This is a genomic window from Spirosoma fluminis, assembly GCF_054778895.1.
On sequence record NZ_BAAGZD010000002.1, the window covers coordinates 1 to 57671 of the forward strand.

A 57671-nucleotide genomic window follows, 5' to 3' on the forward strand; every position below is an offset into this window, starting at 1 on the left:
CATAAACAATTAGTTAGATTGGCTATGATCGGTTCCCGTATCATTTGGGAGTGCAAAGGTAGCTGACTTGTTTTACTTTGTCAAGCGAAACCGAAAAATAATTTTTGATTTGTTTTTCGGTGTTGTTTTTGCCGAGCGGGTCAGGGGGGTGGTTTAGGCCTTTCTGACCGGGGCTCATCCCGGATTTGGGACTGCAAAGGTAGGCGCCTGTCCACTCTTTGTCAAGACCCTGTCTCAAAATAGATAAGGCTAAATAATGTAGATAAGCAGTAACTGGCCACATGTCAGTTAGTTACTGTTTTGAATTTGTTTAAACTTTTTTTGAAAGATTATATTGATGCTTCATTCTGGCTCACTGTCTTGCTGAATATGCGTCGAAAAAGAGGTAATAAACTGTTTTACATATACTATAGGTTATATTGCATCCTTCTTTTTTGAAAACAGCTGAATAGACGGTTGATAAAAGCCATGAAGATACTACATACGGCAGATTGGCATTTGGGGAAACGACTACAGGATTTTCAGCGGCTTCAGGAACAGCAAAATGTGCTGGATGAGATTATAAAGATTGCCGATCGTGAACAGGTAGATTTGGTACTTGTTGCTGGCGATTTGTTCGATACGTTCAATCCTGATCCAAAAGCGGAAGACCTCTTATATAGCACGCTCAAGAAACTAGCCGCCGGGGGAAGTCGCCCGGTAGTAGCTATTGCTGGTAATCACGATAATCCAGACCGTATTGAAGCGCAGGACCATTTCGCGCGCGAATGCGGAATTATATTCGCTGGCTTTCCTAAAACTGAGGTCCATTCGTATGAATTAAGCTGTGAAGCAAAGCTGTTACGTTCAGTACCGGGTTTTGTGGAGTTAAAGTTGCCTCGACATGCTGCTCCGGTACGTATCATTTTGACGCCTTATGCCAACGAAAGCCGAATGAGGTCCTATTTCGGGCTGACTAGTTTTGGTGATGAGTTAAGGCAGGAGCTACAACAGCACTGGGCAACGTTGGCGGATGCTTATATGGATAAACGAGGGGTCAATCTGCTCATGGCGCACTTATTTGTAATGAAGCGCGGGGGTGAACAACCCGAGGAATCCGACGACGAGCGAAGCATTTTGCAGGTTGGTGGCGCGTCAGTTATTTATACTGACATGATCCCCGCTCAAGTCCAGTACACGGCACTGGGTCACTTACATCGCTATCAGGAAATTGCGGGTGGTCCCGGCCCAGTTGTCTATAGTAGTAGTCCACTGGCTTATAGTTTCGCGGAGGCCGACCAACAGAAATACGTAGTTTTGATTGACGCTAAACCTGGCAAACCTGTGGTCGTTACTCCTCAGCCTTTAGAAGCAGGAAAACGGTTGTTACGTCCCAAATTCAAACGGGTAGATGATGCAGTTGACTGGCTCAAGCAAAACCCCGACTGTTACGCGGAGATTACGCTGCAAACACCAACCTATCTGACCAGTGAGGAGCGTCGTCAGCTTCAGCAAGCGCATGAGTCGCTGGTAACGATTATTCCGGATGTACGCGATACTGCAGAAGACACCGAAGAGGAGTCAGCTCCAGCCATTGACCTGACGCAAAGCATAGAAACGCTATTTGGCAATTATTTTAAGAATAAGAATAAAGGCCAGGAGCCAAATGAACGGCTCCAGCAACTGTTCAAAGAGATTTTAGCAACTGAACCTGAATGATACCGATTAAGCTGTCAATTCAAGGGCTTTACTCGTACCAGGAATTACAGGAAATCAATTTTCAACAACTGATCGGATCGAGTGTCTTTGGCATCTTCGGGAAGGTTGGCAGCGGAAAAACGTCCTTGCTGGAAGCGATCAGTTTTGCCTTATATGGGGAAACCGAACGACTCAATAGTCGTGATAATCGCCAGTACAATATGATGAACCTGAAATCAAAGCATTTGAAAATCGACTTTGAGTTTCAGGCCGGTCCCGAGCAACAGGTATACAGATTCATTTACGAAGCTAAACGGCACCCAAAAAAACACCACGAGATTACGCCCGGCGAACGGCGAATGTTTATAAAACAGGAAAACGACTGGCATCCGATCGGTAATGAGAAAGAGGACATTTCTGTTCTGTCAAAACAAATTTTAGGGCTCGACTACGACAACTTCAAGCGTACCATCATTATTCCGCAGAACCAGTTTCGTGAGTTCCTGGAGCTAAGTCCGCGCGATCGTACGGAGATGATGAACCGATTGTTCAAGCTGGACCAGTATGATCTGGCGAGTCGAGTCAATAAACTGTCGAAGGCAAACGACGAACAGCTTTCGGAATTGCGTGGCCTACTCAGTCCGCTGGAGGACGTAACGCCGGAAGCCATTGACGAAGCGAAGACAGCTATTGCCACCATCCTAGAGCAACTCGCTATTCGGGAAGAGCAGATTAAGCAGGTGGAGCCTGACGAAAAGCGGCTACTGGAGAGCGAAACGAGAAGCAAAACCCTGGCGCAAACGCAACGGGAGCTTACTAATCTGCTCTCGGATGAGCCGACGTATCGTCAGCTCGAACAAGACATCGCTCTGTACGAATCGTGTCGATTGATTTTCCAGTCTGATTTTGCCAATCTCGACAAACTGCTCGGTAAACGAACAAAGCTCAACGAGGATCAGCAAGCGGCCCAATCGGAGTTCACTGCGGTAACGAAGCAGTTAACTGGTCTTCGGAGTCAGTATGAGGCTGCTAAGCAGGCCTATGAAAGCCGGGAAGAGATTCAGCAAAAAATTGACGAACTGGACTCGGTTCAGTTGATCAGAACGCTTCAGCAAGGCATCAGTCAACAGGCTCTGAATCGGGACGTTTTGAAGAAGCAGCTTGACCAGCAAGCTGATCAGATCGAGAACTATAAAGCAGACCGCAAGGAACACCAGGCTGTTCTGGATGCTGCGCTCGGTCAAACATCTAATCTGGAACGGCTTTATGAAGTAAAGAACTGGTTTGCTTTGTACAGACCGCTGAAAGAGCGCGCCGATAATTTACAAAAAGCGATTGATAACTACGACACGACGGTTGAACAGCTCAAGCAGCAGAAGAACGACGCTTTAGTAGGTTTCCCGCCTGAATGGGCAGGATTCACCCTGAAAACGTTGCCCGCTCAGATTGAAGAAGCCTTGGTCAGGTTGAAGGGGATTCGGGAAGAACGCGAAGCAAAACACCAGCAGGTGTTGGTGCAGGATGAAATTCGTAAGTACGCCAACGCGCTGAGTGATGGCCAGCCCTGCCCGCTTTGTGGTTCTGAACATCATCCGAACCGCCACAAACTCAACCCCGACGATACGGACGTGGAGCGAAGCAAAGCTGCGTTGAAGAAAGTAATTCAACGCATTGACGATACCACTACGCTTCGGTTGACAATTAATGAACTGGCAACGAAACTACGTAGTGAGTTGCAGAACGGTAAACGGCTGACTCAGGAACGTACAGAAGTTATCAGGCAATTGACCGAACATGAAGATAAGTTCATTTGGCCTGAGTTCTCGAAAGATCAGGAAAATCACGTAACGGAAGCTATTCAGAAAGAAAGTGTCGTTCAAAAACAGCTTCAGGATGCCCAGCTAGCGATCAAGGATCTTAATACGTTGATTGACGAAGCTGAAGCCATTCACAAGAAGCAGTCTGAGCAAGTAGCTGACGTAGAAAAGGAAATATCGGGCCAGGAAGGTGAGTTGAAAACAACGCTTCAATTACTGGAGCATTTCAAGCTGGATGAAGTCGAAGACTGGGGATTGGGTCAGATTGCGGACATGCGCGAATCGTTAAGCCAAACCTACAATCAAACCAAGCTTAACTTCGATGACGCCGAAAAACAAAAAGGTAAGGCTGAAAAATCCTTGGCAACCACCGAGGAACAGGTTCAGCAAATTAAAAAGCAACTCGCCGAAATTGATCTTGAGATCGATGCGCTTGAACTACGTATTAATCAGCACCTGACGGATAAAGACTTAGGCCGGGAACAAGTCGAAAGCATTATACGATCTGAACTCGACACGGGTCAGGCAAGGCGACGGATTAAAGAGTACGACGAGAAACGTAGTGGACTTCAGCAACAGATCGAAACGCTGGAAACTGAGCTTTCCGAACGCCCCTTCGATCCGATTGCTTTGGAAACTGTACAGGTGCAGTTGCAGTCGCTGAAAGCGGAAAAGGATACGTTAAACAAAGAGCACGGCCGCGCATCGACCATATTGACTACGCTCGAAACCCAGTGGCAACAGAAGCAAGATCATCAGAAACGGTACGATGAACTGGACCTTCGGCGGCAGGATTTAAAGAAAATGGACGAAATGTTCCGGGCGCAGGGTTTTGTGAATTACGTTTCATCGGTCTACCTCAAAAACCTGTGCGAATCGGCTAACGAGCGATTCTTTAAGCTGACGAACAACCAGCTCAAGCTGGAATTAGACGAAAAGAATAATTTTCAGGTGCGGGATTTCCTCAACGGCGGTGAGGTCCGTAGCGTGAAAACACTATCGGGTGGACAAACTTTCCAGGCGTCGCTATCGCTGGCGCTGGCCTTGTCCGACAATATCCAGCACCTGACCAAGGCCAGGCAAAACCTGTTCTTCTTAGACGAAGGCTTCGGCACGCTCGACAAAGACGCCTTGCAGACCGTGTTCAAGACCTTAAAAGCGTTACGTTCCGAAAACCGCGTAGTGGGTATTATTTCGCACGTAGAGGAGCTTCAACAGGAAGTTGATACGTTTATTCGAGCTGAGGCTACCGAGAACGGAAGCCGAATTGTCGCCAGCTGGCACTGATTTGGTTCGTTTATCTCTGCAGTTATAAGTTACTATTAACAAATGGGCTAATCCATCCGAAAATAGAGCGTCAGTTTTACTTTTATGAGCTCAAAAATCGAAGATGTTCTCATGAAACTGGTTTCTACTCTTAGCCTCATCGGTTGCGTATTGGTTTGTAGCTGCCGTACGACGACGCCGGCTACAAGCGTCGCCGACACTCAGTCAAAACTCATTACCACGATTGCGTTCGGGTCGTGCAGCGATCAGAAACGCCCGCAGCCGCTCTGGGATGACATTGTTGCCAAAAAGCCAGACGTCTGGATATGGCTGGGCGATAACATATATGGCGATTCGGAAAACATGGATACGCTCACGGCTAAGTATGCCCGCCAAAAAGCGAATCCGCTTTATCAGCAGTTACGTCAGTCGACTTCGATAATTGGCGTTTGGGATGACCACGACTACGGGGTCAATGATGGGGGTAAAGAATATCCTCGCCGGAAAGAGAGCCAGCAGTTGATGCTCAATTTTCTGGACGTACCGGTTAACAGCCCATTACGTGTGCAGGAGGGAGCCTACTCCGTCCATACGTATGGCCCCAAAAGGCAACGCGTGAAAGTAATTTTGCTGGATGGCCGCTATTTCCGCGACCCTCTGAAGAAAAATGGCAAAGCCAACATGCCAGACCCATCAGGCGATATGCTTGGTGAAGCGCAGTGGCAATGGTTGGAACGCCAGTTAACCAACTCCGATGCCGACGTTCATATCATTGGCTGCGGCATTCAGTTCCTGCCCGAAGAACACGTGTCCGAGAAATGGGCCAATTTTCCGACTTCCCGCCAACGCTTCCTCGACCTACTCAGCAAAACCAAGCCTAAAGGGGCTATGCTCATCAGTGGCGACCGACATATTGCAGAGGTTTCGAAAGTGCGTCTACCTGGTTTGAATTATGACCTGTACGATATTACCAGCAGTGGTCTGACGCACGTTTCGGCCCCGCACGAAGAACCAAACCGCTACCGCGTCGGTGACATGGTGGCGAAGCTGAACTATGGATTAATTTCTGTCGACTGGAACGCCAAACCATTACGTGCCGTCGTTACGATAAATGGCGATGATCAGGCAACGTACCTGACTCAGGAAATCAGGTTCTGAATATCATTTTACAGAGTCTCTAAAAACGCAGAAGCCTTGTGGTAACCACAAGGCTTCTGCGTTTTTAGAAAGGTATTTTTTTACTGAGGTTGCTCCTTATTGATCAGTTCCATCACCTCTTCCGAGATACCGGTCATGGAGAAACCACCATCGTGGAACAGATTCTGCATGGTTACCATGCGGGTCAGGTCAGAAAACAACGTAATGCAATAGTCGGCACACTGATCGGCGGTAGCGTTGCCCAGCGGAGCCGTCTTGTCGGCAAACTCGAAGAACCGGTCGAACCCACCGATGCCGCTACCGGCCGTTGTCGGGGTCGGCGATTGCGATACCGTATTGATACGTACCTTCCGATGGCGACCGTAACGGTAGCCAAAGCTCCGGCCAACCGATTCGAGCAGAGCCTTCGCATCGGCCATATCCGTATAGAACGGAAACGTCCGCTGGGCCGCCATATAGGTCAGCGCTACAACCGATCCCCATTCGCTGATGGCGTCCAGTTTGTAGGCAGACTGAAGCATTTTATGGAACGAGATAGCCGATATATCAAGGGTTTGCTTGAGCCACTCGTAATTCAAGTCCGTGTAAGCACGTCCCTTACGAATATTTGGGCTCATGCCGATGCTGTGCAGAACGAAGTCGATTTTACCACCCAGCACTTCCTGCGACTTTGTGAACAGGTTATCGAGGTCTTCCATCGACGTAGCATCAGCCGGAATGATTTCGGCATCGGTTTGCTCAGCCAACCGCTTGATTTCTCCCATCCGCATAGCGATTGGTGCATTCGTTAAGGTAATTGTGGCGCCTTCTTCTTTTGCTTTCAGGGCAATTTTCCAGGCGATTGAGCTTTCGTTTAGGGCACCGGAAATGATGCCGCGTTTTCCGTTTAGTAGTCCGTAAGCCATAGGTTAATGTGGTTGTTCGATTGTTGTATTGTTTGACTGTTTGGTAGGCCGCAACAACCGAACGAACAGCCGGACAACCAAACGAATCAGGAGGCCAAAGTTAGGTTATTTTTTTGTGGGTACGTCGTTACGGAGGGATAGAGCAGGTTGAGCAGCAGAAGCCGTCGGCATTCGCAGTACGTTCTCCATAAATTTTTCCGTAGCCTGATAGACACCCGTAAGATCATCTGAAGTAAAGTGAGAAGCGATGACATGCTGGCCCGCCTTTGGAAAGGCAACCTTCTGCTTCTTATCAGCGGGCGTACCTAACTGCTCATACATCGCCAGCATAGCCGCCACGGACACCAGTTTATCCTGATTGTCTTCATCCTTATAATAGTACCCCATGAACAAAGGCTGCTTCACCTTCGCGAACTGCTCGGGCGTCATAAACTCATTCAGCATCGTTTGGAGCGTGATTAGCCCGTTCGTGTGGTATTTAGGCAGCCAGTAGCGCGCTCGTTCCTCGCTGTAATGCGTATTGACAACGTAGTCTCCGCCAAAGACTTGCTTTAAAATCTGTTTACCCCACGGCCTGGTCACAAGTTTTAAGGCCGGAGTAGCCACTTCAATGCAGGGTGAGTACAGGACTAGCCCATAGATTTCGGGGTGATGTGCAGCCAGATACAGCGATAACATGCCCCCTGCCGAGGTACCGATTAGCACGACGTTGTCACCTAACGCCTTACCGATTGCCAGAGCCCGTTCCGCCGACTCCGTGTACTTTGCAGGAGTCATGTCTTTAAAAGAGTCGGGCGAATTGACACCGTGACCGTAGGTGCGGGCTAGATATAGATTACAGCCGAAATGTTGGGCTAACTGCTGATGAATCGGATCACCTTCGGCCCAGCTGGCCGAAAAGCCAGGGATGTACACAATACTATAAGGCGTTCTAACCTTGTGCAGACTGTCGGCCCACACAATACGGGCTTCGTTGTCGGGTCGTACGTTTGCTCTACCTTCCGATTCAACAATACGTTTCTCCAATTCGACCAAGTTGGAATCTACACGTATCAGTTCATTTTTGACAGGATCGTAGTGCATTGAAGGTCCAGCCATATAGCCCAAAATAAGCAGGACAAGTAGCAGGCCAGTAATGGTGAAGAATCGTTTCATGTCGATGGGAGTGGTTAGGCATATTCCTTTATGTCCATCCGGATGCGCCAGTCTTTGGGCAGGTAGTTGTTTACGCGATTTCCAACGCCTTTTACCCAACCCAGATTCAGGCCCTTATAACGGGCTAACAACCAGCCTCTGACGGGTTCGCCGAGCACCAGATTTTCTTTCTTAAAATACCGAATTGCATTTTCCTTACTCAACTCCACAGCGGGCAAGCTTTGCTGGATGGCCGTACTTAATGCCAGGGCGTGAGACGGTATGAAGTCAGTGCCCTTGAACTGGCCCATCTCCAGCCCGAAGCCTTTGTTATACAAAGCGCTGTCTAAAAATAAGAATTGCTTTTCGAGTGCTTTGGGTAAGGCCATCACATCGCCATTGGGCTTCTCCCAAAATGAGAAGTCGGCGGGCGTTTGCAGCCATGTAGCGGCTGATGCCGTTTCTCTCGGACGTAACGCCCGGATGCTACGAAACGTACGGGCATCCAGCTTTACGGTTGCCGTGAACCCTGTTTTCTGAAATACACTGATGAAGAAGCCTTCTCCTCTGACCTTATGCGGGTAACACTGATACCCAACGGCACCATTCGTTTCTTTCTCCACTACGTTCCATTCGGCTGGTAAGGCAAGCGCCCGGTTACGAAACCCATTCTCTGTCAGGTAACGGACATTATCTACGTTCTCGGCATCGTTGTAGGTGCACGTACTATAGATCAGAATCCCTCCCTCGTCGAGCAGCGGAGCCGCAGCCGCTAAAATCCGTTTCTGGCGCGCTGAACACAACTGTACATTCGCTTCCGACCATTCCTGAATAGCGTCGGGATCCTTACGAAATAATCCTTCGCCCGAACAGGGCGCATCGATCACAACAAGGTCAAAAAAACCGTTCAGCTTTTGCATATCGTCGGGGTCGTGGCTGCTGACAACCACGTTCGGATAGCCCCATTTATCCAGGTTTTCGCGTAGTACAGATACCCGGCTTCGAATAACTTCATTGCAGATCAGTAGGCTATCTGGGTGTACAGCGGAAGCCAGCAAGGTACTTTTTCCACCCGGCGCTGCACACAAATCCAGTACGCGCAACGGCCGAATGAGGTTTACAGTCTGCTTCAGCGCTTCGTTTAAGAGCATCGATGACGCTTCCTGTACGTAGTAAGCTCCAGCCTGAAACGAAGGGTCCAACGTAAAGCTGGGGCGTTCGGGTAAATAAAAGCCTTCCGCGCACCAGGGCACCTGCTCTAAAGCGGACGTATCGAATACCGGCTTCCGCGGATTGATGCGGATGCTAACGGGCGTTTCCTGAGCCAGTATTGTTTCAAAGGCGGCAACGTCGGCACCCAGTTGCGCCTGCATTTGCGCCTGAAACGCCGGGGGTAGTCCAGACTTGGGCGGGTTAATTGGATTCATACGACAAAAGTCCCCACAACGGCCGATTTTTCCTAAACTTGCAGAATGACTCAACTCTTTGAACGCTTCGAGCGCATTAAAACATTCACGTTTGACGTAGATGGCGTTCTCACAACCGGCGATGTTCACCTGTTAGCCAGTGGCGAACAATACAGAACATTTGACATTAAGGATAGCTACGCCATCGAACGTGCTCTGCAAGCAGGCTTTCGGGTAGGCATTATCTCATCAGCTAATGCGGATGGCGTCCGCAACTGGTTCGAGGTACTTGGTGTAAAGGATATATTCATGGGTGGCCCGCCTGATCAGAAGCTGAATGCTTACCTGGGCTATGTTACCCGAGATGGCCTGAACGAGTCCGAAATCCTGTACATGGGCGACGATATACCTGACTTCTCCATTCTAAGTCGTTCTGAGGTCTTAGGCACTTGTCCAGCCGATGCTGTTGACGACATCCAGGCTGTCTGCCAATACGTATCGCCTAAGCCGGGTGGACGGGGGGCCGTTCGGGACGTCATCGAGCAGGTCATGCGTGCCCAAACGAAGTGGTAACAAGTCTGTAACGACTAGACCAGCCCATTTTACCTAACCACTGCAGTTTACCACGTACCGATCTGGGCAGATATTCTACTGTCTGATTACAATCCATTGCTTTACACTCAATGAACGATTTACGCGAACGCGATAAAGCCGTTATCTGGCATCCCTTCACGCAGATGCAAACGGCTCCGTTACCCATTCCAATTGTACGGGGTGAAGGATCAATACTATACGCTGCGAATGGACAGACCTATCTGGACATGATTGCTTCCTGGTGGGTTAATCTGCACGGTCACGCTCATCCTTATATTGCCCAACGGGTAGCGGAACAACTCACCAAGCTGGAACACGTTATTTTTGCGGGTTTTACGCATGAACCGGCGGTTGCGTTAGCCGAGCGTCTGCTGAACATACTACCGTCTGGTCAAGCCAAAGTTTTTTACTCCGATAACGGCTCAACGGCGGTCGAAGTAGCGCTGAAGATGGCATTTCAGTACTGGCACAACCTGGGTAAACCGCGCCGAAAAATAGTCGCTTTTGAAAACGCTTACCACGGCGATACGTTCGGGGCCATGGCCGTAGGGGGACGTAGTGCTTTCACGGCTCCGTTTGTTCCGTTTTTGTTTGATGTCGAGTATTTACCTGTTCCGGTAGCCGGCCGGGAAGATGACGTACTACAGCGGGCAAATGAGTTGTTTACCGACGAAGTTGCCGCGTTTATTGTTGAGCCGCTCGTACAAGGAGCCGGGGGCATGACCATGTATGAGCCCGGTATCCTCGATCAATTGTTTGCTCTGGCTCGTCGCCAGGATACCCTGTTAATTGCCGATGAAGTGATGACTGGCTTCGGGCGTACCGGGAAGCTCTTTGCGTCTGATTACTTGCAACAGAAGCCGGATCTGATGTGTGTCTCGAAGGGCTTGACGGGCGGCACCATGGCGTTAGGCATCACTACGTGTACACAGGAAATTTACAACGCTTTTTTATCCGACGATAAGTTTAAAACACTTTTTCACGGCCATTCCTTCACGGCCAACCCATTAGCCTGCGTAGCATCGTTAGCCAGTATGGATTTACTGCTGTCGGCTGAAACGCAGCACAGCATACAACGTATTGCTGACAATCATACGGCTTTCAAAAAGCGGCTGGCTGCTTATGCGAGTGTAGAAAACATACGTCAGCGCGGTACGTTGCTGGCTTTCGATCTGAAGGCGGGTGAGCAAACGTCATACTTCAATGACATCCGCGACGTAGCGTATCACTTTTTACTGGATCGGGGGGTACTCATGCGACCGTTGGGCAACGTATTGTATTTCATACCGCCTTATTCCACTACAGATGAGCAGCTACAGTATGCCTATACGCAAGTAGAAGAACTGCTGACGGTCATCAGCTTAGGCCGAAACTGACAGCTACTGACTTCATCAACTAACCGCCCGAGTGGTGTACTCATCAACTACATCACTTGGGTGAATTTCCAGTACGTTCGCCAGCACTAACAGAACAAGGGTTCGTGACGCAATCTTACGCGAGATGCCGGCAATGGAGGCAAACAGATCGACAGTGATACTATTGTGTTCACCAAGATGCTGCATTAGCTTTTTCTCTTTCTCACCGTAGCTAAATCGAATGTCGCGGGCGGCCTGCTCGCCTTTCATAATTTCCCGCACTTCGCGGCTGGCCTGAACGGATTTGTCGGCCACACGAACGTATGCCTTCTTGTTGTCGGGTTCAGCCGGGTCGGGAATGATATAGTGGGGTCGCGTGGGGCTGGGGGGCACTCGGATCACAAGCACTTCGCGCTCGTCGTAGAGTTGCACGCGTTCAATGGTATAGGAAATGCGCGGAAAACAATATTTGTTGATGGCCCGGACGAGCAGGTATTCGTCCTCATCGGCATACTTCAAGCCCGGAATCTTCTTGTCGTCACCGACGCCAATGAGCATGATTCCACCGTTTGTATTGGCGAAGGCTACTACGCCCCGAATGATTTTTTCGGGATGGTTTGTTTTCAGCTTGAACTCTAAACTACTACCCTCTCCCCGTCTGACCAGGTTCTTGAGCGCCTGATAGTCCATAACCGATGGGTTCATCTGGTTGAGCACTGAATTGGGTCTTTCCAGACCGGAATAAAGATACTGCTTTTCCACAAACTTGCAACGATTCGATTCGGATCTCTCTTTGGGGCTAAAACTTGGCTTATTTCAACCAACTTTTCAGCCGGACAAACCGTTAGAGCTTAAGTAAGCAGGCGACCATCGAATCAAATGCACCTGGTATCTTAACCAATTTATTGACCGTAGTCCTATCTAATAAACACAAAAATGCTGGTAAACGTTGCTTTGGTTTTGGGGACCTTTCTGTTCATGGAAGGTGTCGCGTGGTTCACGCACAAGTACGTTATGCATGGCTTTTTATGGAGCTGGCACCGTGATCACCACAATCACCATAAAGGTTTTTTTGAGGTTAACGATCTGTTCGCGGTAGTGTTCAGCCTGACAGCTATCATCCTGATTATTCTAGGCGTAGAGCTTGAAGAATACCGTTTTTTAGCCTGGATTGGCGCAGGCGTTACGCTTTATGGCTTTTTTTACTTTCTCTTCCACGATGTGATTGTTCACCGCCGGGTTAAGGTGAAGGTTGATACCAGTGGCCGCTATATGCAGCGGATCATGCGCGCTCACTACATCCATCACAAAGTCCATACAAAAGAAGGCGCTGAAGCTTTTGGCTTTCTATACGCGCCTAAAAAGTACGATCGTCCGGTTAAAAGCCAGTCTACGGAAAACAAATCAAAATCAGCAGCGACCTGATACGTACTGACGATTTATAAAAAGCAAAAGGGCGTAATTCAGTTGGTGAATTACGCCCTTTTGCTGGAAACCCGAACGGCTTAATATTCGTCTTCGTTAAAGAAGAAATCGTCTTTAGTTGGATAATCAGGCCAGATCTCTTCAATGCTTTCGTACGGCTGCCCATCGTCTTCGAGTTCCTGAAGGTTTTCTACAACTTCAAGCGGAGCACCGGAGCGAATCGAGTAATCAATCAGTTCGTCTTTGGTAGCGGGCCAGGGGGCATCTTCTAGGTAGGATGCTAGTTCGAGTGTCCAGTACATAGTGTGTTGCGTATTTTTTAAATGACTACTTTTTCAATGAGGGTGCAAAAGTAAAAAAACACTTAATATCCAAGCTCTTTTCGGTAAAAATGTTTCTGAACGTTGTTTTGGGGGATTTAGGCCATTAACTGCCAGTAGCCGGGTTTGTTTATATACCGCCCAAATCTCTCCTTTGTTTATCTATTTTGAGAGCAAACGTACCGCATTTCCGGTTTATTTGAGCCCACAAGCAGTGTCATTCATTTTTTCTAAGAATTCATGACTGTTGAAATTTGCGCGTATTCTCTGGCTTCGTGCCTAGCAGCGCAGCAAGCCGGTGCCCATCGGATTGAGTTATGTGGGGGCTTAGCCGAAGGCGGTACAACCCCCAGCGCGGGCCTGATTCAGCTCGTCAGGCACCAGGTACAGCTTCCGGTTTTCGTGATGATCCGTCCCCGCGGGGGCGACTTTCTGTATACAGAAACAGAGTTAGCTGTCATAGAGGCCGATATTCGATTGGCTAAAACCTTGGAGGCAGATGGTATTGTCTTAGGCTGTCTTACCGCTGATGGCCGTATTGATGAAGTGATAACCCGTCGGCTTATCGAACTGGCAAACCCTTTGCCTGTTACGTTCCATCGGGCGTTTGATATGGCCCGCAACCCCAATGAAGCGCTCGAAGCCGTTATCCGCACCGGTGCCGCCCGCATTCTGACGTCGGGGCAGCAACCCACCGCCGAAGCGGGCCTGCCGCTGCTCCGTGAGCTGGTTAAACAGGCCGACGGACGGCTTGAGATTATGGCCGGAGCGGGCGTGAACGCGGGCAATGCTCTATTGTTCGCCCAGGCTGGAGTAGACGCGATTCATTCGAGCGGCAGCATCACAGAAAGCAGCCGGATGGAATTTCGTCAGCCAACCGTGTCTATGGCCACGACGATACCGAACGAGTACGAGTACATGGAAGCCAGCCAGGAAAAAATTCGTTTACTTATCGACGCGGTGAAGGCGTAGCGCTACAACACAATAGCCCGGTTACCGGAGATGAATACGCGGTCGTTGAAAACCAGCTTCAGCGCTTGCGACAAGACGATCTTTTCTACGTCTTTACCTTCGGTGGCCATATCAGCGGCCGTATGCCGATGATCGACATCTTTCACGTTCTGAGCAATAATCGGCCCTTCGTCCAAGTCATTATTAACGAAGTGAGCCGTTGCGCCAATAATTTTCACCCCGCGTTCATACGCTTGCCGGTATGGATTTGCCCCGATGAAAGCCGGCAGAAACGAATGGTGAATGTTCACAATCCGGTTGGGGAAATGGTTAACAAAATTAGGCGTTAAGACTCTCATGTACTTGGCCAGAACCAGGTATTCCGGCTCGTAGATGGCCAGAGTCCGGAGAATAGCCTCTTCGTGCTCTTCGCGAGTTTTACCCTCATGGGAGACGTAATGAAAGGGAATACCAAACTTGCTGACCAACGGCTGCAACACGTTATAATTACTGATTACCGCCAGAATATCGGCATCCAGCTCATCAAACGCGTACCGAATCAACAGTTCGCCGATGCAGTGGTGCTCCTTTGTCACAAACACAACGATATTTTTCTTTCGCTTTGGGTTAAGGCGCAGCGTTATGCCCTCTGGCAATGTCTTATAAAGCTCATCCAACAGAGCTGCACTGTCGAACGTACCTTCAAATTCGGTACGCATGAAAAACCGCCCGGAGGGGCTAACGTACTCATCGTTATGAATGATGTTCAGATCGTGCCGAAACAGAACACTTGTTACGTGGTAGATTAGGCCCTTATTATCCGGGCCATCCATAAGCAGAATGTGCTTGGTAGAGTCCGCCATACCTGGTTTTGAATAAATCGCTTAAAAGTAGTAAATGCCAAGCGTTTATTCCTTTAATTTGAGCCGTATCCCTACTTAGATGGTAAACAGACGCCGTTTTTTATCTCTTAGCTCACTAGCAGGACTACTGCCTTCGATGACGTTTGGCGTTGCCAATACCGCGCAATCCACCCATGCGGCTGGAGGTGTACCGATGGTCCTTTCAACCTGGAAACAACCCAAAGCAAACGAAGCGGCTCAGGCTGTGCTGACCAAAAATGGCCGGGCTTTAGACGCTGTTGAAGCAGGCGTTCGTATTCCCGAAGCGGACCCGGACGATACAAGTGTTGGTTACGGGGGACTACCGGACCGCGATGGACGGGTTACACTCGACGCTTGCATTATGGACGAACGCGGTAATGCCGGTTCAGTCACGTACCTGGAGCACATTATGCACGCCATATCGGTAGCCCGGGCCGTAATGGAGAAAACGCCACACGTAATGCTCAGTGGCGAAGGCGCGCTGACATTTGCGTTGTCTCAGGGGTTTAAAAAGCAGAATCTGCTTACCAAACAATCGGAAGCAAAATGGCGTGAGTGGATGAAAACCGCGAAGTACAAACCAATCATTAATATTGAGCGGCACGACACGATTGGCATGCTGGCTATTGACCATAAGGGCGACATATCGGGTGCCTGTACAACCAGCGGTCTGGCGTATAAAATGAATGGCCGAGTTGGCGATTCACCTATTATCGGAGCCGGGCTGTTCGTCGACAATGAGATTGGCGGAGCCTGTGCCACGGGTTTAGGAGAATTGGTGATGCGTACCTGCGGCTCTTTTCTGGTCGTTGAGTTGATGCGGCAGGGCCGAACACCCCAGCAGGCCTGTGAGGAAGCAGCCCTGCGCATCATAAAAAAACAGGACTATAAAGATGTTCAGGTTGGTTTTCTAGCTGTAAACAAAAAAGGCGAGTATGGTGCTTACAGCATTCAGGCGGGTTTTAATTATACACTGACTCAGCAGGGCAAAACAGAGGTAACTGACGCACGTTCGTATTTAAAATAAACAACTTTGCCTTTAATCGTTTATATATTCAGTACGCTGGACATAGTCTCAGCCACTAGCAATACGAAACGATGGCCTAAAACCACTTAATAATTTGGAATCAGTATTTTCAACGTCGAAGCGAAAACTGCTGCTCGAAATTGCCTGGGAAGTATGTAATCAGGTAGGCGGAATATATACGGTTATCCGGTCGAAAGTACCGGCAATGGTCGAAAAGTGGGATGACAACTACGTAGCGCTTGGCCCTTATTTTCCGCAGCGGGCAGCGGCTGAATTTGAACCCATTACCGACTCCGACGAGACCGAGATTGGTCAGACAGTCCGCAAGATGCGCCAACTGGGCTTTACGGTCGAATACGGCTATTGGCTGGTTACGGGCCGGCCGCGGGTCGTTTTATTCGACACCAACAGTATAAGCGTTGAGCAGTTAAACTACGTTAAGGGCCAACTCTGGCAAAACCATCAGCTGTCGACACTCAACGTCGAAGACCTGGTCAACCAGACGATAGCCTTTGGCGAAATGGTCCGATTATTCCTAACCTTACTGGCCGAAGACCACGCCCGGCGAGTTGACTTCGTGGCTCACTTTCACGAATGGATGGCTAGTAGTGGCTTACCCGATCTGCGTCGGGAGAACGTAAAAATAGCGACTATATTCACCACGCATGCTACTATGCTCGGCCGGTATCTGGCCCAGAATGAGCCCGGCTTTTATGGTAAGCTTCCTTTCTTTGACTGGCAACGCGAAGCAAAGCATTATGGCATTGAAACGCAGGCAACCATTGAACGGCTTGCGGCTCAGCAAGCGCACGTTTTCACCACGGTTAGCGACGTAACGGCTCGGGAGTGTGAGGTATTCCTGGGACGTAATCCCGATTTGATTCTGCCGAACGGGTTAAACATTACCCGGTTTGCAGCTGTGCACGAGTTTCAGAACCTGCACGTCCGTTACAAGGAAAAGATTCACGAGTTCGTAATGGGGCATTTCTTCCATAACTACTCCTTTGATCTGGAAAAAACGCTTTACTTCTTCACGTCCGGACGGTTTGAATTTTCCAACAAAGGGTATGACCTGACTCTCGAAGCACTGGCCCGGCTAAATTACAGGATGCGGGAGGCTAATATGGATATGACGGTTGTGATGTTCATGGTTACCAAACAGCCTTATACCTCCATTAATCCAGAGGTGTTGCATTCGAGAGCCTTGTTGGACGAGATTCAGGAAACCTGCGAGAACATTGAAAAACAAGTCGGCGAACGACTGTTCCAGGCAGCCGCATCGGGCCAGAATGCCAACACGATGCCCGACCTCAATCAGTTCGTTGACGAGTACTGGCGTCTGCGGCTTCGGCGTACCATACAGAGCTGGAAAAATAAGCAGCTTCCGCCCTTCGTGACGCATAATCTGGTGCAGGAAGATGACATGACCCGGTTTATCCGGCAGGCCAATCTGGTGAACAATGAGTATGACCGGGTTAAAATCGTATACCACCCCGATTTTATCGCTTCGACTAACCCTCTGTTTGGTCTGGATTACAGCCAGTTTGTACGGGGTTGCCATTTAGGCGTATTCCCGAGCTATTATGAACCCTGGGGATATACACCCCTCGAATGCATTGTTCGGGGGATACCAACCGTCACGAGCGATCAGTCGGGCTTCGGCGATTTCATCATGCAGATCATGCGGGACTACGAAAACCGGGGTATTTACGTCATCAACCGCCGGACCCAATCCTTCAACGAAGCGGCTGACCAACTGGCGAACGTTCTCTATCGATTTGTTCGAATGGCGCAGCGTGACCGAATCGCCCAGCGCAATCGCGTCGAAAGCATCGCCGAAGTGTTCGACTGGAGTAATCTCCGCTCCTACTACGATACCGCGCACGACCTGGCCCTTAAGCGAAAAAAACCATAAGTTGATCGCTAACGAAGAACGGATACTGGACTACTTTTATGGAATCTGGTATCCGTTCTTCATTTTTGCAGTATGATTAGAATTGGCATCATTAACGTTTCGGATCGGGCCAGCGCGGGCGTCTACGAAGACATTCCCGGAAAGGCGGTTGTTAAACTTTTAACAGAGTGGTTAACCTGCGAATGGCAGCCTGTTTACCGAGTTATACCCGACGAGCAGGATCAGCTGGAAGCCACCATGATCGAACTGGCCGATATGGAACAGTGCTGCCTGGTAGTTACAACCGGTGGTACCGGTCCAGCCCTGCGCGACGTAACACCCGAAGCGACCGAAGCCGTTTGCCAGAAGATGATGCCCGGCTTTGGCGAGCTTATGCGTCAGGAAAGTTTGAAGTACGTACCAACGGCTATTTTGTCCCGTCAGACCGCGGGCATACGTAACCAAACGCTGGTTCTCAATTTGCCGGGTAAACCCACTGCTATTGGCCAGTGTCTGTCAGTCGTGTTTCCGGCGATACCCTATTGTATTGATCTGATCGGTGGGCCATTCCTCACGACAAATCCGGACGTAATGAAGGTATTTCGTCCTAAATCCTGAGCGGTCGTGTCTGTTCGTTTTAGTCTGCTTACTGCTGCCGACGCACAGGCGCTGTCGGAAATTGCCAGACGGTCGTACAGCCAGCATTACCTCGACTACTGGTATGATCGAGGTGAGTGGTACCTCGAACGTTCGTTTGCTGTGCAGCAACTAACCAATGAGCTTAACGACCCCAATGCCCGTTATTTCATGGTCTTGATGGCCGATAAGCCGGTTGGTTTCATAAAGATTAATATCGACAAGCCTTTGCCCGATCAGCCAAACAACAATGGTTTAGAACTGGAACGTATCTATCTGCTTGACGAAGCTACTGGCCATGGTGTTGGTCGGGCGGCTTTAGCCTACGTAGAAGCCATAGCTCGCCAACGGGGCAAACAAACGCTCTGGCTTAAATCGATGGATACGAGCCCAGCCGTTGGTTTCTATCGACACATGGGCTTTCAGGAGCATAGCCGACTCCGTCTTAACTTTCCCCGGATGAAAGAAGAGGTACGCGGTATGATTGTCTTACAGAAACCCCTTTAGCGTATTTGACTTTATTTATCCAGGAAAACTCACTTTTCCCATCGAAACCGTTGGAACGCCCTCCCGTTCCCCAAACGAGGTTGTTCCACCGACAAGGCTTTCGTTCGCCAGCACAGCAAACAACACAGCCTCTTTAGCGTCCCCATCAATACCCAGTTCGCTGGTTGTGCTGAATTGACAATTCAGTAACTGGCTCCGGATTGCGGCTGTCAGCACAGGATTATGCATCCCCCCTCCACTCATGTATACATGATACGTTGCGCCGGCCCGCATCACACGTTTGATAGCCTCCGCAATGGTATCGGCACTGAGCTGAACAAGCGTTGCCATCAGGTCAGCGTCCGATACGTTAGCAGTCCCACTTTGACGCTGAGCCTGCTCGACAAAAGCTGTATTGAACACCTCCGGTCCGGTCGTTTTCGGAAACGAAGCGTCGAAGAATGGGTTCGCTTTTAAGGCCAGCAGCAACTGAGGGTTCACCTGACCGCTGGCCGCCAGTTGCCCGTCCTGGTCATACGCTTTATGCTGTAACGTTCGGGCGTACGCATCCAGCAACGTATTGCCCGGTCCGGTATCGGTCGTAAACACAGCGCTGGCATCCTGATCGGCGGGCAGATACGTAAAGTTGGCAATCCCCCCCATGTTCAGCAGGATTCGGTTTTCACCGGTTTTCGAAAACATAAAATAGTCGCCATAGACCGCGAGGGGTGCCCCCTCCCCGCCCACAGCGATGTGCTTCTGCCGAAAATCGCTGAACGTGATGACCCCTGTTGTTGCAGCTATATGATCCCCATCTCCGATCTGTAACGTAGCATTTGGGAACTTATCGCGCCGGTGCTGACTTTTTGGGGCGTGATAAACGGTTTGTCCGTGACTGGCAACAACGTCAATATCTGCGGGGTTAACCTGCCAGCTTTGCAGACAGTCGAGGATCATTTTCCCGTGCAGCCGCCCGATATACGGGTTTATTAAACAAAGCTGCTCGAATTCGATTTCGGTTTTGGCGAAGATGCTTCGAATGTTAGCCTTCAGGTCGTCGTCATAGGGAACAGTCGTAAAATGCTCCAGTGTAACATGGGTATCGGGCCCGGCTCCGGCGATACGGCATAACGCTACGTCAAGCCCATCGAGCGATGTTCCCGACATAAGGCCAATAATGCGACGTTCGGCTTTCTGAGCAATGGAATATAAATGCTGAATGTGTGAGTTCATGGGGTACGGTTCTACGTGCCGGATAAGACCAGCTTAGCCGGGCAACAATAGCGAAAAACCGTAAACTATAAACGGATTTATAATGGATTTCTGGGGCGACGAACAATTCTCTTTTTTTGAAAGCATTCTGTTTATGGCTCTGGGCCAGACGGTTGAGGTGATTGAAACTCAATTTTTGTCGGGGGGTGATATCAACATGGCCGCTCAGGTTTTTTCGTCCGAAGGGGTATTCTTCGTGAAATGGAATCAGGCCGAGCATCAGGATATGTTCGAAGCCGAAGCAAAAGGGCTGAACTTGTTACGTCAGACTGACGCTTTATTTATTCCCCAGGTTATTGGGTATGGGCAGCAGGCGGACAAATCCTACCTGATCCTGGAGTACATTGATTCGGGCGCTCCTACCAAGAAATACTGGGATTCGCTCGGACAGGCCGTTGCCGAACTTCACTCGCACACGCAGCCTAAATTCGGGCTCAATTTTGGTAATTACATCGGTTCGCTGCCCCAAACCAATACCCCCACACTTAACGGACCTGACTTTTTCTTTGAACACCGCCTACGTCCTCAGGCGGGTATGGCACTCTATAAAGGGCTGCTATCGAAGGATATATATGACGCATTGTTCCGGCTACGCGACCGACTGCCAGAATTGCTGCCCAACGAGCGGCCCGCGCTACTCCACGGCGATCTTTGGTCGGGGAACGTTATGATCACTGAAGCGGGACAACCCGCTTTAATTGACCCGGCTGTTTATTATGGTTTTCGGGAAGCCGATCTGGCCTTTACTAAACTTTTCGGCGGATTCGATCAGCGTTTTTACGATGCCTATAATGAAGCGTTCCCATTAGCCGATGGCTTCGACGAACGTATTGCCATCTACAATCTATACCCTTTACTGGTTCATGTGAATCTGTTTGGCTCGGGCTATGTTAGTGGAATTGAGCGCGTATTAAAACAGTTCTGAAGAACGTAACAGTACGTTTCTGATTAGTCTGATACGTCAACACCGTGCTGCAGCGCCATGCGCCTGCCGACGTTATTTATATTTTATGGAAATCACCTCATTTGAGCAGTTCGAGCTGAACCGGCAGCTTCTCAACGCCGTAGCCGACTTAGGGTACGAAGCCCCAACCCCTATTCAGCAGAAGACGATTCCACTGAGTCTGGGCAATCATGACGTACTGGGAATTGCTCAAACGGGTACCGGCAAAACGGCCGCTTATCTACTGCCGCTGCTCATGAAAATAAAATACGCACAGGGCCATAATCCGCGTGCGTTGATTCTGGCACCCACGCGTGAGCTGGTAATGCAGATTAACCAGGCCGTCAGTGAGCTGGCAAAATACACGGACCTGCGGCATCTAGCGCTTTTTGGGGGATTAGGACCAAAAACCCAGATTGAAACCTTACAGAAAGGAGTTGATCTGCTGGTAGCGACTCCCGGCCGGTTTATGGACCTGTATCGAATGGGCGAGATTGTCACGAAAGACATTCGCACGATGGTGCTCGATGAGGCCGACAAGATGATGGACATGGGCTTTATGCCGCAGATCCGGTCTATTCTGGAAGTTATCCCCACGAAGCGCCAGAACCTCTTGTTTTCGGCCACGTTTGGCGGGCGGGTCGAACGGTTATCGGCTGAGTTCCTGGAAGCGCCTATAAAGATTGAGGTAACCCCACAGGCTTCAACGGCCGAAATGGTGAGCCAGGTCATTTATGAGGTGCCAAACTTTCGCACAAAGATTAATTTACTTGATTACCTGATCAGTAAAGACACCTTTCAACGCGTCATCATCTTCGCCCGCACCAAGGGTACAGCTGAAAATATTTATAAGTTTCTGGCACGGAAAGTGGTCTCTTCAGAAACCATTCGGGTGATTCACGCGAACAAAGGGCAAAATACCCGCATCAACGCGATGGAAGCCTTCAAAGAAGGCAACATACAGGTGCTGGTTGCTACGGATGTAGCGGCTCGCGGTATCGACGTAGCCGAAGTGAGTCACGTCATCAATTTTGACGTACCGCTGATTTACGAAGACTACGTTCACCGGATTGGGCGAACGGGGCGGGCCAATCGAACTGGAGAGGCTATTACGTTCGTCACCAATGCCGAGGAGTATCATGTGCAGAAGATCGAGAAGATCATCCGCATGACGGTGCCCAGAGCTCCTGTTCCGCCGGAAGTCGAAATCGTTGAAACGCCTTTCGATGAGCAGCAGGCGATGTTACGTGAAATTGACGAACAGCGCCGGAAGGAAGACCCTACATTTTTGGGCGCGTTTCACGACAAAAAAGAAAAAAATCTGCCCGGTGGCAAAGCCACGGCCAAAGGGAAAAACCGGTCGCCGGGCGGCCGAAAACAAGGCGCTCCGGCGGCCGGCCCCAAGGCGAATAGTTCAGGACGTAACCCAAGCCGGGCGGGTGGTATAAAGGCCGGTAGTTCGAAGCGGTCGGGACCTCGCGGGGGGCGTCGATAATTAAAACGGAATGTACTAACTTAGATTCCCTTTCGTTCTACAGAAACATCGACTAGTGTTGTATTGATTATTATGAGCGTGCGGACGAATCTGATGCAGTGGACTTTAGTTGTGTTACCGTTTCTGTCGGCGGCACAGCCTAAGCAACTTATTACGTCAGCGCGCTCGGGCGATTCTGTCCGCTCATCAAAGGCCATTCGTAACAACGCAGAGAGTACGCTACAAACCAGTGAATCGGCGGCTGACCCAAACGCTACCGACATAATTGGTGGCTCGGTTAACGTACTTCCCCTGTTTGGCGAACGCCCGAAAACGGCCGATCAGATTGATCAGGAGATTCACTTTCTGAACGACTGCGACCGCAACTTCGCCAGTCGCTCAGAAGCAAGTGACTTTTTTGCCAGCCGAGGCTGGGATTACGTTGGTGATGGACAGTTAGACACGGCCGCTCATCGGTTCAATTTATCCTGGCTGCTAAACGACCGGAACGCCGATGCATACTGGGGATTAGGCGTCGTGTCGTATCAAAAGAACCAACTGCCCACTGCCATTCGAATGCTCAGAAAGGGCGTTGAGATCGCCGATAGCAACGCGACTCTGATCACGGACCTGGCCACCTTAGAGATTAAACATTATCAGGAGAAACAAAACACCGACGATCTGGCCCAGGCCGAGAATCACCTGCAGCGGGCTGTGGCAATCAACCCATCTGGAGGAGCTTTTCAGAAATTATCGTTGGTCTACTATCTAAAAGCTGACTACCCCAAAGCCTGGGCGTATTTCCACCAGGCGCGAAACCTTGATTTTTCAATACTGGACTTCGGCTACCTCAACGACTTAATGGCCAAACACCCGGACCCGAAAGGCGTATTTAAATAAACCCGAGCCTTTTCAAATCCATTTAACGACTAGCCTTTCCATACGGCCTACAAAGTGCTAACCTGTCAGCCTACGTTACGGTTAAGCTATGCCAAGTTGAAAGAGTTGCTACTCGCCCACGATTTTGCCTATACACCGATCATTTCTTGCCGCTACTGGCAAAATTGACCACATTGAGAAAAAGCAAATTCAAATTGCCAACCAAATTATCCCTATCAGGGGCACTTACTCAAAAGCTTTTTATAGAATGGTGAAGGCCGGAATTTATTCCTCCCTTATCTACTAAGCTTATGCGTATGGCTGAAGCATACCCAAAACAATTCATAAATCGTGATTGCGACCTTTCTGACAGAAAGGTTTGCCTTAGCGACTCCATAAGGCTACTATCGTGCGAACAGTTCCAAGCACTAATAGCCATCGTTCGATTAGTTGCTGTATATCATCTGACATCCAACTGGCCCAATCTTGATTGAATCAAGGTAGTATTCTCTGTTTTTGTCCTATACTAAGTGGAAAGACTAAAACTGAGATCAAAATAATCCGGCATAAGCTTTGGGCATTGCCGCCAGGTGTTTAATACGAATGTCCCGGTAAAATACTTCAGCGGCTTCACTTTGTAACTGGATCTTACCCCGTCTCATCGGCACATCCTGCCCATCGGGTTTTGTATACCGGGAGTCTTTAAGCACCATTACCACGTGTCCATTGACGATATGAAGACTTTTGCCCTCGAAACAAATCAGTTCCAGCGTCGTCCACTCCCCCGCCGGACTTTCGTGATTGGCTGACCGCATGCAATACGAATCACTGCTTTTTTTAAACGTACCGAAGGGCTGTTTCTCATCGGCTACCCGGTTCATTACGCCTTCGGACTGGAACGAACGGATATCAATGGCGGAGTTGGCCTGACACCAGAAATCACCCATATGTCCTTCCATGATCTGAAACTCCTGCGACAGCATCCACGAACGCCAGTATTCGGCACCAGCTTCGCCAATGGAATGATAGAGGATGCCCGAATCGCGCAATTTTGCTTTTCTGGGTTCATATTTCAGAGTCCCCCATCTGACTTGCAGCTTAAGGTGATAATTCTCGTATTCCTGACGGGTGAACAGGCAACCGTATTTCTCACCGCTTATGCGTAGAACAGGGCCACCCGATTCGTTCAGTACGGAAAATACATGGGTATCATCTTTGTTATAACCAATCGGTTGAATCGGATTGCCCGATGCATCTTTTGGCACACTTCCATTATAATTGAGCTTATGTTCGTAACTAAGGTAGTTTTCCCACTGGGTCAGGTCTTTGTCGAGTAGAGAGACCCATTCATCAGGTTTTTGCCTGGGTGAGAGGAAACTTGTCGTTAACAGATTGAGGACTAATAAAACAGAGAATTTTATCTGGATCATATCTTGGTAGAAATCTATAGAACAGCAAAACTACGGCAGACTGGAGGTTGATAAATTGTAAAAATCTATGTTTTACTGGTAGGTTTGTTGCTCAGCAAAGGCTGATGAAACGATACGTATTGCCTGCTTACCTGCCTAATTATGTAGGGTGCATACTATCCCTAAGCTTACTTGTACGAAGATTGGCAAGCAGGGTATTAGCAAATTCGGGGATCTGGATCAGATTCAGTTTTTTATTGCCGGCTCAACCGCATCTACTGAAGCCGTACACATTCTCGAAGACCGGGGAATAAAAGTTATTATCGGTTCGTGATATACATTTATAGTAAAGTCCCCATGTACAATTAGTACTCTACTCTACCCTCACCAGCAACAGGTACCTCGATTAGATTGTCACCGAACTAAAAAGCGGTGCCGAGAAGTCTCAGTACCGCTTTCTGGACCGAATCCAAATTGCTTTTACTTATTTAAGTAGTCAAATCCAGAGCGACTCATGTTTAGCTAGTTACCAGTTTCGTCTTCTTCGACCACTTTTTCTTTGGCCCGCTCGTAGGTCACCTTTCCTTTCTCATCCCATTCGGTAATTGTGTAGGGCTGAAAGTCCTGATCCCACTGGTCACTGGCGTACTGGGTTAGCTTCCGGCGCATGCGTCGGCCACTTGGATTGATTGGGTAAAATTCGGTCCAGCGACCAACTTTTACACCGTTGTCGTATTTGCCTTCTTCGGCCAGCAAGCCGTTTTCGTGGAAGGCCATGTACATACCTTTAATTTTTCCATACTCAATGGGAATGATTTCTTTAACCTTGTGATGAGCCGAATCGTAATACGTTACCCGCGACTCCGCTGGAAGCCCCCGGTGCCACCGCGTTTTGTCGATGAGCATGAATTTGGTATCGTACCGCTCCCAGCGCCCATCCTTCATGCCAGCGTAGTAGTAGCCTTCTTCCACCAAATCCCCGTTTTGATACCGCTTATAAGGACCGTGCAGGAGCAGGCCCGTTCCTTCGTCCCGAACGATTGAACTCGTTACGCGACCCGATTTCTGATAATACCGATAAACATCACGCACATACGGCATCGGCTTAGCTGCATCATTGTCACGCAGAATATAGAATTCCTCAATAATGGTACGGTCGCCACTACCTAGCTTGGTATACGTTTTAATCATCGACAGGCCTTCGTATTCCGTCTTGGAAAGCTTATTTTTAGCTTTCTTGTCAGCCTTCAGCTTTTTTAATTGCTTTACTTTAAGCCCTAAATCGGGTATTATACCCGATAAATATGCATCTTTTTGTTCGTTCAGCGAGGCCATTGTTGGCAGGCCAAGCGTCGTTAAGGACGAAGGAACGGAAGAAAACGGAGAGGCAGGTGCTCCAGATGGGGCCAAAACCGGTTTCGCTGCCGTTGTAAGTGATGCAGGTTCAGTTACTTGGCACCAGCCCGTGGCCGTTAGTGTGCCGCTGAGTAATAGGACAAGGATTGATATTTTTGAATTTAAGGCAAACATGATGTGGCAAACGATTGGTGCCTGAAGTTTGTTAGTTTTGCAACGCTACAACACGTACTATTATTTTGTCAACCGTCCGCCGGGAGCCCGGTGGCTTGCTCACAATCAACTCTCGTGGAAAAACAGGCCCGCATTTACGTCGCTGGACACCGAGGCATGGTCGGCTCAGCCCTTGTTCGTAAACTTCAAGCCGAAGGATACGCCAATATTATTACCCGCACATCGTCAGAAGTAGACCTGAGAAACCAGTCGGCGGTTGCTGCCTTCTTTACCCAGGAGCAACCAGAATACGTATTTCTGGCTGCGGCCAAGGTAGGCGGTATTATGGCCAACAACACCTATCGTGCCGAATTTCTGTACGATAACCTGATGATTGAGTCAAACATTATTCATAGTGCTTATCAGACTGGGGTAAAAAAGCTCTTGTTTTTGGGCTCTTCGTGTATTTATCCCAAGATGGCTCCTCAGCCACTCAAAGAAGAATACCTGCTGAGCGGTTACCTCGAACAGACTAATGAGCCGTATGCGATTGCGAAAATAACCGGAATAAAACTCTGCGAAGCGTACCGGAGTCAGTATAGCTGTAATTTTATCTCAGCCATGCCGACCAATCTATATGGGCCTAACGATAATTACGACCTCCAGGGTTCGCACGTACTGCCAGCGCTTATCCGCAAATTTCACGAGGCAAAAGTTAATGGGCAGCCATCCGTTGAAGTTTGGGGTACCGGCTCTCCCCGGCGCGAATTTCTGCACGCCAACGATTTAGCCGATGCCTGCTTTTTCCTGATGGAAAACTACAACGGCGAATTGTTTGTGAACATTGGTACGGGCGAGGACGTCACGATCCGTGAGTTGGCCGAAATGGTGCAGGAAGCCGTTGGTTACGAAGGCGAACTTCGCTGGAATACTGACAAACCCGATGGAACGCCCCGTAAATTGATGGATGTATCCCGGCTCCATAGTATGGGTTGGCGGCATACTACCGATTTAAAAGCAGGTATACACCAAACGTACCAGGACTTTCTGACCAACGAAGTGCTATATGTAGAATAAAGAGAAGAGAGGGAATAAAAGGAGTAAGGAGAGGAAAGGAACGCTGTTGAGAACCCTTTCTCCCCCCTTATTCCTCTTATATCTTCTTCGCAGGGTTACCAAATACTGTAGCGCCCGCTTCTACGTTCTCAACGACAACAGACCCGGCTCCAATCCGGGCGTTTTTGCCAATCGTAACCCCCCCTACAACGGTTGCACCGGTGCCGATAAACGCACCCTCTTCGATGGTTACGTTACTGTTGATCAGACTACCGGTACCCACCTGAATGTAATCGCCCAGCTTAGCCTGGCTTTCAATAACTACGCCGGATTGAATAATGCAGTGCTGGCCTACTTCAGCAAAGGCGTTGATAACGGTACGGGCCGCAATCAGATTCCCATGTCCTATCGACGCGAACTCAGATACTAAGGCGGTGTCGTGGATTGCATTGACCGGCTGAGTCTTCCGCCGTTCGTTCAGCATCTTCACCAGTCGTTTACGTACGCGGGCATCACTAATGGCAACAAAAGCCTCACACTTCTGACCAATGAGTTTCAGATAGCCGTCGTCGTCGGTATCTCCCAGAACCGATACGTCCCCAAACTCTTTGCCCTGAAGGCCTTTATCGTCATCCAGCAACCCGTATATAACTACACCGTTACGGCGAAACAGGTCTAACGCTGTCACACCAAGACTGCCTGCTCCGAAAATTAGCACCGGATTTTCCATCTAGTTTGTTTTTGTTAAGTCAATGTAAACAAGCGTTTATACAACGCCCTATACTTGTCGATTTGGTAACAGTTCGGTAAATCCTACTTCATATATGGGGTGTATTTTCGTACATGAAATCATGTACACAATTTCGCACGATTGTGCTCTCCGATATTCATTTAGGTACGAATGGGTCGAAAGCCCGCGAAGCCACTGAATTTTTGCGAAATTATTCATGTCAGAAGCTTATCCTCAACGGCGACATCATTGACGGCTGGCAATTGAGGCAGTACGGTACCTGGAAGAAAAAGCATACTGCTTTTTTTAAAACGGTTTTAAAGCAAATCGTTCACTACGATACCAAAGTTGTTTATCTGCGCGGCAACCACGATGATTTTCTGGATCAGGTGATGCCGTTAAAAGTCGGCAGAAACTTTTCTATTCGTAAAGATTACACCCTGAACTCAGGCACCAGAACGTTTTACGTTACCCACGGCGACGTATTCGATTCCATTACGTCGCAGCTGAAATGGCTGGCCTATCTGGGCGATATTGGCTATACGTTTTTGCTGTGGGTCAATAAGTTTTATAACCAGTACCGCACCTGGCGAGGGCTGCCCTATTATTCGCTTTCTCAACAGGTTAAAGCGCGCATAAAACAGGCGGTTAACTACATCTCGGACTATGAGCAAAAGTTAACCGAACTGGCTCGAGCCCGTAACTGTGATGGTGTCATTTGCGGCCATATTCACCAACCCGCCATCCATGAGTTTGATGGTATCATTTACATGAACTCCGGCGATTGGGTAGAGTCACTAAGTGCTTTAGTCGAAGACCACGACGGCAACTGGAGTCTACTCTACTACACGTCTGATTTAGCTCAGGACGATGCTGAATCTGAACAGAAGCAAAAGCAATTCGCCAGCTCAGACTCATCCTTCCATTAGTTACTCTACTTATGCGTGTTCTATTCATTATTCAAGGAGAAGGACGGGGACATTTAACGCAGGCGCTCTCGCTAGCCCAGATTCTAAAAATGGCGGGTCATGAGGTCACTGGCGCAATTGTCGGCATAACCGCCGAACGTAACGTACCTCTCTTTTTCACAGAAGCGTTCACGGCCCCGATTATTCCCATTTTTAGTCCGGGATTGGTATACAACGCTGGCACAAATGAGTTGCAGCCTTTCAAAACCACCGTAAAGGCGGTTCGTTGTATGCGCTCTTTCTGGCGTAGTCTTAAGGCGGTTCATAAGGAGATCAAAAGTCAACAGCCTGATGTTGTCGTTAACTTTTATGAAATGCTGGGCGGTATTACGTATTTATTACTGAAACCATCGGTCCCAATGGTCTGCATAGCGCATCAGTATCTCGCGTTTCATCCTAACTTCCAGCGCCCAAAAGGCCAGTGGTTTTATGAACAAGCGTTTAAACTGAACACACGACTAACCTGCTTTGGTGCTCGGGAGCTGCTGGGGCTATCGTTTGATAAGCAGGCTGACGAGCCGGGCCAACGGTTACGTATCGTTCCGCCTTTACTTCGGCAGGAGGTTACCGAACTAAAACCCGCTCAGGGTGATTTTCTGCTAGCTTACGTTACCCAGCCCGGTTTAAAGACGGAGCTACTAAAAGCGCATCACCAGTACCCAGACGTACGTATCGACGGCTTTCATTCAGGAACAGCTGCTCCCGATCAGATAGTGGATGAGACGCTTACTTACCATGCGATCGACGGTAAACGGTTTCTGGACTACATGGCTCGCTGCAAAGCGGTTGTGACAACGGCTGGTTTTGAGTCGGTATGCGAAGCGGCTTATTTAGGCAAACCTGCCCTCATGATCCCGCAGCCGAACCACTTTGAGCAGGTCTGTAACGCGCTCGATGGTCAACGCGCGGGTGTCGGTGTTGCGGCTGACCGATTTGACCTCGACCGGCTGTTTAGGTACCTGCCCAGGCATGATGCCGACGTTAGCGAACGATTTCGTAACTGGCACGCGCAAGGGTACTTCCTGTTTTTAGCCTCGCTGAACCGGGTAACAGCTTCTGCCAGTACCCCTTCAGGTGGTTTCTTTCGAACTCGGGTACGGCAACTGTTACGTTCCTAGCTCGTAGTAAAAAGCTAATGGATCAGGGTATTGAAAGGTGTAGTCTGTAGCCTTAAGCAACTTTCCGGGTGAGATCACCTTGTAAGCAACGGGTTGAGCCGGTGTTATAAACGTCGGTAGTGCATAACCAAAGTCAGCACAGCTTTTTCGGTAGATAGCCTCTCGTGTAGGATGCTTCGGCGAAACTGCATTGTAGACGCCACTAACTTTTCGTTCAATGATAGTCTGGAGAATGTTTATTGCATCATCGCGGTGTAGATAATTGACTGGCACATCACCGCTGTTGACCTGCTTGCCCGCCACATACTTGCCGGGGATACGGTCGTATCCCATCAGTCCGCCACAGCGTAGAATGGTTACCGACCGATCAGCAGCCAGCGCCTGTATTTCCTGCTCGGCCTGAACCAGTGCTGAAGCAGCCGCCTGATCCGGCGCTACTACGTCTTTCTCAACCACAATCCGGTTTAACTCAGGGTAAACGGAAGTCGAACTGACATAAATTACATGCTGAATAGCTGATCCGCGAATGGGTTCGATTAGATGCTTAATTTGTTTCGGGTGGAAATCGTCGCCCATCTTACCGGCCTTAGGCGGTATATTAACTATTAATACGTCAGCCGCCAGCAGGTCTTGTAAATCACCAACTGGCTCCGGACTTAGCTTTAATAGATGTCCTTCAATACCGGACTGGCTAAGTACTGCTAGCTTTTCAGCGGAAGTTGTGCTGCCTTTAAGGGTTTTGCCTTCCCCTGCGAGCCTTTCTGCGAGTGGCAAACCAAGCCAGCCGCACCCGATGATTGATATTGTTTGACTACTCATACGCTAAAATCCGAACCCAAAGCTTAGCGCCCGAACGTCGGGACCTTTACCAAGCGCAAACAAGGGGCTTAAATCATACTTGATGAAGAAGTCGGCTCCTTTGATGCCTATGTGAGCCATTAGACCATAACGGTAATTAGTCAACCCAAAATTTTCATGACGACGATCTTTCTTCCCATCAGCCTCCTTTATTTTTCGGTAGCTATCAAGCCGGTAATTTATAAAGCCACCTAAGCCAATATGGCCAAGCCTGCGGCCTGAGCTACTATAAAACGTAACCCGAGGCACAACAGGAATGCCAATCGTACAAACTGTTAGTTTGCTCTTTTGCAGAGCCCGGCCAACATCCGTAAAAACGACACCTGTGGGAGTTGTTTCTGCTACGTTGTTTCCGTCGAACATGAAATTGTTCCAGGCTACTTCAATGCCATAATACAGTTTCAACGAAGCGCGTTTACCTTTAATAAGTGTCGGCTTAGCGCCCATAGCCAATGATACGTAACGCGACCCTATGGGACGTAGGTCATAGCTATCTTCCGGATAACTGGGATTAGGCCCTTGTTGAATAAAGCTGTTTAAGCCTATGCTCCCACCATAGTCAAAATCCCAGCTTTTGCTTCGGTTCTTTTTTCGCTCTTTCTGATAATCCTGATCCTGCCTTCTTGTCGAATCGGCCTTTACGTCATCGCTGCCGTTTATTACAACCGTTACACCATCTTTTTTCTTTGTGATAACTAGCACCGTGTCTTTAAGATAGCGTTCACCATCCTGCAAAATAGCCGTTTGCCCGCCAGGTACTGAATCGAGTTTCATACCCATTTCGCGTACAATCTTGTTCAAATCGTAATTTGACAAAGCCTGAATACCTGCTTTATCAGGTGCATAAATCACCAACCGGGTTCGGTTCGCAAATCGAATGACCAGAGAATCGGCTGGACTGCTGGCTACAGCCTGTGACACCGCAGTTATTACCAGGAAAAGAAGCACAACGGCTTTACGCAAAACATCACTCATTGTTTCGCTGATTTATCTTTATCTAAATTGTGTTTAAGACCGTTGTAAGCACGTCCTAACAAACCACGTTCATCATCGCCAGTGTTATTGTCCCGGCGAGCAAAAACCTCTCCCTGTCTAACCCGATTAATTTGTTGCCAAAGTCCACCTGACCTGGGTTCAGTGTCTACCCGTGCAGTGGCGGTTGACGCTGTTTTTTCAGCAACTATCTCTTTACTGATTTGGCGGGCAGCGACAAGAGTTTCAGGTTCACCAATTGTAACCACCAACACCCGTTCGCTCGTTACCGCTGGCTTTGTAATAGTCTCAGCAACCTGGTCCGTTGGCTTCACAGAGCTGTCTGCAGCAGGTGATGTCACGTCCTCCTTCTTTGGTTTATCCGTCGGCATTGACTGGGCTAACGTAACGTTTTCTGCTTGATCCTGTCCTGTTTTTGATATACCCGTTTTCGATTTGTCAATTACAGTTGTCCCCTCCGTATTTTGCTTGGTAGCGCCATACGGCTTATTCGAAAGCGCCAGCGGCTCCTGATTGAGCTTCTCGTTAACACTAGCCGGTGTTTCCATTTCGGGCTCCGTAGTTTGAGTTGAACCAGCATCAGGTGACAGAAGCGCCTGGCTTTCTTTGGCTGGCTTACGTTCGGGCAGCTGGTTGTTCGCTACCTGATCGCCAGCACCTGCTCTCCCGTTGTTTGTTTGATACAGCCAACCAACCAGACAAACCAGAACCAAACAGGCGGCAACAGCCATGTACCGCTGCACAGACGGATTCTGCCAAAACACGACCCGTGGAGGTGAGTCACGTAGATTTATGCGAGCCTGCAACCGCTCAAAACTATCTGAGCGTGGCGTTAACGACATCTGCCCTAACTTACGAGCAAACAAATCGTCAATTGGCTGTTTTTCGGGACGTTCTTTCATAGGGTACAGTTAAACGTTCTGACTCCTTCTCTATTTTTTTGAGATTAGCCTGTAATAACGTGCGAGCCCGACTCAATTGAGACTTTGATGTTCCTTCTGTAATGCCGAGCGTTTCGGCAATTTCAGCGTGCGAATACCCCTCTATGGCGTAAAGGTTAAATACCGTTCGGTAACCGTCCGGTAATTGATTCACAATACGTAACAGTTCATTTTCATTCAAGGCAGTATCTGCCCACTCATAATCTGGCTCAACTGCTACGTCATCCATTGACACTTCCTGTCTCCACTGCTTATTCTTACGCAGAAACATCAGCGACTCGGTGACCATAATCCGGCGAATCCAGCCCTCAAGGCTGCCATCTTCGCGGAATTGACTTATTTTTTCGAATACGCGCATAAATCCATCGAGCATCACCTCCTCGGCATCGTCCCGATTGGCACAATAACGCGTACAGACAGCTAACATTTTGCCAGCATACCGATCATATACGACCTTGTGAGCACGGTTTTCCCCCTGCTTAAGCGCTTTGACTAGCTGCGCTTCAGTCGTAAAAAAGGGTATAATTCGTAGCATACTGCTCGCTTAGGTTCAACAGCAAGATGCAAAAATAGATAGGTAAGGTTGCGTGTGGTCTTAAAAATTTTTGATAATAATAAGCTGGCATAAAAAAAGGGCTCTTAAAGCCCTTTTAGATAATGAATTCCTGCTACGTCATGTAGCCAGATTACCCGCGATACGCGAAAATTTATGGGTGCAATCAAAACCATGACCGGAGCGATAACGCCTACATACACCCATCCATCTGGGTCATCAGCCAGGTAAAACAGCAAAAAACCAATAACTAAGGCAACACCACCTGAAATTGCATAGCTTACAAACATAGCCCCGTAGAAGTAGCCCGGCTCGACTTCGTAGCGCAGCCTACAATGGGGACAGTGTTCATACATATCGTCGAAGCCCCTGACTGAGTAGAACGGTTTTCGAAATATTTTGCCCTTTCTGCACTTAGGACATAGCCCGTTTAACGCGGCTTGCAATTTCGAGACGTCTTCCATGCTCCAGTTTGCTATTCCGATACCACAAGTAGCCAATTGAACCGACAATCAGGTACGGAATAATCAGTAAGTATACAATGCCAAAGTTAAGCTCAGAAGCAATAACGCTACGTCCGTTACTAACTGTGCTTTCGACTGTTCCCCGGCACATTGCGCACTGTGCCATTAAATCTGGCGTAACTGTTGATAGTACAACTACTATTACCCAAAACTTCCAGTGTTTCATCAATTTCATAAGTTAGTGGACGTAATAGGGCTTTATCATCAAATACACTATTACTCCGGTTACGCTTACATACAGCCAAATTGGGTAGGCCCACTTCACCGTTTTCTTGTGCTTCACAAACTGACCACTTATGGCAAAATAAACAGCTCGAAGAACAAACCAAACAACGATAACTGACAGAACAATATGCGAGATGAGCAGAAAATAATACACTGGCCGTACCCACCCTTGCCCACCAAATTGAGTCGAATCATTCGTTAAATGATAGAGTACGTAACTGATTAAAAAAGCAGACCCCAGCGTAAAGGCAGTCAACATCGTGCGTTTATGAGCCTGAACGTTCTTCTGACGAATGAAGTATAATCCAGCTAACAACAGTATAGAAGTTACTGAGTTGATAATTCCGTTGATATGAGGCAGATATGTAGTCCAGTTTCCTAAATCTACCTTCTGCCGAATCCCCAAAAGAACAGCAACTGCAATTGGAATGGCTATTGACAGAACATTAATAATGCGGTTTGCTTTCTGCTCCTGAACAGGGTGTAGCGCTTCCATAAACGATCAATTATTGCTTACTGTATATATCGAGCAACACTCTGATTTCCAGCACGAGTCGGTCGACATCTTCTTTATCCGTTCCATCGTAGAATCCTCTCACAATGCCCTCTTTATCTACTAATACCAACTTTTCGCTATGGATAAAAGTTTCGTCTGGTTTACCCTCTTTGACCCCAGCATCAACTGCTGGCAGATAATACCCATGCATAGCCAAATCATAAATATCAGCTTTCGGCCCAGTCAGGAAAAACCATTTATTGGGGATGGCTTCGTATTTCTGCGCATACGCTTTTAACTGAGCTGGCTGGTCATGTTCAGGATCAACTGAATACGATAATAGAACTATAGCTGGGTTATTCCGGAAGATGTCTTGCACGCGAGTAAGCTGAGAAGAAATCTTGGGGCAAATAGACACACAGCGGGTGAAGAAAAAGTCTGCTATGTAGATCTTATCTTTTACTACGGACTGATCTACTCTTTTACCATCCTGATCAATCAGTTTAAAGGGTGGTATACGATTGTAGAGTGTATCTGTAACCTCACGTCCATCGGCCAGAGTGACCTTACCCATCAAGGGTTCTCCATTTGTCGAGTCAATCTTTGGAAGATAACGCGGCAATACGTAATGATTCTGCGAGCCAAACCGCAGGAATAGATACAGCAAAGCCGGGACCAGCAGTGTTACAAGCAGGATCCCGGCTTTTCTAGATGTTGTCATGCTTTACCTAAGTTGGAAAATCGAGCCGCCTTCCGTTAAAAGCGCAACCAGTAACCAGACGATAAACAGCACTGGAAGGGTTATAGCCCATATTAGACTTTTTACCTCATGTTTCAAGTGCATAAACTCGCCAACGATGTAAAATGCCTTAACGAGCGTCATACCAACGAAAATTGATGTACGTAGAGTCCCAGCATGCATCAGATATGCAAGAGCAAATTCAAATGCAGTTATTACCGATAGGATAATAAACGTACGCCAGATTACTCCAGTTTGGGCTGGAACGTTTTCGGTTCCAGCGTGGTGTTCATTAGGATGTGCGTGATCAGCCATGATTAATTACGTTATCAGACCAGGTAGAAGAAGGTGAATACAAATACCCAAACAAGATCAACAAAGTGCCAGTATAGACCTACTTTCTCAACCATCTCGTAGTGGCCGCGACGATCGTATAAGCCGGTTGCAGCCCGATAGAAAATCAGGATATTCAAGATAACCCCACTAAATACGTGCGTGCCATGGAAACCCGTGATGAAAAAAAACAGGTCAGCAAAGGCTGGAGGACCGTACTGGTTTTCGACAAGGTTAGCCCCAAAGATGGTACGTTGAATGGTCTGGCCCCCAACGAGCTCGCTGATAACAGTACCCGTTTCTGTTCCGTGGATAAAGTGCGACCATTCCCAAGCCTGACTACCTAGGAACGTAAAGCCACCCAGGATGGTCCATAACATGTATTTCTCTACATCCCTGCGATCCATACGGTGACCAGCTTCTACAGCTAATACCATTGTTACGCTACTGAAAATGAGAATAAATGTCATGATACCGACGAAAATCAGCGGAGCATCGACACCATGTAAAAACGGTACTGCGTTATAAACCTTTTCTGGAGTTGGCCAGTACAGATTTGAGAATTTAAACACCTCACCATAAATGGCAGGGTCCCAAGCCGGATAACTATATCTGATCAGACCGTAAGTTACCAGCAAGGCCGAGAACGTAAACGTATCTGAAATCAGGAAAAACCACATCATCAACTTGCCATAACTGGCATTCATCGGTTCGACACCACCCATCCAGGTTTTCTTGTCGAACGTTCCAGCTGATTCTGTTGCTACGGTGTTTGTCGTCGCAGTAGCCGCCATGCGTCTAAGAGATTATCAATGAAAATAGACTAAAAAGAAAAACAAATACAGCCAAAGAATGTCTAAAAAATGCCAGTAAGCGGCCGCAATTTCAATTTGATTCAAGCTTTTCGCGTGTATACGAAGCCTAAAAGCCGCCACTAACGCAAATATTAATACGATTAAGCCTGATATTAAATGGAAGCCATGTAAACCCGTAAAAATATACATGAACGAGCCAGCGGGATTTCCAACGAAAAAGACCTTCTCATTAACTAATTCAACCCATCCCTGGAACTGCATGTATAGAAACGCGATTCCCAGTGCAAAAGTAATAGTTATTGCTGTCTTCAAACCGGCGAAGTTGTCTTTTTTTGCCGATACGTACGCCCAGTGCATTGTCAGACTACTTAACACTAAGACAACAGAGCTGTAGCTGAATACAGCTGGAATATTATATTCCAGCCAGTTACCCTCTGCCCGTCTTACCAGATAAGCACTGGTCATGGCAGCAAAGAGCATGATTATACTCACAATAAATAACCACAATATAAACTTGCGGGGATTCATTGAGAGCGTTTCTTCGGGCTCTTCAACAATTGAAATGTCATTTACTAAATCACTCATGATCCGTTATACTTTATCTAACAAGTAAACAATCTGTACGATTGGTAAGTAAAGCAGCGATCCAAACATCATTTGTAATGCGGCTTTATCCGTACAGGTTCTCATTAAGTGAAACGTTTGCGCTAAAAACAAGATTCCGCCAACCATGGCTACAAACGCAGAATTGATACCGGTTACCCCTAGAAAATAAGGCAGCCAACCTACAGGTATCAAGAACAGCGTATAAACCATGATACGGAATGCAGTCTTTGTCGTTTTACCGTTGCCCGGCATCATTTGGATGCCTGCCTTCTTATACTCGTCAAAGGCTATCCAGCCAATGGCCCAAAAATGTGGAAACTGCCAAAAGAACTGAATTGCGAACAAAATACCCGGTGCCCAGCCGAAATGATCTGTAGCCGCCACCCAACCAATCATTGGTGGAAAAGCGCCTGGTAGAGCACCTACAAACACGGCAATCTGGCCTTTGCGCTTAAGTGGCGTATAAACAAACCCATACAGCAAAAGCGATAGAACAGCTAAAGCAGCAGCTCGTACGTTAAAAACCTCTACAAACAGATAGCAAGACACGCTAAACAGTATGAAGGCAAAAACAGCAGCTTCATTTACCGTTAATCGACCCGTTGGTAAAGGCCGAATAGCAGTACGCTTCATTACTTTATCAGAATCTTTCTCAATAATCTGATTAATAATATTTGCTGCTCCAGTTATCGCAACAGACGCAACGGTTAGCACAACGATCTTCCACCAATCGATATGATCAGCAGCGAGACAATAACCGAATACTCCAGAAAATACGACAGCCAGCGTTAACTTCAGCTTAATTAATTCTATGTATGCTTTGACCTTAGCGTTGATAAGGCTTAAGCTCATTACTTTCTCCATACTAAACATTTAATAAGCCTGGCTTATATTCAGTCAGCTTATGAGTAATCATTGAAGGTCTTAAGAGTACCCACGCTATAAATTGGATGCCTATTAGCATTATAGCCAGTTCCAGGTGAATGGGTTGCGCTACAGCAGGTACTGCAAAATACGCCATCATTATGCCAGTCAGAATTTCTAATGCAATAGTGACTAAAATAGCTTTAGATAATCTACTGATCAGGCCCTTAATCTTCAGTTTATAAAGTTTGTAGGCCACTAGTCCCTGAAGTGCAAATACCACAAGCGAAAATGATCTGTGAACATAAAAGCGCCAATCAAGATTACCAATCCAGCTTTCTCGCTGATCATAACCCAGGCTCTTGACTACCTCATCCAATGCTTCCCTAACCTGAGTACCAAATGCTATTTGTGCAAATGAAACCACAATTGCTATTACTAACAGATTGCTTAAGACTGACCTTTCATTGTCAGCTACATATGTTTGCATTAGTCCTTTGTAAGAACGAGCAACTACAAATGATAAAGCAAACACAACGAATATAGCCAGCAATAAATGAAGAGAAATCAGGTGTTGCGCTAATTCCGTTGCAACTACGCGAGAGCCAAGCCAGCCATTTACGCCTATAAGGAAAAAGGCGGCAAAACTTCCCCAGAAAACTAACTTATCCTTTCTAAGGTAAGGAATGGATGCCAATAAGGTAGCAAAAACAAAGAAACCGGAGAGTACGCCAAGCAAACGATTAACGTATTCAATCCAGGTTTTAGTAGCATTAAATAGTACTTCACCTTTAAGCTTAGCCCCGTATATCTCTTGATAATTTGGAGGTAGTTGAGAAGCTTCGGTTGGAGGAATCCATCGGCCAAAGCACTTTGGCCAGTCAGGACAACCCATTCCAGAGCCTGTTCCTCTAACGATACCCCCTGCCAGAATAAGCAGGTAAATAATTAGTACGGTCAGAAAAGCAAGGCTCCGGAATCGGCGTTCACTTTTATTAGTGAGGTTGTTTAAATTGGTCATTCAGGTTTTGTGCCTCAATCTCTTTCTCAAGCGTAATCAACTCATTCTCATGCGGAAGATTTGATTCTGGAGTTTGGGAATATGGCACGTTTTGGGGGATGAAGTCATCCTTGGCACCTGGCTTGCTATAATCATACGGCCAACGATAAACCGCCGGAATTTCACCCGGCCAGTTACCATGCCCCGGACTAATTGGAGTTGTCCATTCAAGCGTATTAGACTTCCATGGATTCTGGGGTGCTTTACGACCTCTGAACAAGCTATATACGAAGTTCCAGACAAATACCCACTGAGCCGTGAACGTAAATATGGCGGCCAGGCTAATGAAGCTATTCATATCATTGAAGATATTCTTCGTAAAGTCATAGCTCGTGAAAGCATAGTATCGGCGTGGAAACCCAGCTATACCGATATAGTGCATTGGAAAAAACACCAGATATATACCAATGAATGTTAGCCAGAAGTGAACATACCCAAGTTTTTCGTTTAACATACGCCCAAACATCTTGGGGAACCAATGATAAACACCAGCAAGTAGACCGAACGCAGAGGCAGCACCCATCACCAAGTGGAAGTGAGCAACTACAAAATAGGTATCGTGCAACTGAATGTCTAATGCCGAGTTCCCAAGAATCAGGCCAGTTAAACCACCCGAAATAAAGAACGATACAAGGCCAATCGAGAACAGCATTGCAGGCGTGAAACGAATATTACCCCGCCACAATGTCGTAATGTAGTTAAAAGCTTTAACCGCCGAAGGAACAGCAATGATTAGCGTTAAGAACATAAATATCGAACCCAGGAATGGATTCATACCGGTTACAAACATATGGTGGGCCCACACGATAAACGCTAGAAACGCAATCCCCATCATCGAAGCAATCATAGCGCGATAACCAAAAATCGGCTTGCGAGCATTGGTTGCTATAATTTCTGAAGTCATACCAAGAGCCGGTAACAATACGATGTATACCTCCGGATGTCCCAGGAACCAGAACAAGTGTTGGAACAGAATAGGACTACCACCTACGTTTGGTAATGCTTCACCATTGATATAAATCTCTGACAGATAGAAGCTCGTTCCGAAGCTACGGTCGAAGATCAGCAATAGAGCAGCCGATAATAACACAGGAAACGAAATCAGACCCAATACTGCTGTCAGGAAGAAAGCCCAGATTGTCAACGGTAACTTGCTGAACGACATACCCCGCGTGCGCAGGTTAATTACTGTCGTAATGTAGTTAATACCACCCAGCAATTGCGATACGATAAACAGCGCCATGCTTATCAACCAATACGTCATTCCTATTTCAGATCCTCTGTGTGCTTGAGGAAGTGCACTAAGCGGTGGGTACACTACCCAACCACCCGCTGCGGGTCCGGTTTCAAAGAATAAAGAAGCAAACATGAGCACACTAGCCATGAAAAAGAACCAGTAAGACAACATGTTTAAAAAACCAGATGCCATATCGCGGGCACCAATCTGAAGCGGAATCAAGAAGTTGGAAAATGTTCCACTCAAGCCAGCGGTAAGTACAAAGAACACCATAATAGTGCCGTGCATTGTCACCAGAGCAAGGTAGAAGTCAGGATCTAGTTTTCCTGATTCATTAATCCAACTTCCGAGGATCGGACGTAAGAACTCTAGCTTCATGTCGGGGAAACCCAACTGAAGCCGAAACATAACTGATAAGCTAATGCCAATAACCGACCAGATGATACCTGAAATCAGGTACTGCTTGGCTATAGTCTTATGGTCTTCAGAAAAAATGTATTTGCGCCAAAAACTTTGCGGCTCATGATGCTCATGCTCTGCGTCATGAGCTATGGTTGCCGTGTTAGCTGCTGCAGTCGCCATAGTTTTGGTTTGTTGTAAGTTTTATTAATTAACGGATGGTAGCTTTTGCTACAGACATCCCTCCTTGTTGATTTAATGCTGTCGCACTATCTGCGGGAGCAGCGGCCTCTTCAACAGGAAGATACTTCGCGGCTTTTGCTTTTAAGTTGGCAGGAATACGAGCAGCTAATTCAGGTGTTGAAGACAATAAAGGCTTCTGCTCTTTACACCATGCTTGCCACGAAGCTTCATCTTCTACAACCAAGCGAATACGCATCGAGAAGTGCCCACGGCCACAAACTTCAGTACAAGCGATCTCGTAACCAAAGTCTTGATTGCCCGTCAGATTGCGCATTTCGTCCGTTGTTTTGTCGGCAATGAACCAGAAGCGTGTTGGCATACCAGGCACAGCATCCATTTTCACACGCAAGTGTGGGATGAATACACTATGCAATACGTCCCGGGCGCGGATTTTTAAAAGCACAGGCTTGTTTACAGGAATATGTAGTTCCGTTGTAGACGTAAAGTCGTCAAATGAAGCCTCATCTGTGTAATCTATCCCCGTATCGTTACTATTGTCAATAAGCTTATAATTATAAGCGCCTAATTTGTTGTTATCTACGCCTGGATAGCGAACAATCCAGTTAAACTGTTTACCAACAATTTCGAATACTTGCGCATCTGCCGGAGCTTCCGACATGATGTCCCGCCATGCACGCCAGCCAGTAAACACAAGTAAGGCCATCACAACGGCTGGGATAACCGTCCAAATTAGTTCCAGTTTGTGGTTTTCTGGATAGTACGATGCTTTTCTACCTTCTTTATACTGATAGCGCCAAGCAAAGATGAACAACAACGCGTTGGTGACAAAAAAAGCAGCTACAATAATACCCATCGATAACCAGAACAGAAAATCTGTCCGACGGCCGTGTGGGGATGAGGCTTCTGGTAAGAAATACTGAGAAGCATGCAAGTAAGACCATACTGCACCAACCACACCCAAGATAAAGAACACCATAAATAACGCGCCATTTATGCGGTTACTTACGCCTATTCGATTTTCATCAACGACTGTCCCACTTGCGTTCTTTATAACAGCGGCCATTCTTGAGACGACCACAATCGCCAGTCCCAAAAATATTACCGATAACAGAGCGACTATATAAACCATGTTGTAATCGGATTATTAATTAAATGTCGTGGTGCAATGTCTCTTCTAACATTGGGTGATTTTTTGCAATCAAATTCGCTTTAGCTAACTGGGACGAAATAGACCACATGAATCCACAAGCAAATATTAGAATCATACCAAACTCAATCGGACCAAAACCAGCGTGTTCACCAACGGTGCCTGGCATGATGTTAACATAGAAATCAAAGTAGTGGCCGATGATAATTCCCCAAGCAGCTAGCTTCAGAAATATGTAAGTGCGCTTTGCATCTCTTGTCATCAGAACAAGGAATGGAAAGACAAAGTTTAAGAAAATGTTAATGAAAAATGGGGCTTTATAGATGCCGCCATATCCGCTGAAACGCTCTCTGTAATAGATCGTTTCTTCAGGTAAGTTGGCGTAATAAATCAGCATGAACTGAGCAAACCATACGTATGTCCAGAAGATGCTGAACGCAAACATGAATTTACCTAAGTCCTGTAAATGGCTATCATTTACGATCTGCAAATAACCACGTTCCTTCAACGTAACAACAGTAAGCGTTATGATTGCCAGACCTGTTACGTGCCAACTTGCCAAGGTATACCACCCAAACATCGTACTAAACCAGTGTGTGTCGATAGACATCACAAAGTCCCAGGCAGATGTAGAAGACGTAACAGCAAAGACAACCAGGAAGGCTGTACCAAATTTTATGCTTTTCTCGTAGTACTCCGTTCCTCCATATAGATCCTCTTGCAGAGAGAAATTACGTAGCATCCGCCATAACACGTACCATAGCGTAAAATACAGTACTATTCGAATCAGGTAGAATGGTGTATTCAGGAATCCCTGCTTTCCAGCAATAATAGGATCATAATCTACACTCGTTTTATCGTATAAGCCGGGATTCGTCCAATGAAATAAATCATGACCTGCCAAGAAGAACACAGCCAAGATTACAACACCCATATACGGAAGATAAGCAGGCATTGCTTCAGGAACACGTTTGAAAGCCGATGCCCAACCCGCCTGAGCCAGATAGTTATAAGAAATAAAGAACATTCCTATAACAGACGCTCCTGTAAAGTAGATGGCATTTAACCAAATGTTCGCCCATAGCCGGTTTGTCCATTTATAAGCGTGGTGGCCGCCATCATGTCCTTCACTAGCACCTACACCGTGGACAACCTCATGAGTTTCGTGACTGCCAACCCCCGACGCCAACAGAAACGCGCCGATAGCCACCAGCGCAACTCCGGCTCCAATGCCGATAATCAGTCGACGTTTAGATTCCGAAGTAAATTCAAATTGCTCGTCTAAGGACGGAATTGCGTGAGCCGATGCCATTCTTGTTTATTTATCAAATACAGAACTTACTAATTTTCTTGAACTAAGACACCTCATTCCTACTATATGGTAATGTGGGCTGAGCTTATAAAACGTTACCCTTGTTGCAACTTGTGAACGTACTGTACAATTTTCCAGCGATCTTCCGGTGTCATCTGTGAACCATGAGGCCACATACGACCTTTACCATGCGTGATTACGTGAAAAATGTGACCGTCGTTCATCGACTTATAGGCATCAGCAGAATAGCTGGGAACACCTTTGTACTCCTTACCAACCAACCCATCGCCTTTACCGCCTTCACCATGACAATGAATGCAGTACCGGCCATACAACAGTTTGCCTTCTTCTAGAGATTTGTCTGTCTGAGGAATTGGGTTAGTTAATACACGCTCAGCCAACCCGATACTATCTTTCGGGATGTTATAGATCATTAGATCGGTGCTAGCACTATCGCCTGTTCCAAAAGTCGTGTGATAGTTCGGACGAGCTACAGTGCCACGAGCGGGAGCCCGCATGTTTAACCCTTCTGGATTAATCGAGTTTGCTCTTATTTGCTTATAAGGCTCGTAAGGAACTGGATCGTACATCTGTGGCGCAAATTCTGTCCCTGTATCATTGTGGTCATCCTGGCATGAGGTCCCCATGACAATAATACCGACAACAGCCAGCAGAGCAACGCCTGTATGTTTAGTTATCATTTTCATCTCGCGCGTTAGAACTGCTTTACGTTTACTTCGGCAGCTCCCGAATTTTTCAGTATCTGTTCAATATCTCCTTCAGCCAACGTATTCTTACTCATGTCGATAGCCATGGCAAACTTGTTGTCAGTGGTGCGCAAGTCAAACATGAGGGGTTTCACGGTTGGACCAAGACCATTTGAAATTAAAAACGTACCAACCATGCCTAAAGCACTTATTAATACGGTTAATTCAAAAAAGATCGGCACATAAATGACCGGTGAATATGAATCCTTCCCCCCTACAATCATAGGCCAATCTATGCCTTCAGTGTAAGCAGTCAGGAGACCGGCTAGAGTTGTTCCGGTTAAGCCAAATAAGAAAGCAGCAATTCCCAAACGAGTGCGGGGATGACCAAGCGCTACATCCAGACCGTGGATTGGAAATGGGCAATATACCTCATGAATCCGAACGCCGGCTCCTTTAACATCTTTAACGGCTTTCAACACTACGTCGTCATCGTCATAGATGCCAACCAGGAATTTGCCATTACCATTTACATCTGACATATTCAGTAATTATTGGTTGAGGTGTTAGTTTCCAGCCTACAGATAGAGTCTGCGGACTGGAAACCTCTTGTTCTTTATTCAGCGTCTTTATTAAAGGTCGGGTTGGTAACGCGTTCCCCTTTGGCTACGCCCGATACAGAGACTGGCAGTTTTTCTGACGACGACTTGATGATTGCTTTTACTTCAGCCATGTTCACTACGGGCAAAAACTTCGAGAATAGTAGGAACAGAGTAAAGAATAAACCGAACGAGAAAATGTAATCGCTGATGTCAAATAAAGTTGGGTGGAACATAGCCCAGCTTGATGGCAAATAATCACGGTGTAATGACGTAACGATAATTACAAAACGTTCGAACCACATACCAATATTCACAACTACCGAAAGCGTAAACGTCCAAACAATGCTCCGGCGAATAGTACGTGACCAGAACAGCTGCGGAGAAATTACGTTACAGGTCATCATTGCCCAGTATGCCCACCAGTATGGACCGGTTGCCCGGTTGATAAACGCGTAGCTTTCGAATTCAACGCCCGAATACCAGGCGATGAAGAACTCAGTTAAGTAAGCTACACCCACAATCGAGCCTGTAAGCGTAATAACCTTGTTCATCGACTCAATGTGCTCAATCGTAATGTAATCTTCGAGTTTAAAAACGACCCGAATAATCAGCATTAGGTTTTGCACCATAGCAAAGCCGGAGAAGATAGCACCCGCTACAAAGTAAGGAGGGAAAATAGTGGTGTGCCAGCCCGGAATAACCGACGTAGCAAAGTCCATACTTACAATGGTGTGTACTGACAAAACCAGCGGAGTAGATAGACCAGCCAGGATTAAGCTCATATACTCATAACGAGCCCAAGTCTTGGCTGAACCGTTCCAGCCCAATGAGAATGCCCCGTAGATATAACGGGATACTTTGCTACGAGCCCGGTCACGAATGGTAGCTAAGTCAGGTAGTAAACCCATGTACCAGAACACCAGTGACACAGTGAAATACGTACTGATGGCAAACACGTCCCAGACGAGTGGAGACTTAAAGTTAACCCAAAGCGATCCCCATGTATTTGGCAGCGGCAACGCCCAGTAGGCTAACCATGGGCGGCCCATGTGCATCAAAATGAAGCTGGCTGCGCAAATAACGGCGAAGATCGTCATAGCTTCAGCGGCTCGGTTAACAGCCGTCCGCCATTTTTGACGGAACAACAAAAGAATGGCCGAGATCAGGGTACCGGCGTGACCGATACCTACCCACCAAACGAAGTTGGTGATGTCCCATGCCCAACCAACCGTTTTGTTTAAGCCCCATACGCCTAAGCCTTCCCACCAGGTCCAGAACACACAGGCGGTTCCGTAAAGTAGCACAACCACCGAGATAGTGAAAGCAATCGTCCACTCTCGGGTGGGTCGGCCTTCAACCTGTCTGCTGATATCCTCTGTCACGTCGGCATAGGTCTTGCCACCGGTGACGAGGGGAGTTCTTACGGCTGATGTTACATGCGACATATCCTTACTAAATTTTATTTTCTTTTTGCGATAACCGATTTACGAACTGTGGTACTAGGTTGTTTTCTGGTACCGTAACTAAACTGCACAAGCAGCTCTATCGCAAACCATCATTTATGTTAAACCTGCGATTCCTGACGTGTTTTCTGCTGTGGTTCTTCGTCCTTGTTACGAATCTTAGTCAGATACGAAATTTGAGGACGCACATTGATCTCTTCCAACACGTGGAATGCCCGACCCTCTATTTCTGTCTCCATAACTTTAGAAACAGTGCTTTCAGGATTATTTAAGTCGCCAAAAATGATAGCATTCGTTGGGCAGGCCTGTGCGCAGGCAGTTTGAATCTCATCAGGCATTGGCCGACGACGTTCTTTTTTCGCCGTAAGCTTACCTTCCTGAATCCGCTGAACGCAGAATGAACACTTTTCAATAACACCCCGTGATCGTACCGTTACGTCTGGGTTCAACACCATCTTACCAAGGTCATTGTTAAAATGGAAATTGAAGTTGTCGTTGTCGAAATATTTGAACCAGTTGAAACGACGTACTTTATATGGGCAGTTATTGGCGCAGTAACGCGTTCCAATACACCGGTTGTAGGTCATCTGGTTCAATCCTTCTGTGCTGTGTGTTGTCGCCAATACCGGACATACTGTTTCGCAAGGTGCGTTACTGCAGTGCTGGCAAAGCATTGGCTGGAACGTTACTTCTGGATTAGCCGAAGCAACTTCCAGTTCTTTCACATCCTCCGGATCGGCATCACTGCTGTAGTAACGGTCAATCCGAATCCAGTGCATTTCACGACGCATGATCACTTCATCACGCCCGACGACCTGGATATTGTTTTCAGATTGGCAACCAATCACACAAGCATTACAACCAATACACGAGTTTAAGTCGATAACCATTCCCCATGAATGGTTAGGCTTACCGTAGCCATGCCAGAGTGTAATGTTCGTTGAAGCCGTTGGGCCTTCAGACGTTTCAACTTTAGGCGTGTACCGACCTGCCATTGGGTTCTTCTGATAGTCGGCAAGCTTTGCTTCCTGCACTACGGCACGACGTCCCATTACAGTTTCGTGCGTTTGCGTTTGCGCAATTTCACGAGTCCCACTTGCCTTGTCAACTTTAGCGTTAACAGCGGCAAAAGAGACGTAACCGTTCACCAACGTAGCGAATGGAAACGCATTCTTACCAACGCCATTTGCTGATTTACCTGCTTTCTCACGGCCATAACCAACAGCTACAGAAACTGTATTATCTGCTTGGCCCGGCTGAACCAAAACCGGCAATTCCATTGACTTACCGCCAACCGATACCGTAACGAGATCGTTTTGGGCTAAGCCTAAATCATTCGCCGTTTTCTGAGAAAGAGCAGCATAGTTATCCCAGCAAGCTTTAGAGACTGGGTCAGGCATTTCCTGCAACCAGGGATTGTTTGCCATAGAGCCAACACCAATGCTTACCTTCTCATACAGCGCCAACTCCATACCCGACGTTGGCTTGTATCGTTGGCTGATACCGCTTGCAGCCTGTGCTACGTTACCTGTGAACGCAGCACCAGCTCCTGTAGCGGCCTGGCCCTTGTTAGGTTCAAACACACCATCGTGCAGACATTTAATCCAGAAAGCATCAAACGAGTTAAATCCAGACGCCAGGGGATAATAGGTAGTCCGCCAGAAGTTCTTCAGGTAATTCTGATAGTCGTTCGGTTTTCCAGCCCACGTCAGCAAACTCGATTGAAACTGACGAGTTTTGAAAATATGCGTAATGGCAGGCTGCATCAGGCTGTAAAAGCCCTGTTTTGGCTCAGCATCATTCCAGCATTCGAGGAAGTGAGGAGCAGGCGTGATGTACTTCGCCAGCGAAGCCGTTTCATCGGCACGCTCTGCAAACGAAACAGAAAGGGCAATCCTTGGTAAAGCTTCCGCTAACTCTGCACCTCGTGGGTGATCGTAAACCGGATTTGCACCAAAAAACAGAACAGCACCTACACGACCCGATTTCGCTTCATCGATAAAAGCGTTCATCTGCTGGTCATTACCCTGACGATAATTGACCGGTGTATTTATATCGATTGTTGTCCCATAGCTACCCAGTAAATTGTTCAGCGCATTTACAACGATCTGAACGTTTGGGTCATTCGAACCCGATACCACCAGAGCCCGGCCACGCGAACGAACCAGATCAGTAGCCGCTTTATCAAGGTACTGTACGTCAACAGAGGCTGAGCCAGCAGGAGCGCTACCTAATTTCTGAGCCACCTTATTGTAAAGCGCCAGCGCAACCAATCCTTCCTGAGATGGCTTATACGTACCTCGGTAATCGGCATTGGCACCAGTCATCGACATATTTGTCTCAAACTGGTAATGACGCGACATCGTTTTTTTACCACCGCCTACAGCACCGATTTTGCGACCCGTTGCGTAAGGCTTAGCATATTCTAACGGAGCAATCCATGTACCGAGGAAGTCGGCACCCAGACTAACAATTGTCTGCGCTTTCCCGAAATCATAGGAAGGAATTACCGCTTTACCAAACGATGCCTGGTTTGCCTGCATAATACCAGACACCGAGTTAGCATCATACATGATGTGACGTGCCGTCGGATATTTCGCAGTGAAGTCAGCTATAACTGCTTTTGTAGCCGGGCTAAGAATCGTTGATGTTACAATGCGAATAGCTCCGTTGCGTGATGCTACCGTGTTCAACTGGTTCACAATTTCCCGGTCAGCAGTAGACCAGTCAATGGCGGTTTCTCCACGACGTGGACCGTTTAACTTGTCGATATCATATAAAGAAAGTACAGATGCCTGAACTCGGGCAGTTGTACCTCCTTTAGAAATGCTTGACAGCGGGTTGCCTTCAATTTTAATAGGCCGGCCTTCACGCGTTTCTACCAGAATAGCAGCATAATCACCGCCATCGACGTAGGTCGATGCGTAATAATCAGAAATTGTGGGGAATGTAAACTCTGGCTTATTGAGATACGGAACAGCTTTGCGGACCGGGGTTTCACAGGCAGCAAGTGATACTGCTGCCATACCAAAGCCCATTACTTTTAAGAAATCACGGCGTTGGGTGTTCGAACCGCCAAGCAGACCATCTAGGCCATCCGACGATTCGCTCGGATCAGGATTAGCAAATTCACTCTCGGCGTTCTTCACGAACGTCGCGTCATTGCGCAGCTCCTCAACCCCTTTCCAATACCGTTTAGTTGTATTTTCCATGCGTGTTGTATGCGGTATGATACCCTATTGGTTAAGCCGACCTAACGAGGCCTGGTGGATTAATAGTGACACTTTGAACACTCTAAACCGCCGATGTTTGCCACTTTAAGCGGCTCCTTGCTCTCTTTCCGATGAAGAGCTACGAGCTTGTCGTAGTAAGCGTTGTCTTTGGTATTAACCTCTGTTTTGCGGTGGCAATCAATACACCAGCCCATAGTCAATGATGAACGGTGCTCTACTACTTCCATCTTTTCAATTTCGCCGTGGCATGTCTGGCACTGTACATTACCGACGTTTACGTGCTGAGCGTGGTTGAAATACGCAAAGTCAGGGAGGTTGTGTACCCGTACCCACTCGATAGGCCGGTTCTGCTCAATCGCTGCGTAAATCTTCTGAATTTCGGGCGACTCTTTCTTAATCACTCCGTGGCAATTCATGCATATGTTAGCGGCTGGAATCGTAGCTGATTTGCCTTTATTAACACCAATGTGGCAGTAATTACAATCGATCTTGTATTGGCCAGCATGCAACTTGTGGGAATAAGCGATAGGCTGTTTAGGCGCATATCCCTGCTGAATCCCGACGCTGTATAAGCCATCAAAAGACTCCTTTACTACTACAAAGAGGAAAAGCCAGATAACTATTGAACGTAACGTAGAATTGCCAAATGCAGCAGACAGACCTTCTTTGAGCCGTTGTCCAAACGGAGCCGTTGTCTGTGTGCCATCAGTTGTTGTTACGGGAGTAACAGCACGAGACAGGATAGTCACGATAACCAGCAGAACGCCCAGCACTAATAACATGACGACAAGTAGTGCTACCAGAACAAAGGTGAACAGCTCAGACGGTCCGGAAATCGACGAACCAGATCCGTTCTGGTCACCACCGGCACCACCACCGCCACGCGCCTGCTGCTCACCATCACCACCTACAGTTGCCTGAGCCGGTGCACTTGCCTGTTCAACATAAGCCAGAATTCCGTCGATGTCCGCGTCCGTTAAATTTGGAAAGCTCGACATCTGAATTTTTTGAAACTTGTTGAAGACCTGAACGGCATAGGGATCGCCACTGGCAATGACAGCCGATGAGTTACGAATCCACTTGTGCAACCAGTCTTTACCGGGAGTCCGAGACATAATCCCTTTCAACCCTGGGCCTACTACAACCTCTTCTGTTACAGCATGACACTGCGCACAGTTGTTGGTGAATAAGACTTTCCCTTTCTCGGCATCGCCACCGCCAGACGGAGCTGGCGTAGCAGCGGCCGGTCCACCGTTAGCAGCCGCAACCGAGTCCTGCGCCTGCACCTGAGCGCCGTTTACGAACAACGTCAGCGATAGAGCTACGGCCCCGCAAAGCTTGGATAAGCTACTCATTTTATGAACTATATTTATTGAGTTAATCAACATAATTACCACTGACTTTTCACTGGCCCACAAAAGTACGACACGATTGCTGGATAGGCAAAAATTGCTGTTTAGTTATTTTTTACTCTCATTTTTATTTATATCGTTTCTAAGTAAGAGGTGAAAATCGGCTGTAATTGCCCTGATAGCGATTTGTTTAGAGCTATGTCCAACAAAAAGAGCCACCCTCCAAAGCCAGCTGGCTTTGGAGGGTGGCTCTTCACTTAGTCTGTAGAGGTTCCGAGCGGATTCGAACCGCTGTACGAGGTTTTGCAGACCTCTGCCTAGCCACTCGGCCACGGAACCTTATTTTTTACCAAACCCTATCGAGGATGAATTTGGGAGTGCAAACCTACGCTTTTATCTAGTAAGAGGAAAGCGTACTCCTAAAAAAATGTCCTCACTACTCAAAAATAGTGAGGACATTTTACAATCAACAGTAGTATTGACTTAGTTGCGGCCTTCCATTTGTTCTTTTAACGCAGCCAGTGCATCGAGATCGCCTAAGGTAGCACCACGCTCTGGCTGGCTAGCCGCAGGAGCTGCTTTCGGCGCTTTCGGCGCTTTAGCTTCCTTGGCTGGCTCATTTTTCTCTTGCCAGGTTTTCGTGTGCGAAAGCATAATACGCTTCTCTTCTTTCGAGAACTCAGTTACTTTAAAGTCCAGCGTTTCGCCAGCTTCGGCAAACGTACCGTCTTCTTTAGCTAAGTTCTTCAGCGAAGAGAAACCTTCGATGCCGTATGGCAACTCAAGGGTAGCCATTTTATCGTTTTTGCTCAGGATCGTGCAACGGTGCACGGTGCCAACAGCAAATACAGTTTCGAAGGTATCCCACGGATTTTCTTCTAGTTGCTTATGGCCAAGGGCAAGACGACGGTTGTCAACGTCTAACTCAAGAACAACTACTTCAAGTTCTTCACCGACTTTGATGAAGTCCGAAGGATGTTTTACTTTCTTGGTCCACGACAGGTCCGATACGTGAACTAAGCCATCAATGCCTTCTTCCAACTCCAGGAAGAGACCAAAGTTGGTCAGGTTACGAACCGTGCCTTTGTGTTTGGTACCAATCGCGTATTTGGTACGTAGTTCTGGACGGGTCCAGGGATCTTCGGCCAGTTGCTTAATACCAAGCGACATCTTCCGGTCGCTCCGGTCGAGCGTCAGCACCTGAGCTTCTACTTCATCACCTACTTTCAGGAACTCTTGTGGATTCCGTAGGTGCTGCGACCACGACATCTCTGATACGTGGATTAAGCCTTCTACGCCTGGCATAATTTCAAGGAAAGCACCGTAATCCGCTACGTTTACGATCTTACCTTTTACTTTTGAGCCGATCTGAACGTCTTCAGCCAGTGCATCCCATGGGTGGGCCTGCAGCTGCTTCATACCTAGCGAAATCCGCTTTTTATCCTCGTCAAAGTCAAGTACCACTACGTTGACCTTCTGGTCAAGATGCAGTACTTCCGACGGATGGTTGATACGACCCCACGAAATGTCCGTGATGTGCAGCAGACCATCAACACCACCCAGATCGATGAATACACCGAAATTGGTCATGTTCTTGATTACACCTTCCAGTACCTGACCTTTCTCAAGGTTATTCAGGATTTGAGCACGTTGTGCTTCGAGGTCTTTCTCGATCAAGACTTTGTGCGAAACGACTACGTTATCGTTTGCATAGTTGATCTTGACAACCTTAACTTCCATTTTCTTACCAACGAAAACATCGAAGTCACGAATCGGCTTAACGTCGATTTGCGAACCTGGCAAGAACGCTTCTATGCTGAAAATATCGACAATCAGACCACCTTTCGTCCGGCGCTTCACGAAACCATCAATTACGAGGTCTTCGTCCAGAGCCTTCTGAATTTTCTGCCAAGCCGTAATTACTTTCGCTTTCTTACGCGAAAGCACCAGCTGGCCATTGGGGTCTTCCTGATTTTCTACGTAAACTTCAATTTCATCACCCATCTTCAGGTCCGGCATATCCCGGAATTCAGAAGCTGGAACCAACCCGTCCGACTTGAACCCAATGTTTAGCAACACCTCACGGTCTGTAATGCCAACCACGGTTCCCATCACCACTTCTTTCTCCTTAACCTCCGACAGGGTGTTGTCGTAGAGTTCCAGCATCCGGTTGCGTTCTGCATCCGAATAGCCACTTCCGAATCCTTTGTTGTCTGCCCGGTCCCAATCAAATGCCGGCAGTTCGCGTTGCTGCGTTTTGCTCATAAAAAACGATTTCCTGACCCACTCGGTACATCAGCCCGTGGGTCAATGGCGGGCTGACTTTTGGTTTATAAAAAATGTCCTCAAAAAAGGACTGCAAAGATAGCAATTGCTTTCGGAAAAAAGTTTCGAACCAAACAAAACTGTTTGAAAAAGAGGAGAAAAGGAAGAGGGAACGAAAGGGCGACCGGCAGCTTTACAACTATCCGGTTCCCTTCGTTCCCTCTTCCCTTTCTATTAGTTCGTTACTGAAACGCTTTTTCTTTCTTACTTAAAAAAGGCATCCAGCTTTGCTCCAGCGACCCGGAAAACTCACGCAAAAAAACCAGGAAGGTAGGTTTGAATGGTTTCTGCCGTAGCTTGAGGTTTGCCTCCTCCGGTGTGTAGTCCCCTTTTCTTGAATTGCAGCGCTTACAGGCTGTTGCCAGGTTGTCCCAGCTTGTTTTACCCCCTCTTGATTTCGGTAAAACATGATCGAGGGTGAGGTCCTCGGAAGTTCCGCAGTACTGGCAGCGGTGGCTATCGCGCTTGAAAATATTCTGCCGGGTCAGCATGACGCCTTTATAGGGCAGACTTACGTACCGATGAAGCCGAATAACCGACGGCATTGGAAACTCGGCTGAAACGGTTCGGAGCGTAAATTGCTCGGATTCGGCAACGAGTTCGGCTTTGTCTAAATAAACCAGCAAAAATGCTTTGGGAACGGAGCAGATGCTGAGTGCACTGTAATCTTGATTTAAGACTAATACTTTCCTGCCCATATCGCGTTTAGATGCCTCTGTACGGTAGCAAGTTACAGAGTTATCCACATATCGACAAGTAATGTGGAAAATTTAGTAGCGTTCCCGTTGCATATCCCGTTCCACCTCGCGCTCTTTGATACTGTCACGCTTATCATAAAGCTTTTTACCTTTTGCCAGTGCTATTTCCAGCTTGGCAAACCCCCGGTCGCTTGTGAAAAGCCGAATGGGTACAATGGTCAGCCCCTGGTCCTTTAATCGTTCGGTAAGGCGTTTAATCTCGCGCTTGGTCAACAGCAGTTTGCGATCACGCAAAGGTTCGTGATTATAGTGAGTCCCCTCTGTGTAGAGAGAAATGTTCATTTGCCGAATAAACAATTCATTTCCTAACAGAAGGCAGTACGCATCCTGTAGATTGACTTTGCCTTGCCGGATGGATTTTATTTCCGTTCCGGTAAGGATGATACCCGCCGTGTACTTGTCTAAAAATGAGTATTCAAACGAAGCCCGGCGGTTACGAATATCAACTTGTTTAGTGATGGAAGCAGAAGCCATAGGAATTGATCAACAAGGCTACAAATGTAGCTAAGTAAGACCAACAACACCTGAAATCAGGTAGTGGTTTGCCAAGCTATTGGAAAGAACGGCATCAAAGGCGCATGAGGACGCCCGGCGGGCCAGTGTTTTCGTTCGAAGAACGGTATCGAAGTCACAGCCTCCAGACTCGGTACAGCACCAGCCCAACCAGACGATGTTGAGCGTATTATGTAAATACGCAACTAGCGTTATCTTAGTTACTGTAAGCAAAGCAAATAAACAAGTAATTGTATAATTATCAAAGAAACCAACTACTGAAACCTTCTTCTGCCCCAATTTACGTTTGTGTTTACAATATATATCTCGAACTATCAAAAAGTAAATATACACATATAGTATGCTGCGGTAAAACAATACGGGGTGCAAAACAAGCATTTGTTCTACACCCCGTATCAATGAAAAGACTTTATATCTGCTTACTTCTTGGCTGGCGTCTGCTTAGCCTGATACTCTTTGTTCAATCCATCCAGTATGGTTTTTGTTTGATCGGCCGCTGGGTTGGCAAATAAGATACCTCCCCCTTTTGTGTAGCCAAGCACAAACTCATACTTGTTTTGAGCATTAATTTTTTTCAGATAGTCATAAATCTGGTCGTACAACTCTTTATTCTTAGACTGCTCTTCATTGGCCAGACTTTGGGCGGCCCGTTCCCGATAAGCCAGAATATCTTGCTGTTCTTTTTGCAGAGAGGCCTCGGTAGCACGGCCCTGTTCCTGGGTCATTGTTGCAGCCCGTTGCTGAAAAAAGGCTACTTTATTTTGAAGATTACGTCCTTTAGCCGCTAAGTCGTTTTCCAATTGAAACCGTTTGCTTTCGAGTACCTTTTGGGTGTCTTTAAAATACTCGTATTTCGTTAACAGCGAATCAACATTCACGTACACTATTGACTTACCTTTTGCCTCAACAGGAGCAACAGGTGCGGCTTCGGGTTGGCGATCTTTGAAGTGTAAATAGTACAGGACAGCTACGGCAATCGTCAGGATGACGTTCAGAATTAACGAGGCATTCTTCACGGGAAATGAATTAGTTAGTTACAAGTTTATCCTACAAATGTAGGAGATTTAGGATTCAGGATGCACGATTTACGAGTTGATTTCCGGTAGTTTGCCGAACAAAGTAGCCAGACACGCCAGCCAATCCGCCAACCAATCCACTAACAATAGCAGTCACAAGGGCGGGGAGCACTGGTGTACTAGTTTGAAACAACAGTTGGCTGATACGTCCTACGTATGCGCCATCTGTCTGCCATTGGATAATGAGGGCATAGATGAGCCAAACCAGTGCAATCCCGCCAAAGCCAGCGAAGAACGACTTGGTAGCCGTGCTGCTACGCCAGAAACAAACCAGAAATGCAACCAGAGCCAAACTCCACCAGGGCAAAAAAAGCTGGGCTACTGCGCTTAAAACAGCAATTAAAAATAGTTGAATCATGGGGTCATTAGTTAATAGTTAACCGCCGTTTGATACGTGGATGTTTGTCCTGAGCCGACTGTAAATAAAGTAATTCATTTAGCTGGCCCGTGCGCCACGTATCAATCATATTCATGTAAAAAGGGCTACCCGGATTGCCCGACTGACCGCCCGGATAAACGCCGTAAGCCTTGGGCTGGGGTCCAACGGCCACTATCATCCGCCAGGAAGGGCCGTTACGTTCGCTGGTTGCGTTTACAATCCCATTGCCACCACCAGTCTGCACATTTACCGCGCTTAGCGCATCCAGACGAGCCAGGTGGCTAATTTTTGTAGCTTTGTGCTGACCCCATTGCCAGGTCGAACCCATTGCCCCGTGCTTTTTAATAAGTGTGTCAACAGCCGCCTGAAAGCTTTGCGTTGTAATCTGGGTGATAGTTTCCCGAACGGGCGTTTTGACGTTATCAAACCAATGCGCTGTCGGTTCTGTCCGGGCGAGCTGGAGCGTCCGGTCGAAGCTGGGATAACGCATCGTGATCGTGTCATTGCTTTCAAACTCATCGCCCCAGAGTGCATCCATAAGCTGACGGGACCATTCCGCAAAAACGGTTGGCCCCACTTCCGTTACGTCATTATTATACCGCCAGGATTTGATAACGGCTAGAGCGTTACGTTGCTCACCCGTTAGTTTTTGGGGCTGCACGTAGGGAAGGAAAACCGGTAATACGTTTGCGGCACGCAGGTTAAAATTATCGTTCTGGAGCTGACGAAGACTATCGGGCGTTACTCGCTGCATTCCGCTCAGACGTTGATTGATACGGGTTCCGCGTTCTGACGGGGCAAACTGCCAGTTTATGTAGTAGGGATACGTTGGGTCGGTTGACGATTGGTTCGCCGAGCTGACGAAGCCCCGCGCCGGATTTTTTACGTGTGGGTTCTGGTCCATGGGAATCCAGCCATGCCAGTCGTGAGCCGGATCAGTGCCGTCGAGAAGGTATTTGCCCTGCTCTTTCCACTTAAGCGGAAAACGTCCGTTTGGGGTGATGGCAATGTCTTTCGCTACGTCGGCGAACACAAAATTCTGGGCGGGAGCAGCGTAATAACTCAACGCCTTCCGATAGTCATCGTAGTTCTTGGCCCGGTCGAGTAAATAATACGTCAGAAAATCATTGGATTCTTCGTGAGCAATCCAGCGGGCAGCGTATCCAACCGGAACGTTTTTGGCGAACGGTTTCTCCCCTACTGTGTACATAACCGGGCCATGATGCGTGTACAGGACCGTATCCACTACGTCGGGTTTTCCTTTCACTTTGATTGCCTCGATTCTGCGCTTGACCGGCTTCCACTGATTATCGTGCCAGTATTGTTGTCGAGAAGCATCTTTGAATTTGATCTGATAAAAGTCGAGCACATCAGCACCGACGTTTGTAACACCCCAGGCAACTTGCTTGTTGAAGCCAATGATAACGCCCGGAGCCCCCGGCATGGACGCTCCGTATACGTTTAGGGTTGGGGTAACAAGCTGAATCTGGTACCAGATCGACGGTAAGTTTAACGCCAGGTGCGGGTCGTTTGCCAGAATAGGATAACCGGTCGCCGACCTCTGGGGACCAACGGCCCAGTTATTACTTCCAATAGTTGGGTCATGCTCAGGCCAGCGCATGGCTAGTGGAGCCGAGTTTATAACCGCGTTTGCGGGAGTCGAT

The 57671-nt window shown here is 47.7% G+C and carries 53 protein-coding genes and 1 tRNA gene (1 of these 54 running past the window's edge); 17 read left to right on the forward strand and 37 right to left on the reverse strand.

The window, feature by feature from the left end; genetic code table 11:
• Positions 1-468: 468 nt before the first annotated feature.
• The 3 genes from ACYVBJ_RS00400 (at position 469) to ACYVBJ_RS00410 (ending at position 5918) form a co-directional block, all read left to right on the forward strand.
• On the forward strand, positions 469-1698 hold the full coding sequence (locus ACYVBJ_RS00400; protein WP_460980326.1) for a metallophosphoesterase family protein: 1230 nt from the start codon (positions 469-471) through the stop codon (positions 1696-1698).
• Entirely contained in the window at positions 1695-4781 is a 3087-nt protein-coding gene (locus tag ACYVBJ_RS00405) for an AAA family ATPase (protein ID WP_460980327.1), read from the forward strand. Before ACYVBJ_RS00400 ends, ACYVBJ_RS00405 begins: the two co-directional genes overlap by 4 nt.
• Before the next feature lie 111 nt (positions 4782-4892).
• The gene (locus tag ACYVBJ_RS00410; RefSeq protein ID WP_460980626.1) at positions 4893-5918 is read left to right on the forward strand and encodes an alkaline phosphatase D family protein; all 1026 of its coding nucleotides are present in this window, start codon (positions 4893-4895) and stop codon (positions 5916-5918) included.
• Positions 5919-5998: 80 nt separating this feature from the next.
• Here ACYVBJ_RS00410 and ACYVBJ_RS00415 read toward each other — a convergent pair whose 3' ends face one another.
• The 3 genes from ACYVBJ_RS00415 to ACYVBJ_RS00425 form a co-directional block, all read right to left on the reverse strand.
• Positions 5999-6823: an enoyl-ACP reductase FabI gene (locus ACYVBJ_RS00415; RefSeq protein WP_460980328.1), complete on the reverse strand. Its 825-nt coding sequence runs from the start codon at positions 6821-6823 to the stop codon at positions 5999-6001.
• 105 nt (positions 6824-6928) lie between these two features.
• Positions 6929-7978 carry an alpha/beta hydrolase gene (locus ACYVBJ_RS00420; RefSeq protein WP_460980329.1) on the reverse strand — a complete coding sequence of 350 codons (1050 nt, stop codon included), beginning with the start codon at positions 7976-7978 and terminating at the stop codon, positions 6929-6931.
• 14 nt (positions 7979-7992) lie between these two features.
• Entirely contained in the window at positions 7993-9384 is a 1392-nt protein-coding gene (locus ACYVBJ_RS00425) for a methyltransferase RsmF C-terminal domain-like protein (protein WP_460980330.1), read from the reverse strand.
• A gap of 45 nt (positions 9385-9429) precedes the next feature.
• Between ACYVBJ_RS00425 and ACYVBJ_RS00430 the strand changes: the two genes are divergently transcribed.
• The gene (locus ACYVBJ_RS00430) at positions 9430-9936 is read left to right on the forward strand and encodes a KdsC family phosphatase (RefSeq protein ID WP_460980331.1); all 507 of its coding nucleotides are present in this window, start codon (positions 9430-9432) and stop codon (positions 9934-9936) included.
• Between the two features lie 110 nt (positions 9937-10046).
• Positions 10047-11333, forward strand: coding sequence for an adenosylmethionine--8-amino-7-oxononanoate transaminase (gene bioA / locus ACYVBJ_RS00435; protein ID WP_460980332.1), 1287 nt, complete (start codon positions 10047-10049; stop codon positions 11331-11333).
• 15 nt (positions 11334-11348) lie between these two features.
• Here bioA and ACYVBJ_RS00440 read toward each other — a convergent pair whose 3' ends face one another.
• Entirely contained in the window at positions 11349-12017 is a 669-nt protein-coding gene (locus ACYVBJ_RS00440; protein WP_460980627.1) for an AlbA family DNA-binding domain-containing protein, read from the reverse strand.
• A gap of 231 nt (positions 12018-12248) precedes the next feature.
• Between ACYVBJ_RS00440 and ACYVBJ_RS00445 the strand changes: the two genes are divergently transcribed.
• Complete coding sequence (locus ACYVBJ_RS00445) at positions 12249-12737, forward strand: sterol desaturase family protein (protein ID WP_460980333.1); 489 nt, start codon at positions 12249-12251, stop codon at positions 12735-12737.
• A gap of 80 nt (positions 12738-12817) precedes the next feature.
• Here the strand turns inward: ACYVBJ_RS00445 and ACYVBJ_RS00450 are convergent, their stop codons facing one another.
• On the reverse strand, positions 12818-13039 hold the full coding sequence (locus ACYVBJ_RS00450) for a DUF2795 domain-containing protein (protein WP_009284883.1): 222 nt from the start codon (positions 13037-13039) through the stop codon (positions 12818-12820).
• A gap of 258 nt (positions 13040-13297) precedes the next feature.
• On the opposite strand from ACYVBJ_RS00450, the gene ACYVBJ_RS00455 reads away from it, so the two are divergent.
• Positions 13298-14029 (forward strand): copper homeostasis protein CutC, encoded by a 732-nt coding sequence (locus tag ACYVBJ_RS00455; protein ID WP_460980334.1) that lies wholly within the window; start codon positions 13298-13300, stop codon positions 14027-14029.
• A 2-nt stretch (positions 14030-14031) separates the two neighbouring features.
• Here the strand turns inward: ACYVBJ_RS00455 and purU are convergent, their stop codons facing one another.
• Positions 14032-14871 carry a formyltetrahydrofolate deformylase gene (purU, locus tag ACYVBJ_RS00460; protein WP_460980335.1) on the reverse strand — a complete coding sequence of 280 codons (840 nt, stop codon included), beginning with the start codon at positions 14869-14871 and terminating at the stop codon, positions 14032-14034.
• Between the two features lie 79 nt (positions 14872-14950).
• Here purU and ACYVBJ_RS00465 point away from each other — a divergent pair, with 79 nt between their 5' ends.
• The 4 genes from ACYVBJ_RS00465 (at position 14951) to ACYVBJ_RS00480 (ending at position 18956) form a co-directional block, all read left to right on the forward strand.
• Positions 14951-15919: a N(4)-(beta-N-acetylglucosaminyl)-L-asparaginase gene (locus tag ACYVBJ_RS00465; protein WP_460980336.1), complete on the forward strand. Its 969-nt coding sequence runs from the start codon at positions 14951-14953 to the stop codon at positions 15917-15919.
• A gap of 94 nt (positions 15920-16013) precedes the next feature.
• Positions 16014-17834 carry a glycosyltransferase gene (locus ACYVBJ_RS00470; RefSeq protein WP_460980337.1) on the forward strand — a complete coding sequence of 607 codons (1821 nt, stop codon included), beginning with the start codon at positions 16014-16016 and terminating at the stop codon, positions 17832-17834.
• 72 nt (positions 17835-17906) lie between these two features.
• A complete protein-coding gene (mog, locus tag ACYVBJ_RS00475; RefSeq protein ID WP_460980338.1) occupies positions 17907-18431 on the forward strand; it encodes a molybdopterin adenylyltransferase in 525 nt (174 codons plus the stop codon).
• 6 nt (positions 18432-18437) lie between these two features.
• Positions 18438-18956 (forward strand): GNAT family N-acetyltransferase, encoded by a 519-nt coding sequence (locus ACYVBJ_RS00480; RefSeq protein ID WP_460980339.1) that lies wholly within the window; start codon positions 18438-18440, stop codon positions 18954-18956.
• Positions 18957-18971: 15 nt separating this feature from the next.
• Here ACYVBJ_RS00480 and ACYVBJ_RS00485 read toward each other — a convergent pair whose 3' ends face one another.
• Positions 18972-20168, reverse strand: coding sequence for an anhydro-N-acetylmuramic acid kinase (locus ACYVBJ_RS00485; RefSeq protein WP_460980340.1), 1197 nt, complete (start codon positions 20166-20168; stop codon positions 18972-18974).
• An 82-nt stretch (positions 20169-20250) separates the two neighbouring features.
• Here ACYVBJ_RS00485 and ACYVBJ_RS00490 point away from each other — a divergent pair, with 82 nt between their 5' ends.
• The 3 genes from ACYVBJ_RS00490 to ACYVBJ_RS00500 all read left to right on the forward strand — a co-directional run bounded on the left by ACYVBJ_RS00490 (position 20251) and on the right by ACYVBJ_RS00500 (position 23524).
• The gene (locus tag ACYVBJ_RS00490) at positions 20251-21132 is read left to right on the forward strand and encodes a fructosamine kinase family protein (protein ID WP_460980341.1); all 882 of its coding nucleotides are present in this window, start codon (positions 20251-20253) and stop codon (positions 21130-21132) included.
• An 85-nt stretch (positions 21133-21217) separates the two neighbouring features.
• Positions 21218-22645 carry a DEAD/DEAH box helicase gene (locus ACYVBJ_RS00495; protein WP_460980342.1) on the forward strand — a complete coding sequence of 476 codons (1428 nt, stop codon included), beginning with the start codon at positions 21218-21220 and terminating at the stop codon, positions 22643-22645.
• 72 nt (positions 22646-22717) lie between these two features.
• On the forward strand, positions 22718-23524 hold the full coding sequence (locus ACYVBJ_RS00500; RefSeq protein ID WP_460980343.1) for a tetratricopeptide repeat protein: 807 nt from the start codon (positions 22718-22720) through the stop codon (positions 23522-23524).
• 530 nt (positions 23525-24054) lie between these two features.
• Here ACYVBJ_RS00500 and ACYVBJ_RS00505 read toward each other — a convergent pair.
• Positions 24055-24933: a 3-keto-disaccharide hydrolase gene (locus tag ACYVBJ_RS00505; RefSeq protein ID WP_460980344.1), complete on the reverse strand. Its 879-nt coding sequence runs from the start codon at positions 24931-24933 to the stop codon at positions 24055-24057.
• Between the two features lie 501 nt (positions 24934-25434).
• Positions 25435-26322, reverse strand: coding sequence for a toxin-antitoxin system YwqK family antitoxin (locus ACYVBJ_RS00510; RefSeq protein ID WP_460980345.1), 888 nt, complete (start codon positions 26320-26322; stop codon positions 25435-25437).
• Positions 26323-26556: 234 nt separating this feature from the next.
• On the opposite strand from ACYVBJ_RS00510, the gene fcl reads away from it, so the two are divergent.
• Positions 26557-27498, forward strand: a complete 942-nt coding sequence (fcl, locus tag ACYVBJ_RS00515; protein ID WP_460980346.1) for a GDP-L-fucose synthase — start codon at positions 26557-26559, stop codon at positions 27496-27498.
• A gap of 76 nt (positions 27499-27574) precedes the next feature.
• Here fcl and ACYVBJ_RS00520 read toward each other — a convergent pair whose 3' ends face one another.
• Entirely contained in the window at positions 27575-28207 is a 633-nt protein-coding gene (locus ACYVBJ_RS00520) for an acetyltransferase (RefSeq protein WP_460980347.1), read from the reverse strand.
• A gap of 113 nt (positions 28208-28320) precedes the next feature.
• Between ACYVBJ_RS00520 and ACYVBJ_RS00525 the strand changes: the two genes are divergently transcribed.
• Positions 28321-29136, forward strand: a complete 816-nt coding sequence (locus ACYVBJ_RS00525) for a UDP-2,3-diacylglucosamine diphosphatase (RefSeq protein ID WP_460980348.1) — start codon at positions 28321-28323, stop codon at positions 29134-29136.
• A gap of 11 nt (positions 29137-29147) precedes the next feature.
• Positions 29148-30293: a glycosyltransferase family protein gene (locus ACYVBJ_RS00530; protein WP_460980349.1), complete on the forward strand. Its 1146-nt coding sequence runs from the start codon at positions 29148-29150 to the stop codon at positions 30291-30293.
• Here ACYVBJ_RS00530 and ACYVBJ_RS00535 read toward each other — a convergent pair.
• The 27 genes from ACYVBJ_RS00535 to ACYVBJ_RS00665 all read right to left on the reverse strand — a co-directional run.
• On the reverse strand, positions 30282-31112 hold the full coding sequence (locus ACYVBJ_RS00535; protein ID WP_460980350.1) for a Rossmann-fold NAD(P)-binding domain-containing protein: 831 nt from the start codon (positions 31110-31112) through the stop codon (positions 30282-30284). The genes ACYVBJ_RS00530 and ACYVBJ_RS00535 overlap by 12 nt on opposite strands.
• Before the next feature lie 3 nt (positions 31113-31115).
• Complete coding sequence (locus tag ACYVBJ_RS00540) at positions 31116-32126, reverse strand: outer membrane beta-barrel protein (protein WP_460980351.1); 1011 nt, start codon at positions 32124-32126, stop codon at positions 31116-31118.
• The gene (locus tag ACYVBJ_RS00545) at positions 32123-32875 is read right to left on the reverse strand and encodes a hypothetical protein (protein WP_460980352.1); all 753 of its coding nucleotides are present in this window, start codon (positions 32873-32875) and stop codon (positions 32123-32125) included. Before ACYVBJ_RS00545 ends, ACYVBJ_RS00540 begins: the two co-directional genes overlap by 4 nt.
• Positions 32876-33014: 139 nt before the next feature.
• Positions 33015-33620, reverse strand: coding sequence for an RNA polymerase sigma factor (locus tag ACYVBJ_RS00550; protein ID WP_460980353.1), 606 nt, complete (start codon positions 33618-33620; stop codon positions 33015-33017).
• A gap of 104 nt (positions 33621-33724) precedes the next feature.
• Positions 33725-34102: a DUF983 domain-containing protein gene (locus ACYVBJ_RS00555; protein ID WP_460980354.1), complete on the reverse strand. Its 378-nt coding sequence runs from the start codon at positions 34100-34102 to the stop codon at positions 33725-33727.
• Positions 34103-34340: 238 nt separating this feature from the next.
• Positions 34341-34883 carry a DUF420 domain-containing protein gene (locus ACYVBJ_RS00560; RefSeq protein WP_460980355.1) on the reverse strand — a complete coding sequence of 181 codons (543 nt, stop codon included), beginning with the start codon at positions 34881-34883 and terminating at the stop codon, positions 34341-34343.
• 10 nt (positions 34884-34893) lie between these two features.
• The gene (locus ACYVBJ_RS00565) at positions 34894-35604 is read right to left on the reverse strand and encodes an SCO family protein (RefSeq protein WP_460980356.1); all 711 of its coding nucleotides are present in this window, start codon (positions 35602-35604) and stop codon (positions 34894-34896) included.
• A gap of 3 nt (positions 35605-35607) precedes the next feature.
• On the reverse strand, positions 35608-35937 hold the full coding sequence (locus tag ACYVBJ_RS00570) for a cytochrome C oxidase subunit IV family protein (protein ID WP_460980357.1): 330 nt from the start codon (positions 35935-35937) through the stop codon (positions 35608-35610).
• Positions 35938-35951: 14 nt separating this feature from the next.
• Entirely contained in the window at positions 35952-36749 is a 798-nt protein-coding gene (locus tag ACYVBJ_RS00575; protein ID WP_460980358.1) for a cytochrome c oxidase subunit 3, read from the reverse strand.
• Between the two features lie 15 nt (positions 36750-36764).
• Entirely contained in the window at positions 36765-37355 is a 591-nt protein-coding gene (locus ACYVBJ_RS00580; RefSeq protein ID WP_460980359.1) for a cytochrome c oxidase subunit 3, read from the reverse strand.
• A 6-nt stretch (positions 37356-37361) separates the two neighbouring features.
• The gene (cyoE, locus tag ACYVBJ_RS00585; RefSeq protein WP_460980360.1) at positions 37362-38240 is read right to left on the reverse strand and encodes a heme o synthase; all 879 of its coding nucleotides are present in this window, start codon (positions 38238-38240) and stop codon (positions 37362-37364) included.
• Position 38241: 1 nt separating this feature from the next.
• Positions 38242-39261: a COX15/CtaA family protein gene (locus ACYVBJ_RS00590; RefSeq protein ID WP_460980361.1), complete on the reverse strand. Its 1020-nt coding sequence runs from the start codon at positions 39259-39261 to the stop codon at positions 38242-38244.
• Complete coding sequence (locus ACYVBJ_RS00595; protein WP_460980362.1) at positions 39236-41119, reverse strand: cytochrome c oxidase subunit I; 1884 nt, start codon at positions 41117-41119, stop codon at positions 39236-39238. Before ACYVBJ_RS00595 ends, ACYVBJ_RS00590 begins: the two co-directional genes overlap by 26 nt.
• Before the next feature lie 28 nt (positions 41120-41147).
• Positions 41148-42269, reverse strand: coding sequence for a cytochrome c oxidase subunit II (locus ACYVBJ_RS00600; RefSeq protein ID WP_460980363.1), 1122 nt, complete (start codon positions 42267-42269; stop codon positions 41148-41150).
• 19 nt (positions 42270-42288) lie between these two features.
• Positions 42289-43599 (reverse strand): quinol:cytochrome C oxidoreductase, encoded by a 1311-nt coding sequence (locus ACYVBJ_RS00605; RefSeq protein ID WP_460980364.1) that lies wholly within the window; start codon positions 43597-43599, stop codon positions 42289-42291.
• A 95-nt stretch (positions 43600-43694) separates the two neighbouring features.
• Entirely contained in the window at positions 43695-44300 is a 606-nt protein-coding gene (locus ACYVBJ_RS00610; RefSeq protein WP_460980365.1) for a c-type cytochrome, read from the reverse strand.
• A 14-nt stretch (positions 44301-44314) separates the two neighbouring features.
• On the reverse strand, positions 44315-44848 hold the full coding sequence (locus ACYVBJ_RS00615; protein ID WP_460976937.1) for a DUF3341 domain-containing protein: 534 nt from the start codon (positions 44846-44848) through the stop codon (positions 44315-44317).
• Positions 44849-44922: 74 nt separating this feature from the next.
• Positions 44923-46353, reverse strand: coding sequence for an NrfD/PsrC family molybdoenzyme membrane anchor subunit (gene nrfD / locus ACYVBJ_RS00620; protein ID WP_460980366.1), 1431 nt, complete (start codon positions 46351-46353; stop codon positions 44923-44925).
• A gap of 119 nt (positions 46354-46472) precedes the next feature.
• On the reverse strand, positions 46473-49583 hold the full coding sequence (locus tag ACYVBJ_RS00625; RefSeq protein ID WP_460980367.1) for a TAT-variant-translocated molybdopterin oxidoreductase: 3111 nt from the start codon (positions 49581-49583) through the stop codon (positions 46473-46475).
• Positions 49584-49642: 59 nt separating this feature from the next.
• Entirely contained in the window at positions 49643-50959 is a 1317-nt protein-coding gene (locus ACYVBJ_RS00630; RefSeq protein WP_460980368.1) for a c-type cytochrome, read from the reverse strand.
• A gap of 265 nt (positions 50960-51224) precedes the next feature.
• Positions 51225-51295: transfer RNA gene (locus ACYVBJ_RS00635), tRNA-Cys, on the reverse strand.
• 144 nt (positions 51296-51439) lie between these two features.
• Positions 51440-53221 (reverse strand): 30S ribosomal protein S1, encoded by a 1782-nt coding sequence (rpsA, locus tag ACYVBJ_RS00640; RefSeq protein WP_460980369.1) that lies wholly within the window; start codon positions 53219-53221, stop codon positions 51440-51442.
• 242 nt (positions 53222-53463) lie between these two features.
• A complete protein-coding gene (locus ACYVBJ_RS00645) occupies positions 53464-53979 on the reverse strand; it encodes an HNH endonuclease (protein ID WP_460980370.1) in 516 nt (171 codons plus the stop codon).
• Between the two features lie 72 nt (positions 53980-54051).
• The gene (gene smpB, locus ACYVBJ_RS00650) at positions 54052-54513 is read right to left on the reverse strand and encodes an SsrA-binding protein SmpB (RefSeq protein WP_460980371.1); all 462 of its coding nucleotides are present in this window, start codon (positions 54511-54513) and stop codon (positions 54052-54054) included.
• A 458-nt stretch (positions 54514-54971) separates the two neighbouring features.
• Positions 54972-55568 (reverse strand): OmpH/Skp family outer membrane protein, encoded by a 597-nt coding sequence (locus ACYVBJ_RS00655; protein WP_460980372.1) that lies wholly within the window; start codon positions 55566-55568, stop codon positions 54972-54974.
• A 55-nt stretch (positions 55569-55623) separates the two neighbouring features.
• Positions 55624-55986 (reverse strand): hypothetical protein, encoded by a 363-nt coding sequence (locus tag ACYVBJ_RS00660; protein WP_460980373.1) that lies wholly within the window; start codon positions 55984-55986, stop codon positions 55624-55626.
• Between the two features lie 7 nt (positions 55987-55993).
• Positions 55994-57671 carry the 3' portion of a penicillin acylase family protein gene (locus ACYVBJ_RS00665; protein WP_460980374.1) on the reverse strand. 752 nt of this gene lie beyond the right edge of the window, so the window shows 1678 of its 2430 coding nt (coding positions 753-2430); the start codon falls outside the window, past its right edge; it ends in the stop codon at positions 55994-55996.

Bases quoted from the DNA above. Each gene is read 5' to 3' on its own strand.
- ACYVBJ_RS00400 (WP_460980326.1), top strand. From the start codon at position 469: ATGAAGATACTACATACGGCAGATTGGCATTTGGGGAAACGACTACAG.
- ACYVBJ_RS00405 (WP_460980327.1), top strand. From the start codon at position 1,695: ATGATACCGATTAAGCTGTCAATTCAAGGGCTTTACTCGTACCAGGAA.
- ACYVBJ_RS00410 (WP_460980626.1), top strand. From the start codon at position 4,893: ATGAAACTGGTTTCTACTCTTAGCCTCATCGGTTGCGTATTGGTTTGT.
- ACYVBJ_RS00415 (WP_460980328.1), bottom strand. From the start codon at position 6,823: ATGGCTTACGGACTACTAAACGGAAAACGCGGCATCATTTCCGGTGCC.
- ACYVBJ_RS00420 (WP_460980329.1), bottom strand. From the start codon at position 7,978: ATGAAACGATTCTTCACCATTACTGGCCTGCTACTTGTCCTGCTTATT.
- ACYVBJ_RS00425 (WP_460980330.1), bottom strand. From the start codon at position 9,384: ATGAATCCAATTAACCCGCCCAAGTCTGGACTACCCCCGGCGTTTCAG.
- ACYVBJ_RS00430 (WP_460980331.1), top strand. From the start codon at position 9,430: ATGACTCAACTCTTTGAACGCTTCGAGCGCATTAAAACATTCACGTTT.
- bioA (WP_460980332.1), top strand. From the start codon at position 10,047: ATGAACGATTTACGCGAACGCGATAAAGCCGTTATCTGGCATCCCTTC.
- ACYVBJ_RS00440 (WP_460980627.1), bottom strand. From the start codon at position 12,017: ATGAACCCATCGGTTATGGACTATCAGGCGCTCAAGAACCTGGTCAGA.
- ACYVBJ_RS00445 (WP_460980333.1), top strand. From the start codon at position 12,249: ATGCTGGTAAACGTTGCTTTGGTTTTGGGGACCTTTCTGTTCATGGAA.
- ACYVBJ_RS00450 (WP_009284883.1), bottom strand. From the start codon at position 13,039: ATGTACTGGACACTCGAACTAGCATCCTACCTAGAAGATGCCCCCTGG.
- ACYVBJ_RS00455 (WP_460980334.1), top strand. From the start codon at position 13,298: ATGACTGTTGAAATTTGCGCGTATTCTCTGGCTTCGTGCCTAGCAGCG.
- purU (WP_460980335.1), bottom strand. From the start codon at position 14,871: ATGGCGGACTCTACCAAGCACATTCTGCTTATGGATGGCCCGGATAAT.
- ACYVBJ_RS00465 (WP_460980336.1), top strand. From the start codon at position 14,951: ATGGTAAACAGACGCCGTTTTTTATCTCTTAGCTCACTAGCAGGACTA.
- mog (WP_460980338.1), top strand. From the start codon at position 17,907: ATGATTAGAATTGGCATCATTAACGTTTCGGATCGGGCCAGCGCGGGC.
- ACYVBJ_RS00485 (WP_460980340.1), bottom strand. From the start codon at position 20,168: ATGAACTCACACATTCAGCATTTATATTCCATTGCTCAGAAAGCCGAA.
- ACYVBJ_RS00490 (WP_460980341.1), top strand. From the start codon at position 20,251: ATGGATTTCTGGGGCGACGAACAATTCTCTTTTTTTGAAAGCATTCTG.
- ACYVBJ_RS00495 (WP_460980342.1), top strand. From the start codon at position 21,218: ATGGAAATCACCTCATTTGAGCAGTTCGAGCTGAACCGGCAGCTTCTC.
- ACYVBJ_RS00500 (WP_460980343.1), top strand. From the start codon at position 22,718: ATGAGCGTGCGGACGAATCTGATGCAGTGGACTTTAGTTGTGTTACCG.
- ACYVBJ_RS00505 (WP_460980344.1), bottom strand. From the start codon at position 24,933: ATGATCCAGATAAAATTCTCTGTTTTATTAGTCCTCAATCTGTTAACG.
- ACYVBJ_RS00520 (WP_460980347.1), bottom strand. From the start codon at position 28,207: ATGGAAAATCCGGTGCTAATTTTCGGAGCAGGCAGTCTTGGTGTGACA.
- ACYVBJ_RS00525 (WP_460980348.1), top strand. From the start codon at position 28,321: ATGAAATCATGTACACAATTTCGCACGATTGTGCTCTCCGATATTCAT.
- ACYVBJ_RS00530 (WP_460980349.1), top strand. From the start codon at position 29,148: ATGCGTGTTCTATTCATTATTCAAGGAGAAGGACGGGGACATTTAACG.
- ACYVBJ_RS00535 (WP_460980350.1), bottom strand. From the start codon at position 31,112: ATGAGTAGTCAAACAATATCAATCATCGGGTGCGGCTGGCTTGGTTTG.
- ACYVBJ_RS00540 (WP_460980351.1), bottom strand. From the start codon at position 32,126: ATGAGTGATGTTTTGCGTAAAGCCGTTGTGCTTCTTTTCCTGGTAATA.
- ACYVBJ_RS00545 (WP_460980352.1), bottom strand. From the start codon at position 32,875: ATGGCTGTTGCCGCCTGTTTGGTTCTGGTTTGTCTGGTTGGTTGGCTG.
- ACYVBJ_RS00550 (WP_460980353.1), bottom strand. From the start codon at position 33,620: ATGCTACGAATTATACCCTTTTTTACGACTGAAGCGCAGCTAGTCAAA.
- ACYVBJ_RS00555 (WP_460980354.1), bottom strand. From the start codon at position 34,102: ATGGAAGACGTCTCGAAATTGCAAGCCGCGTTAAACGGGCTATGTCCT.
- ACYVBJ_RS00560 (WP_460980355.1), bottom strand. From the start codon at position 34,883: ATGGAAGCGCTACACCCTGTTCAGGAGCAGAAAGCAAACCGCATTATT.
- ACYVBJ_RS00565 (WP_460980356.1), bottom strand. From the start codon at position 35,604: ATGACAACATCTAGAAAAGCCGGGATCCTGCTTGTAACACTGCTGGTC.
- ACYVBJ_RS00570 (WP_460980357.1), bottom strand. From the start codon at position 35,937: ATGGCTGATCACGCACATCCTAATGAACACCACGCTGGAACCGAAAAC.
- ACYVBJ_RS00575 (WP_460980358.1), bottom strand. From the start codon at position 36,749: ATGGCGGCTACTGCGACGACAAACACCGTAGCAACAGAATCAGCTGGA.
- ACYVBJ_RS00580 (WP_460980359.1), bottom strand. From the start codon at position 37,355: ATGAGTGATTTAGTAAATGACATTTCAATTGTTGAAGAGCCCGAAGAA.
- cyoE (WP_460980360.1), bottom strand. From the start codon at position 38,240: ATGGAGAAAGTAATGAGCTTAAGCCTTATCAACGCTAAGGTCAAAGCA.
- ACYVBJ_RS00590 (WP_460980361.1), bottom strand. From the start codon at position 39,261: ATGACCAATTTAAACAACCTCACTAATAAAAGTGAACGCCGATTCCGG.
- ACYVBJ_RS00595 (WP_460980362.1), bottom strand. From the start codon at position 41,119: ATGGCGACTGCAGCAGCTAACACGGCAACCATAGCTCATGACGCAGAG.
- ACYVBJ_RS00600 (WP_460980363.1), bottom strand. From the start codon at position 42,269: ATGGTTTATATAGTCGCTCTGTTATCGGTAATATTTTTGGGACTGGCG.
- ACYVBJ_RS00605 (WP_460980364.1), bottom strand. From the start codon at position 43,599: ATGGCATCGGCTCACGCAATTCCGTCCTTAGACGAGCAATTTGAATTT.
- ACYVBJ_RS00610 (WP_460980365.1), bottom strand. From the start codon at position 44,300: ATGATAACTAAACATACAGGCGTTGCTCTGCTGGCTGTTGTCGGTATT.
- ACYVBJ_RS00615 (WP_460976937.1), bottom strand. From the start codon at position 44,848: ATGTCAGATGTAAATGGTAATGGCAAATTCCTGGTTGGCATCTATGAC.
- nrfD (WP_460980366.1), bottom strand. From the start codon at position 46,353: ATGTCGCATGTAACATCAGCCGTAAGAACTCCCCTCGTCACCGGTGGC.
- ACYVBJ_RS00625 (WP_460980367.1), bottom strand. From the start codon at position 49,583: ATGGAAAATACAACTAAACGGTATTGGAAAGGGGTTGAGGAGCTGCGC.
- ACYVBJ_RS00630 (WP_460980368.1), bottom strand. From the start codon at position 50,959: ATGAGTAGCTTATCCAAGCTTTGCGGGGCCGTAGCTCTATCGCTGACG.
- rpsA (WP_460980369.1), bottom strand. From the start codon at position 53,221: ATGAGCAAAACGCAGCAACGCGAACTGCCGGCATTTGATTGGGACCGG.
- ACYVBJ_RS00645 (WP_460980370.1), bottom strand. From the start codon at position 53,979: ATGGGCAGGAAAGTATTAGTCTTAAATCAAGATTACAGTGCACTCAGC.
- smpB (WP_460980371.1), bottom strand. From the start codon at position 54,513: ATGGCTTCTGCTTCCATCACTAAACAAGTTGATATTCGTAACCGCCGG.
- ACYVBJ_RS00660 (WP_460980373.1), bottom strand. From the start codon at position 55,986: ATGATTCAACTATTTTTAATTGCTGTTTTAAGCGCAGTAGCCCAGCTT.